The organism is Paenibacillus sp. YIM B09110 (genome assembly GCF_037167145.1).
GTDB lineage: Bacteria > Bacillota > Bacilli > Paenibacillales > Paenibacillaceae > Pristimantibacillus.
Map to the genome: position 1 here is coordinate 1 of NZ_JBANSP010000009.1, position 57,671 is coordinate 57,671.

The 57,671-nt window shown below is 48.6% G+C and carries 39 protein-coding genes and 1 pseudogene (1 of these 40 running past the window's edge); 2 read left to right on the plus strand and 38 right to left on the minus strand.

The genetic code is table 11. From position 1 onward, the window contains the following. From V8F51_RS14940 to V8F51_RS15060, 25 genes and pseudogenes are all read right to left on the minus strand, one after another. Positions 1 to 312: pseudogene (locus tag V8F51_RS14940) on the minus strand (ZIP family metal transporter); the annotation flags it as partial. 17 nt (positions 313 to 329) lie between these two features. Continuing rightward, positions 330 to 1,193 carry a multicopper oxidase domain-containing protein gene (locus V8F51_RS14945; protein ID WP_442956438.1) on the minus strand — a complete coding sequence of 288 codons (864 nt, stop codon included), beginning with the start codon at positions 1,191 to 1,193 and terminating at the stop codon, positions 330 to 332. Positions 1,194 to 1,812: 619 nt separating this feature from the next. Next, on the minus strand, positions 1,813 to 2,418 hold the full coding sequence (locus tag V8F51_RS14950) for a sugar O-acetyltransferase (RefSeq protein ID WP_337101085.1): 606 nt from the start codon (positions 2,416 to 2,418) through the stop codon (positions 1,813 to 1,815). A 397-nt stretch (positions 2,419 to 2,815) separates the two neighbouring features. Further along, positions 2,816 to 3,499, minus strand: a complete 684-nt coding sequence (locus V8F51_RS14955; protein ID WP_337101086.1) for a hypothetical protein — start codon at positions 3,497 to 3,499, stop codon at positions 2,816 to 2,818. 50 nt (positions 3,500 to 3,549) lie between these two features. Continuing rightward, positions 3,550 to 4,281: a hypothetical protein gene (locus V8F51_RS14960; RefSeq protein ID WP_337101087.1), complete on the minus strand. Its 732-nt coding sequence runs from the start codon at positions 4,279 to 4,281 to the stop codon at positions 3,550 to 3,552. Positions 4,282 to 4,531: 250 nt separating this feature from the next. Next, a complete protein-coding gene (locus tag V8F51_RS14965; protein ID WP_337101088.1) occupies positions 4,532 to 5,224 on the minus strand; it encodes a hypothetical protein in 693 nt (230 codons plus the stop codon). Further along, the gene (locus tag V8F51_RS14970) at positions 5,205 to 5,765 is read right to left on the minus strand and encodes an RNA polymerase sigma factor (protein WP_337101089.1); all 561 of its coding nucleotides are present in this window, start codon (positions 5,763 to 5,765) and stop codon (positions 5,205 to 5,207) included. Before V8F51_RS14970 ends, V8F51_RS14965 begins: the two co-directional genes overlap by 20 nt. A 105-nt stretch (positions 5,766 to 5,870) precedes the next feature. Further along, positions 5,871 to 7,910 (minus strand): Na+/H+ antiporter, encoded by a 2,040-nt coding sequence (locus V8F51_RS14975; protein ID WP_337101090.1) that lies wholly within the window; start codon positions 7,908 to 7,910, stop codon positions 5,871 to 5,873. 277 nt (positions 7,911 to 8,187) lie between these two features. After that, positions 8,188 to 14,145 (minus strand): S-layer homology domain-containing protein, encoded by a 5,958-nt coding sequence (locus tag V8F51_RS14980; protein ID WP_337101091.1) that lies wholly within the window; start codon positions 14,143 to 14,145, stop codon positions 8,188 to 8,190. Positions 14,146 to 14,417: 272 nt separating this feature from the next. Further along, positions 14,418 to 17,069, minus strand: coding sequence for a PA14 domain-containing protein (locus V8F51_RS14985; protein ID WP_337101092.1), 2,652 nt, complete (start codon positions 17,067 to 17,069; stop codon positions 14,418 to 14,420). Between the two features lie 212 nt (positions 17,070 to 17,281). Then, positions 17,282 to 18,070: a helix-turn-helix transcriptional regulator gene (locus V8F51_RS14990; protein ID WP_337101093.1), complete on the minus strand. Its 789-nt coding sequence runs from the start codon at positions 18,068 to 18,070 to the stop codon at positions 17,282 to 17,284. Positions 18,071 to 18,171: 101 nt separating this feature from the next. After that, positions 18,172 to 19,929 (minus strand): ABC transporter substrate-binding protein, encoded by a 1,758-nt coding sequence (locus V8F51_RS14995; protein WP_337101094.1) that lies wholly within the window; start codon positions 19,927 to 19,929, stop codon positions 18,172 to 18,174. A gap of 278 nt (positions 19,930 to 20,207) precedes the next feature. Further along, positions 20,208 to 20,999, minus strand: a complete 792-nt coding sequence (locus V8F51_RS15000; protein ID WP_337101095.1) for a sugar phosphate isomerase/epimerase family protein — start codon at positions 20,997 to 20,999, stop codon at positions 20,208 to 20,210. 34 nt (positions 21,000 to 21,033) lie between these two features. Continuing rightward, complete coding sequence (locus tag V8F51_RS15005; protein WP_337101096.1) at positions 21,034 to 21,918, minus strand: carbohydrate ABC transporter permease; 885 nt, start codon at positions 21,916 to 21,918, stop codon at positions 21,034 to 21,036. 15 nt (positions 21,919 to 21,933) lie between these two features. Continuing rightward, positions 21,934 to 22,833 (minus strand): ABC transporter permease, encoded by a 900-nt coding sequence (locus V8F51_RS15010; protein WP_337101097.1) that lies wholly within the window; start codon positions 22,831 to 22,833, stop codon positions 21,934 to 21,936. Positions 22,834 to 22,911: 78 nt separating this feature from the next. After that, a complete protein-coding gene (locus V8F51_RS15015) occupies positions 22,912 to 24,666 on the minus strand; it encodes an ABC transporter substrate-binding protein (protein ID WP_442956434.1) in 1,755 nt (584 codons plus the stop codon). 173 nt (positions 24,667 to 24,839) lie between these two features. Then, positions 24,840 to 26,243 carry a response regulator transcription factor gene (locus tag V8F51_RS15020; protein ID WP_337101099.1) on the minus strand — a complete coding sequence of 468 codons (1,404 nt, stop codon included), beginning with the start codon at positions 26,241 to 26,243 and terminating at the stop codon, positions 24,840 to 24,842. Next, positions 26,240 to 27,988, minus strand: a complete 1,749-nt coding sequence (locus V8F51_RS15025; protein ID WP_337101100.1) for a cache domain-containing sensor histidine kinase — start codon at positions 27,986 to 27,988, stop codon at positions 26,240 to 26,242. Before V8F51_RS15025 ends, V8F51_RS15020 begins: the two co-directional genes overlap by 4 nt. A 140-nt stretch (positions 27,989 to 28,128) precedes the next feature. Further along, on the minus strand, positions 28,129 to 29,820 hold the full coding sequence (locus V8F51_RS15030; protein ID WP_337101101.1) for an amylo-alpha-1,6-glucosidase: 1,692 nt from the start codon (positions 29,818 to 29,820) through the stop codon (positions 28,129 to 28,131). Positions 29,821 to 29,948: 128 nt separating this feature from the next. Beyond that, complete coding sequence (locus tag V8F51_RS15035; RefSeq protein ID WP_337101102.1) at positions 29,949 to 31,244, minus strand: glycosyl hydrolase family 28 protein; 1,296 nt, start codon at positions 31,242 to 31,244, stop codon at positions 29,949 to 29,951. A 25-nt stretch (positions 31,245 to 31,269) separates the two neighbouring features. After that, positions 31,270 to 32,076, minus strand: a complete 807-nt coding sequence (locus tag V8F51_RS15040; RefSeq protein WP_337101103.1) for a ChbG/HpnK family deacetylase — start codon at positions 32,074 to 32,076, stop codon at positions 31,270 to 31,272. 24 nt (positions 32,077 to 32,100) lie between these two features. After that, positions 32,101 to 33,138, minus strand: coding sequence for an SGNH/GDSL hydrolase family protein (locus tag V8F51_RS15045; RefSeq protein WP_337101104.1), 1,038 nt, complete (start codon positions 33,136 to 33,138; stop codon positions 32,101 to 32,103). A gap of 247 nt (positions 33,139 to 33,385) precedes the next feature. Next, positions 33,386 to 35,059: an apiosidase-like domain-containing protein gene (locus V8F51_RS15050; RefSeq protein ID WP_337101105.1), complete on the minus strand. Its 1,674-nt coding sequence runs from the start codon at positions 35,057 to 35,059 to the stop codon at positions 33,386 to 33,388. 121 nt (positions 35,060 to 35,180) lie between these two features. Continuing rightward, positions 35,181 to 35,981: a TIM barrel protein gene (locus V8F51_RS15055; RefSeq protein WP_337101106.1), complete on the minus strand. Its 801-nt coding sequence runs from the start codon at positions 35,979 to 35,981 to the stop codon at positions 35,181 to 35,183. 3 nt (positions 35,982 to 35,984) lie between these two features. Next, positions 35,985 to 36,824: a phytanoyl-CoA dioxygenase family protein gene (locus V8F51_RS15060; protein WP_337101107.1), complete on the minus strand. Its 840-nt coding sequence runs from the start codon at positions 36,822 to 36,824 to the stop codon at positions 35,985 to 35,987. 146 nt (positions 36,825 to 36,970) lie between these two features. On the opposite strand from V8F51_RS15060, the gene V8F51_RS15065 reads away from it, so the two are divergent. Then, the gene (locus V8F51_RS15065) at positions 36,971 to 37,873 is read left to right on the plus strand and encodes an AraC family transcriptional regulator (RefSeq protein ID WP_337101108.1); all 903 of its coding nucleotides are present in this window, start codon (positions 36,971 to 36,973) and stop codon (positions 37,871 to 37,873) included. 230 nt (positions 37,874 to 38,103) lie between these two features. Here the strand turns inward: V8F51_RS15065 and V8F51_RS15070 are convergent, their stop codons facing one another. From V8F51_RS15070 to V8F51_RS15090, 5 genes are all read right to left on the minus strand, one after another. Then, entirely contained in the window at positions 38,104 to 39,735 is a 1,632-nt protein-coding gene (locus tag V8F51_RS15070) for an ankyrin repeat domain-containing protein (RefSeq protein ID WP_337101109.1), read from the minus strand. A 48-nt stretch (positions 39,736 to 39,783) separates the two neighbouring features. After that, positions 39,784 to 40,134 carry a bleomycin resistance protein gene (locus V8F51_RS15075; protein WP_337101110.1) on the minus strand — a complete coding sequence of 117 codons (351 nt, stop codon included), beginning with the start codon at positions 40,132 to 40,134 and terminating at the stop codon, positions 39,784 to 39,786. A gap of 255 nt (positions 40,135 to 40,389) precedes the next feature. Beyond that, entirely contained in the window at positions 40,390 to 40,752 is a 363-nt protein-coding gene (locus V8F51_RS15080; RefSeq protein ID WP_337101111.1) for a cupin domain-containing protein, read from the minus strand. Between the two features lie 22 nt (positions 40,753 to 40,774). Further along, positions 40,775 to 41,539, minus strand: coding sequence for a sugar phosphate isomerase/epimerase family protein (locus V8F51_RS15085; RefSeq protein ID WP_337101112.1), 765 nt, complete (start codon positions 41,537 to 41,539; stop codon positions 40,775 to 40,777). Then, the gene (locus tag V8F51_RS15090) at positions 41,536 to 42,531 is read right to left on the minus strand and encodes a Gfo/Idh/MocA family protein (protein WP_337101113.1); all 996 of its coding nucleotides are present in this window, start codon (positions 42,529 to 42,531) and stop codon (positions 41,536 to 41,538) included. Before V8F51_RS15090 ends, V8F51_RS15085 begins: the two co-directional genes overlap by 4 nt. Positions 42,532 to 42,746: 215 nt before the next feature. On the opposite strand from V8F51_RS15090, the gene V8F51_RS15095 reads away from it, so the two are divergent. Beyond that, a complete protein-coding gene (locus V8F51_RS15095) occupies positions 42,747 to 43,361 on the plus strand; it encodes a helix-turn-helix domain-containing protein (protein WP_337101114.1) in 615 nt (204 codons plus the stop codon). 100 nt (positions 43,362 to 43,461) lie between these two features. On the opposite strand, the gene V8F51_RS15100 is transcribed toward V8F51_RS15095, so the two are convergent. From V8F51_RS15100 to V8F51_RS15135, 8 genes are all read right to left on the minus strand, one after another. After that, the gene (locus V8F51_RS15100) at positions 43,462 to 45,336 is read right to left on the minus strand and encodes a hypothetical protein (protein ID WP_337101115.1); all 1,875 of its coding nucleotides are present in this window, start codon (positions 45,334 to 45,336) and stop codon (positions 43,462 to 43,464) included. 108 nt (positions 45,337 to 45,444) lie between these two features. Next, a complete protein-coding gene (locus tag V8F51_RS15105) occupies positions 45,445 to 47,115 on the minus strand; it encodes an ABC transporter substrate-binding protein (RefSeq protein WP_337101116.1) in 1,671 nt (556 codons plus the stop codon). Between the two features lie 105 nt (positions 47,116 to 47,220). Then, positions 47,221 to 48,117, minus strand: coding sequence for a carbohydrate ABC transporter permease (locus V8F51_RS15110; protein ID WP_337101117.1), 897 nt, complete (start codon positions 48,115 to 48,117; stop codon positions 47,221 to 47,223). A 24-nt stretch (positions 48,118 to 48,141) separates the two neighbouring features. Continuing rightward, a complete protein-coding gene (locus V8F51_RS15115; protein WP_337101118.1) occupies positions 48,142 to 49,080 on the minus strand; it encodes an ABC transporter permease in 939 nt (312 codons plus the stop codon). Positions 49,081 to 49,320: 240 nt separating this feature from the next. After that, positions 49,321 to 51,612 carry a helix-turn-helix domain-containing protein gene (locus V8F51_RS15120; protein ID WP_337101119.1) on the minus strand — a complete coding sequence of 764 codons (2,292 nt, stop codon included), beginning with the start codon at positions 51,610 to 51,612 and terminating at the stop codon, positions 49,321 to 49,323. A 243-nt stretch (positions 51,613 to 51,855) separates the two neighbouring features. After that, positions 51,856 to 54,585: a family 78 glycoside hydrolase catalytic domain gene (locus tag V8F51_RS15125; protein ID WP_337101120.1), complete on the minus strand. Its 2,730-nt coding sequence runs from the start codon at positions 54,583 to 54,585 to the stop codon at positions 51,856 to 51,858. A 77-nt stretch (positions 54,586 to 54,662) separates the two neighbouring features. Then, positions 54,663 to 56,348: an ABC transporter substrate-binding protein gene (locus V8F51_RS15130; protein WP_337101121.1), complete on the minus strand. Its 1,686-nt coding sequence runs from the start codon at positions 56,346 to 56,348 to the stop codon at positions 54,663 to 54,665. A gap of 101 nt (positions 56,349 to 56,449) precedes the next feature. Further along, positions 56,450 to 57,671 carry the 3' portion of a response regulator gene (locus V8F51_RS15135; protein ID WP_337101122.1) on the minus strand. It continues 449 nt past the right edge of the window, so 1,222 of the gene's 1,671 nt are visible here — the last part of the coding sequence; the start codon falls outside the window, past its right edge; the stop codon is at positions 56,450 to 56,452.

A 57,671-nucleotide genomic window follows, 5' to 3' on the forward strand; every position in this document is an offset into this window, starting at 1 on the left:
CGTTGAACTACCGAATCGTTCCAAAGTAGAACTAGGTGTGTATGACGCATTCCAAAAGGATCCATCGACCACAACTTGGGCAATCGTAAGCTCATTGGGTCCAGAATTAAGTACGAGAACCTCGAATCCTTCATCGGTTAAGATGATTCGCTCTATATTCAGAACCTCAATAGGTGCCGCTTGCTGTTCTTTTACTCCTGTACCCCAAGTAGAAATGACTGTAATCATGCCTGCTAACAGGAGTAGCGGCAGTAGACCTAATATCCAAAGAACCGATCTATTTGTCTTCTTATTAAGTTGTCCAGTCAGCACAACATACCCCTCCATTATTATCCGACTTCAAAAAATCCCATCCATCCGAGTTCCGTGAACTCACTCTGATGTGCATGGAACATGTATTTTCCCGGAGCTGGAAATGTGATTTCAATGATGCCTCTTTCCCCTTGACATTGCATGATTGTATCCGTGAATTGCGGCCTCGCGTCTGGGTCAGCCCCAGTTGCATAATAATGAAAAAAATTCGCGTGCAAATGAAACGAGTTAATCGGGTCAAATTCCGTTAAGTTACTTAAATAGATGCGCACCAGCTCTCCTGTTTTCACTTTTATCGGTCTCGACTGGTAAGCAAATGCGTAGCCATTTACGGTATATACCTCGTTTTCCCCATCTAAATCCAGATCAAAACCATTCATCACCATACTTAACTCTTTAGCAGGTTTTCTTGGTTTCTTAGGATCAATGATAAAGTGGCCAAACAGTCCTTTATGAATATGTCTGGCCAGCGGAGGTACATGGCAGTGATAAGGTTGTAACCCGGCCGGTTTGGCTTCGAATTCATAAACGAATTCTTTTCCTGTCGGAATAGGCTCAAGTCCATCCATATTGGTTGGATGAATACCATGTACATGGATGGAATGGGGGTGCGCAGATCCGTTGCCGAACTTTATTCTCACGATATCTCCTTCCGTACAACGCAATGTTGGACCCGGAATCGTTCCGTTGAATGTCCATCCTGGAAACTTAATCCCCTTCGCTATTTCAACCTCGGCATCCCAAGCTTGGATGTCGTATTCTCTAATGGTCCTTCCTTCAGGAGTTTTACTTACAACGCCATAATCAAAAGAAGTTAACGCCTTAACTGCCGCTTCAAGTCCTGGAGTTGAGTCTATACCCGGATCGTAACCATGCGCCATCCCCTGTTTCATCTGGTCTTTGAGCGTATGATGCAATTCGTCCTTCCCCATTGCGCTAGCGGATTTCCCGAATAATGCACTTGTATTTAAAAAACTGCTCCCCAACACACCTACTAAACCAGCTGCTCCGACTTTTAAAATACTCCTCCTTGAAATTTGTCGATTCGGATCAAGCGCCATATGCAATCCACCTCCATGTTAATATCAGGAAATTATTTTGCCTTAATGCAAAATAATTAATAAAAAAATATATTTTCGCCAAAGGACAAAATGTTTACTCGAGGAAACATTTTCTTTGATTAGAATATATGATAACCTAGGCTCTTTGTAAAGAGTTATTTCATACATCCTGTCCATGCAGTATCGGGCTTTTTATATAGTGACTAGTCTTGGTCGGATTGCAAGCATAAAATGGAAAAGGAAGGTTATAGTTAAACTTATCTATATTCGTTTCGTTCCTAATATTGTTCTACGAGACAAAGTTTAATAGAACGAAACGTCAACTTCGACTGAGCCACCTGTTTGCAAAACGAAAAGCAGCATGACTTCAATGTCAGGCTGCTTTTCGTTGTTAATTCCACATGTATGTATACAATATTTTTGATTGTTTGCTTACTTACTAAAAATTAATTTTTCTGTCCTTGTAATAGTATTCCTTGTCATGATCATTAATTTCTCGCAGTACACGGCAGGGATTTCCAACAGCAACTACATTCGCAGGAATATCTTTAGTTACGATGCTCCCTGCGCCAATAACCGTATTATCACCAATAGTAACGCCTGGAACAATAATAACACCTGCACCAATCCAAACATTCCTGCCTATATGAATGGGTAGATTGAATTGTGTTACATTTTCGCGAAGATCGGGCCTAATGGGATGGCCAGCTGTCGCTACTGTTACATTGGGGCCAAACATAGTGTAATCTCCAACATAAATATGGGTGTCATCAACCATCGTCAGATTAAAGTTAGCATAAATACCACTACCGAAATGTATATGCTTGCCGCCCCAATTTGCATGGAATGGAGGCTCAATGTAGCAGTTATCACCGATTTCAGCAAACATTTCCTTTAATAGTTCTTTACGTTTTTCCCCCTCTGACGGGCGAGTTGCATTAAAATCATATAGTCTCTCAAGGCATTTGCCCTGCTCAACCATTAATTCTTCATCGGTGCAGTTATATAATTCACCAGTATGCATTTTTTCGTATATCGTCGTCATTTTAGCCCTCCTATAAATTCAAAATTCATCTTACTCGTTATACTCATCTCATTCAAGCACAATGAAGAATTTAATACTATTCCACATCCACATCATTTTAGTTTCCCAACATTTACACCTTTAATCCATAATAATTATCTTCCCTTTCCCATCCGATCATCCTTAGAACGGCTGATAATACCAAGTTGGCGGACATGGTCCGGGATTTTCGAACGATCCTATGCTGAATTTCCGGAACCCTACATGGCTCCTCTTCTCTTAAAGTCGAACTGATCCTCTATGCAAAATAAGACTACTTCCTTCTGTAGGAATGTAGTCTTGTTTGTTTCCTATATAACTTCATTGGGGGTCTAAAGGTTGGGCAAGTGTCTGCTATCTAGCACATGTGTTGAATAAGTTACAGGTTTGGGGCAATAACTTCTCCGCTAAAATGGAACTCGGTGATGACCGGATTAGTAAAATTCGTAATCGGTTCAGGCGGGGCATCAAAGCCGACGCCAAAGCCTGACGCTGATTCAGCTGCCGCAGTCAAGAAGTAGTTCGCTGTTGGCCCTGCCGCTCCCGTATCGGCGACGTTAAATGTTGATGTAAAAAAACCTTGTATCTGGGTTGTACCCGTGCCCACCAAATTAATTTCCGTTACGGTACCGCCATCTACAATTGAACCGACTAACGTACCTGTGATTGCCGCATCACGATAAATGCTAAAGCGCATCATTTGGCTTGCAACCGCTAATTGGGGAGCAGGTCCGCTTTCAAACATATAACTCCATCCGATGGTCGCATTAAGCGCGATCCGGCTGCTTCCATTAACCCCGCTCACTGTTACGAATTCACTAGACACTTGTACTTCAGGCCCAATCGTAGCAGGCGCTACCGGTAGGACGACCGACGTGATGACCGGTCCGCCTGCTACCATTGGATTTGGAAGTTCGACAAAGTCGTAAGAGGTCAGCAGCCCGCTCCCTGCCGGACCGGGAACACCTTGAGGACCTACCGGTCCAACAGGGCCAGTACGTCCTCTTGGTCCTCGGCGGACAATGACTTTGACTTTACGTGTGCAGCATTTTTTGGTTAGCACCCTTTTCTTATGGCACGGAGCACAATGCACGATTTACACCTCCGAATTGATTAGACAGCGTTAGGTCCGATAACCTTTCCGCTAAAATGAATTTCACTGACATTGATATTCATAAATTCGTTGATTGCCGTTGGACCACCGTCTTCCAGATCAAAACTAAACCCACTAGACGGACCAGCAGCTGCTGTTAGATAATAGTTTACCGTGCTGCCCGTCAACCCCGAATCTGTGCATGTGAATGAGGCTGTGAATGTCCCCGTGACGAGCGTTGTCGCATCGCCTTCATCGTTGATTTGAGTGACGCTGCCTGCATTTAAGACTTGGCATATGCGCTGTCCCGTCAATGGCGCATCGCGAAATAAACTAAACTGTATCCTTTGTGTTCCAATGGCCACTTCCGGTGCTTGGATTGTAATGAAGGAAAAACTCCATACAACGGTTGCCGTCAAAGCAATTCTGCTGTTTGGTTCTATACCACGAAGCTCCACAAATTGATTGCTAACTTGTACCTCAGGCCCTGTTGTCGCTGGCGCGATTGGCGGTGAAAGCACGACAATGGCAGGGCCACCCGCTGTCATCGGATTGGGGATTTGAACAAAATCATAGTAAGTAAGAAGTCCGGGTCCCGGAACTCCCGGTGGCCCTTGTGGTCCCATTGCTCCTGCAAATCCGCGTCTCCCTCGTGATGGGGCTACTACTTTTATTTGCAAATCGTCACGGCAAGACTTGAAATTCATAATTTGTAATCTTTCATCGCGACTAATAGTCTCGAGAACAATCACTACACCTCCCGATAAAGATGCCTTATCATATGTTATTGCAACTAAGATGTGATAGACAGATAACTAGATTTATAGACGAAGAGCCCCCAATTCCTAGTCGCGGAAGAAGCGGCTCGGTTTTTGAGGGCACATTATAATGAAACCATTACGTATTCTCGATTATCAGAACAAGCGAAGCAGATGCTACTTCGGACCAGTGACTGGAAAGCATTGACGGCATCTGCTTCTTCGAGGTAAAAGCTTTTCTCAATTAAAGCGTTGCTGACAACGCTATCTTCATCGCTTCATCTCCGGCGATTGGCCCGGTTATGCCAAAATGGACATCTTCCATCGTCCAGAACAATTCAGTCATGCTCGGCTGTTCGAATACGAATCCGTCCACTTCGCCCACTTTCGTCTTCGTAAATAGCTCGACCGGATAGGCGGATGCCATGCGGCTAGCCGAGAACGTCACCGTATGTTCGCCCGATGTATACGTAAAGATGATATCTCTAGCTGGTTGATCCGGCAATCCTACCGCTGCCATCTCCGTTAACGTATACCCGTTCGGTACAAAGGACGGCAGCAGCAGGCCTTCTCCGAAAGATGCCTTTGCTTCTTCGATCGAACCAAGCTTCGTTGTCGTTAATTGGCTCAACTCTGAACCGGCGATGCCTCCATTCGTCTGTGGAGGAGACACATTCTCCGTGTTACTATCCACAGGCGCCGGAGCGCTCGGTGTACCTAACATCGGGATGGCCACAACGATTGAGACCGCTGCTGCCAATCCCACCGCCGCTACCTTCCATGATTTCGCAAGTTTCCATTTACGCCCTGCCTTCTCAGCGGCCGCTTCTTGACGAATCTTCCGCTTCAGTTGCTCACTCATCTCCATACTCGAAAATAACATTTCATCAGACTCCTCTCTTAACTTTTGACGCAGTTCATAATCCCTTTCCGTCATGAATGTTTCCCTCCTTACCGATCTCTCGGGCGAGCATTTCTCGCGCCCGATGCAGTCTGTTGCGGACTGTTCCTTCCGGCGTGCTAATGGCTTCTGATATCTCCCGCGTGTTGAGGTCCGCATAGTAATACAAGTACAACGCTTCCTGATACGGTAACGGTAGTTGAAGCACATGCTGCAGCACTTCGCTCTTCTTCAGCCGTTCAAGCGCCTCATCTTCCACGCTGATCGTTCGGCCGAGCGTGAGCTTACCTGGCTCGGTCGGCTGCTCCGTGAACATACGAACGCTCATTTTGTCGCGGCATACGTTGACTGTGATCGTTGTCAGCCACGTCTTGACGGCGCTGTCGCCGCGGAAGGCGTTCCACTTTCGGTACGCGCGCAGGAAAACCTCCTGGCTAATATCCTCGGCAAGATGAGCATCCCCCGTATAAAAAAACGCGGTCCGTATGACAATCGTGCCGAATTGGTTCATGAGTTGCTCCAATGCTTGCGCGGGGTCTTTCGCAAAATCATCCTTATGTCGACTGCCGGTCGGCATTACGTGATCACCACCTTCACCTTATTAGACGGCCCAAGTGCGAAATCCGCTGCACATATAGTCACGGTACGTTAAAAGTTTAATTTGAATTAGTTTGAATTTGCTTTATTCCGCATGCTCATAAAGGGTTGCGCTCTCGATGTAATTAATCATTCTTCTTAAGTCTTTGACTTGCTCCTTACTGATCTCTCCGTTCTCGTACATGCGGCGAATCTCCGATCGTTCCACATCCATCACAATGATCCGCAGCTCCTCTTTCTGTGCTTCTACGGCAGCATTAAATGGTTCAGGACCTTTAAGCTTATCGATTACACGTTTATAGTCGAAAATGACGGTATTATATACGACGTCGCCAACCTCATGCTCCCTCGCTTTTTCTTCCAGTTGCGCCAAAGCTGCATATGAAGCTTTAAGAAGGATTTCTTTCCCCGCTTGACGTTGGGCTATTCGCTCCTTGCCCTTGCCGGCTTTGCGGCGTCTGGCGCTCGAACGTTTCCAGTCCCGTAATTCATTGCGTACGAGTATCCCGAATCGAGATCTATCATTTCGAGACAGAGACTCTTCGCGCAGTTCGAAGGCCTTCACGAAAAATTGGAATAACTCTTCATCCATCTCTCCTAATTCCATGGCCTCCTCCATGTATTTTTTCTCAGCTTTTAATGCCATTAATCGAACTTTTACTATTTTTTGTACAAACTCATTGTTTTCTTTCTCCTTCGAGCTCAATTCAACTTTTGTTTGTTTGAACGACTCTCTAAGCTCGTCCATCAATAGAAATGCAGCAGCTTCATTTTCTTCGTTCATTTCCGTACGAACCTTTTTCATTGCTACAAGCAGCAGCTTACTTTTAGCTATATTTATGTCCAAATGATTAGGCGACTCCCCTTCAGGCGATTCTCCCTTGCTAAGTAGAGGCAAAAACACAGTAGCCGCAATTAAAGTGAATAATATAACGCCTGCAGCCAAGAAGAGTATGAGTGAACGCTCCGGGAACGCATCGCCTCTCTCGATCAGCAACGGAATGGATAACACCCCGGCCATGGTCACAGCTCCACGAACGCCAGTCAAGGTGACCAATAGCGTCATTTTAATCGTAGGCTTAGCCATTTCTTTATCTCTTTTAAAACGATACTCATAATGGGAGAACAAGTAAGACCAGATGAATCGTATTGTCAATATCGCTATCCCGATCGCCAAGACATAACCGACTGCAAGAGTATTATGTATGTTGGGATTCTCGACTGTTGACCGTATAGACGGAGGAATGATCAAGCCGAGCAATAGGAATACCGTTCCGTTCAGGATAAAGGATAACGTGGTCCATATATTTTCCGTTAACACCTGTTCCTCCGCTTGCAAAGGCTCCGCTTTCTCTCTAAGCAATGAGTAAACAATTCCACCTACAACGACTGCAATGACCCCGGAAGCATGGAACCACTCTTCGGCAATGATGTAGATAAGGAATGGCGTCAATAATTGAAGCAGCGAATGCAGCGTAACGTCACTGATCCCTTTTTTGCGCAAGCTATACCGGATCCAAGTCATTAGCAGGCTGAGTACGAGCCCGAGGAAAGCACCCGCGATAAACATATACGTAAAGTCAAATAGGGCTTCTTTCAGTGAAAAATACCCCGTGACAACCGCGGCTACCGCATAATTAAAAGCTACAAGCCCGGAGGCATCGTTGATCAGCGATTCTCCTCTTACGAGATTCAATACGTTTTCCGGAAGATGAATACGCTTAGCGATGCCGTTAACCGCGACCGGGTCTGTCGGTGACAGAATGGCGGCTAAAGCGAAGGCCGCTGCAATCGGAATGTCAGGGATGATCCAATGTATAAAGTAGCCGCCGCCGATCGTTGTAAGCAGAACGAGAATGATCGCATTACCGAAAATCGGAGCACGCATTTTCCACAGTTCATCTCTTGGGAAGTATCTGCCGTCGTTGTACAACAGCGGAGCAACAAAAAGCAGCAAGAACCACTCGGTTTCGATCTCTAGATGGAGTTCCTTAAAAAGGAGAGCAATGCCGACCCCAATAGCAATCTGTGTTAAAGCGGTAGGTATTAAAGGCACATAGTGGCTTATAATGTTCGAAATGATTAAACATACAAGCAGCATTATGATGGTCATCAATAATTCCATTAGGAGTTCCCTCTTCCATATCCAGATAATGTCATTCTTTCGGCGATAACCCTTATTATACTGGCTTTAGACTTTGTTATACGGGTATTGTTCATTTGGCTGGCGGTGCCGAACTATTCATGTCTTCTATATTTAAACGGAATATAAACAAACAAACCTAGCAGCTTTCCTCCATGTTCTTCGCAGCAGCCCAGTTTAGTATGCACACCAGCCGTTCTTTTTCCTAAAGTAGGTAAAAAAAGAAGGCCGACCGTAAAAGGTCAACCTTCTTCATGAGTTACTTGCCGCCTATTTGAGTAATCAATAGGTTATAGAGCAGCTGCGCGGCTTGCGCTCTCGTTGCATTCGCCAACGGAGCGAAGCTGCCATTGCCTACGCCGCTAACGAGTCCGGCTTTGCCCAAAGCCGCTATCGCTTCCTCGGCAAATGCAGCGAATTGCGATTGATCGGTGAATGAAATATTCTGCGTGCGATCCGGCAGCGAAATGGCGAGCACTTCGATCGCCCGGTAGATCATTGCGGCCATCTCTTGCCTCGTTATATCCTTGCCGACACCGAAACTTCCGTCCGCATAGCCGCTTACGATTCCCAAGCTCGCAGCTGTCGCAACCGAATCGGCATACCATTTCGAATCGTCTACATCCGAGAATGGACTTGGACCTGCTGCAGCTGCAAGATCGAACGCCTGAACGAGCATCGTAATAAACTGCTCTCTCGTTACGGTATCCGACGGTGCGAAACGGTCGCCGCCCACGCCGTGCACGATGCCGCGAACGGCAAGGTATTCAACCGCTTCTCGCGCCCATACCGACTTTGTCATATCGTCGAACCATATACTTGCCTCCACCACCGCAATAAGTCCAAGTTTGTCGGTATAGAGAGTAAGGATCTCGGACACTGGATCATAGCTCGATCGTTTGATAGGCGTCCGATCACCCAAAGAGTTAATGAAATAGCCGATAATATGATCTGCATTGACTCCGCTTGGCAGCTTATACGGGATGTTAATCCGCAGCGGTTGCTGCCCTGCCAAGCTCGTAATTGGCTTCCCGCCTGCCGTTAACGAAATTCGATAGATGGAATCGCCAGCCAAGCCCGCCGTGCTTCCCGCGTTTCCTATGGCGTCTGCGCCAACATGTTCAATAATGAGCTCGATCAATTGCCCGTTCGCCTGCTCCAGCAAGCTGTCCAGCGCAATCTGTACGCTCGCAATTCCCGTTACAACCTGCATTGCGGATATTCCGCTTGCAATGGCGCTATTTAAGCTAGCCGGATTAAAGGCTATCGTCAGCGGATTATACCGGCTGCTTGTATTGATTTTCACGATAATCGTATGTTCATTTCCCTCAGATGCCTCGTTAACAACTTGCGACAGATCCGCATCGTTAAGCTGCACGCGGCCTCCGTTTCCTTGTGTCTGTACATCGGTATCGGGAACGATCAGTTCGTTGTTACGAATAATCGTACCGCCACCGCTTCCACCGTTACCCGCCTGCGGCTTTGGCTTGTCGATATTATCGCTTGCCGACAAGTACCCCCAAGTGTAAGCGGTCGGACCCATCGTCTGCTGAACCGTCCATTCCAGCATAGCCGGGTAGAGGAATATATCCAGGAACGATTCGGCTGTCGGCCAGTTGGACAATCCTTTATTACCCGACTCCGCAAAAGTATCGTAATCAAACAATTCCGGATAAGCGAAGTTCGGGCTGCCGATAGGCCAGCCGAATAAAGTATCCAGCTTGAAGGAGCCATAGACCGTAATGCCTGGCGGATTCGCTTGACCCGTCTGTCTGCTCTCCAGATGGAGCGTGTTCTCCGGATGCTCGTAGCCAAGCCCCGTCGTCATCGTCATATTGTCCTGATTCGCTCCAAGACTGAACTGCGTTGACTTCACGATCGCATCGCGATATTTGTTGTCGCCTGTAATATAGTGGGCACGGATGACCGCATCGACATGAGGCGTCGAGAACGGCGAGAGGAAGCCGAGCAACGGTACGCCTTCGTCCCACATCGATGCTCCCCATGTATTGCGATCCATGTATGCCATCGCATGTTCGGCAGATCCATATGATTTGCGCGGGTCTGCGTCGTACCCGATAATGATTTTTTTGTAATCTTTGACGAGCTGGGCGTCCGTCATCGCTTGCGGCAACGTTATATAAGCGAAGATGGCAGTCTGATAGTCATAGAGCCAAGTTGCCCGGTTAACTTTATCGAACAGCTTGCCGGCATTCTCGCTCTTGCCGCTCCTATTCATCGTCTGCTTGAATGCAGTATGATAACGCGCATCCTTGGTCAATCGGTATAGCTCGACTTCCGCAAACGCTTTCTCGCTCACAATCTTCGCCGTATTGTAGTCGTCCCACTCTGCGCTTTGGGAATCCAAGTTCCGCTCGGTATAGGCGTATGCCTGCAAAGCGCTGTTTCTATACAAAGCAGCCAGCTTATCCTTGCCTAGACCTTCAAGCAAATAGGCAGCTCTCGCCGCTGTGCCGGCATAAACATACGACGACCACACATCCGGTCCGTATACCATCAGCATGAGCGAATCTTGCCAGCTTGCTTCTCCCCACGCTGGGTGGTCGGTCGCTTCGATGCCGCCGCGAATGCCGCCCAGCCAGTCCGCATTCTCCGGCTTCCAGTCGCTCTCGTTCACTTGCAGTCTGCGGTAGAAGTCCAGATTCCATAAAGATTCCGCCAGCAAGTCGGGAATGCCGGCAATGTCGGTATCCGTCAGACCTGCATTTTGCATATCTTCTTCTGTATACTGCTTGTAGACAAGCGCGGAATCGGGCAGTTGCATATCAAGCCCGTCATAAGCTCCCGGATTCATGAGCATTAGTTCCATTTGCTGCCTTGTCGTGAACAAATGCTGAATGCGCTTATCCCAATCTCCCGCGTCATAATAGCCGCCCCAGATTGCATCGTCGCGCAGCAAATGTTCCGTACGGGTGGAAATAAGCAGATCGAAGTTGCCGTTCGCATGGCCGGATGCATTAAGTCCGTTACCGGTCTCCACCAAGCCTACCGTGGATTGGTACACTTGAACGCCTTCGTCTGGATGATACGATCTTGGGCGCTTATAGCCGTTCAGATCGATTTCGATCCCGCTCCGGTTGTAATAAAGGCCGTTAACGGATACGCGGAACGCATCCTCCCACACCGTATTCCTTATTTCGAATGGATAGCTTGTGCCAATGCCGTCGATGTGCAGCAAATACGAGCCTTCCCGCTTGAGCTTGGAGAAGTCCAGTTCATACACATTCGTTTTCGACGTATTCTCGTACGGCAAGGAATTCGGACTCATCTCCTCGACTTCGTTGAATGCGCGGATAAGCTTAATGTTCCCGGTGAACACCGATTCTTTGGTCACGGCGTCGATAACGTTAAACGTCTTCTCGTCGTAAGCATGCTCATTTCCCGAGCCAAGCCAGATCGACAGGAAACCGCGCTTCAATCCGTCGCTAGGCTTGAATCCGATGTGGCTGGCATGAATCGCTTCGCTACGATTCGATCGAGAAGAATGCGTGAACGAAATGACGTTGCCGTTGGCCTGGTTTCCGGACAAATACAAGCCGTTGCCAAGCTCGATGTCGTACGTTTGGTTTTCTGATAAATTCTCGCTAAGCTCCAAGAACACCCAATGATCGGTCGTATATCCGTTGTCCGTAACTGCCTTATTGTTTACTTTCTCCTTCCTATACACATGTGCGACTTCCACCTCTTCGCCGCCAGACGTCACGCGGAACGTATCCGGTCGATCAAGCGCGAATCGATTAACGGCTTTGCCTTCCACCCGTTCGGGAATCCACGCCTTCGGATTTACGATTCGTATGGTTCCTACATTCGTCAATACCTCATCGACGAGCCGGTTAAGCTCGAAGCTGTCCGAGCCCGCATAGACGATCTTATCTCCTGCTTGCGCGATATACCGTTTCTCCGGCTGCGAGCCAATCGTTGCATAGATCTCGTTGTTGTCGACGGCCAGCTTGCCTACGAATTGTCCGTCCGCCTTCTTGATCTCGCGATTGTCCCTTGCGATTACCTCGACGTAATCGCCGATGCCGAAGTCATAATCCTGCTGTCCCGTAATGACGACCGTTCCTTCCTGGATGTTGAGGGCTATCATATTCGTATCGACGGCGCCGATTTCCTTCAGGAGCGGGTCCGCTTGCGGAGTCAGTCTTGAATCATTTCGACCGACGATCGTAAGCGCAAGCGGATACGGAGCTTTGTTTTCCCATGTGCCGGCTTTGTCTCTCGCATACGCCCAAATGTCCACGACCCTCGTCTCTGGCAGAGCTTCGGTCTGAATGCTGAAAGCCGCCGACATATCCCACGGTCTTGTGCTTCGCGACAGCTTGACGCCTTGCTCCGTAACGGTATCCAGCGCTACAAATTCGTAATCGTCCGGATTCGCACCGGCAGGCATTACTTTGAACTTGAAGTCCAGCGGCGTTTCCGGCGCCGTGCCTCCCTTGTCCGTACCCGAGACGTCAATGGACCAGCCAACCGTGCCTCCGCCCGGTACGGCATTATCGCCTAATAAGTAAGGGACGGGGTTAAAGGTATAGAAGTAATTGATCGCATACGCCGGGTTCGCCGGCAACGGCACGTCGCCGCCGCCGTCTTCTCCGCCTGGCAGTCCTTCGGCAGGCTCGACCACAATATCGTCGAACAAGGTGGCGCCTACGGCGAAGTTAATGCGGCCGACGGCAATCGTATCGATTCGGCTGACATTGTTCAGGAACGGCAAGCCGGAGCCAAGCTCCTCGCCGTCGAGTTTCACCCCGAATGTCTTCGCCGCCATATTCGCTATAATTTCGATCTTGCGCCATTTGCCGGCCAAGTTGTCTGGATCCCATTTCAATGATACTGCCGCCCCGAAGGTAGCCTCCTCTTCATCGCCGACATTGTATTTAAAGCCGTAATGATTCGCCAGCGACAAGGCGGTTTTGTTCGCTGCACCGTCTCTTAACCGCAACGTCATGCCCCCGCTGCCGTCTCTCGCAGCCGTGTCCTCGAAATACGAGAAGCGGACATGCAAGTTATCCGTCGTTGGCTCGAAGGTACGGCTGATCGTATTCAGCACCGGCGAATAGTCGCTATGGTCTACCTTGAGCGATTGATTCGCCGCACCGTCAATCGGGCTCGATTGCACGAGACCCGTCAAATGCTGGCCTGAGACCGTCCAATCCAGAGGGATCTCTCCAGCCGCATCTTCCTCGAAATCATCCTGCAAAATAGCCCCTGCCGATTCGTTTCCTTCCTCCTCTTCTTCCTCTGATGGAGGAGTCTGCTGACCATCTCCGGGCGTATAGACAATCGCATCGAACGCAAACGGATTCGTGCTGCTCGAAGCGACGATCCGAAGCGTGTGCGTACCCGGTTCAAGCCCGTTCTTCTCGAACAGCACCGAACGGTAACGGTATGCCCAGCCTGTATCGGTGCCGGAGCTGATCGTTGTTCCCTCCGTTTCGTCGTCTACGTACACGACGGCTTCTCCCAGCCAGTTCGCTTCTACGCCCAACAGCTTCACCGACGTTCCTTCGAACGTGAACGACGCTACCGCTCCCGCATTCGTACTCTCATGGAAGCTGCCGCCTACAGCGGCAGCGGTATGTTCGCTCGCCGTAAATTTCCAGTTGTCGTCATAAACGATTCCCGCATAGGGAGAGCTGGCTGATTCGACCGCAATCTGATCGTCAACCGTGATCTCTGTCTCCGCAGAGTTGTATTGCAGCGCGTCAATATTGATATTGGCATCGCCTATAGGCTCGATCTTCAACGTATGATTGCCCGGTTCAAGGCCCATCTTGCTATACACAACCGCTTGGACTTTATCCTCGTCGCTGTGCATGCTGACTGTTTCTTGCAGCACATCGTCGATATATACTCTCGCCGAACCGTTGCCCAAGTAGCTTTGCGGGCTTGTTCTGCCTATCCAGCTGACTGAGGTTCCATTGAACGCAAACGAGGCGTTGCCGGAATCTCCCCAATGCGCCGATCCCCCGTATGCCCCGTAAGCCACCGTGCCCATGCCGATCTCGCTGCCCCATGCCGTTGCCCCGGAGGTATAAATTATCCGCTTGTCCGTATCGTCGACCTGCACGAGGACGGTATTCGGTTCAAGGGCTTGCTCTTCCTCCGCACGGACGCCGTAAGCAGGAATAAGAGCGGATATCATGGCAAATATGCCCGCATATACGCCAAATGTCTTTAATTTTGTTTTCATCGCGACCTCCATTTTCTCTGTTCGAACCTAAGTGTAATCGCTCTCAAAACGACAGCCAAACTTTTCTCTCGCCTCGCTCAACTCCTTCCCGAACTTTGGTAATAGCTTACTACGGTCGCGTTTACCGATGATATACAACACTTTTCATCTGCATAACACATTTTCAATGTATGTTAACGGCAGGCAATTTTCATCGACACTTCATTAGAGACAATAAGCAGAGACCGCCACTCCGTGATGACCGAGAGACCGCCTCTGCCCGCAGCTAGTATTTAATTCGTTTCATACAATCTGGAGGCTGGTACAATTTCCTTCGCTTGCGATGCGCTTGACCACGAAAGCTTCGCCGTTGCTCCTCCCGTTTTCTCGTAGTATTCGACCCATATGCTGTACTTCTGGCCAGCCTGCAGCGAAATCGTGCCGGACCATTCCGTCGGACCTTGATCGATCCACTTATCGACTAGCAGCACGCCGTTCACATACAGAAAGACGCCATCATCGGTATTCGTATAGAAGGTATAGGTTTCCGTATATTTGGATTCGACGTACCCTGCCCATCTGACCTGGAAGTAGTCGGCATTCATAGAAGGGGATGGAGCGCCGGTACCCCAATCGAAATCGACGTTCTCCGTCCGGTTCATGACCCATTGCTCGTAGTTCAATCCGTTCCAGTAATGGGCAAGCAGACCTGTGCCCGTACCCGAGCCTTGGCCGGGACCGCCTCCGCTGCCGCTTGGTTCGCCGTATACGAAGCTGTTGCCCTTATAACCGACGTACACTCTTCCGAAAACGTCCTTGTCTCCGTCGATGGCCGTTACCTGATCGTATAATCCCCGAGCGTAGACAGCGATTTTCTCCCAATTGGCCGCGTTGTCCGTTGACCGCCAAATGCCGTATTGGCCATTCACTTTCCCGGCTAGATAAATCGCGGGATAGCCCCCGGCTGATGCCGCTTTGCCGAATCCGATAGCGCTAGCATCCTTCACGTCCGTTACTTCCTGCCACGTAGAGCCGCCATCCGTCGATCGGTACAACGAGTAGCTCTCTCCGTCGAGCTGTCCGAACGTCAGGAACAGATGCCCCGCCTTGCCGGGAACCGCCTTCAACTGCGCGTTAAACCAGCCAACCGCCCAGCCCTTCGGCAAAGTCGTATTGACCAGCGTCCAGTTCTGCCCGCCATTGGTGCTCCGATAAAGCCCTAAGTTGTTATGGTACAAATAGAACGTATTATTGTTCACGGTGTCGGCCGCAAGCACATGCCTGTTCAAATAATAGGCGAAGTGCGAACCTCCGTTGTAATTGCCGTTCTCGTCCTGATAACCCTCTGTCCCCGGCAAAATAATAGTGTTCCAGCTCTGTCCTCTATTAGTCGTGTAATAAGGAGCTTTGTTGCTCGACGGCAAGTAAACGATATTGTTCGTGTCGTTCGCAGCGACGGCTATGTCGCCAAAACGCATATCGCTTGGAATCGACGGAAAAGCCGTCCAAGTCTGGCCGCCATCCTGCGAATAACCGCTGGCGAACGCCTGCCCGTCGCCTTCGCAGCAGAAACGGTGGTCGGAAATCGAAGCGACGACAAAGGACGGCTGCTGATAGGCGTAATCCAGATCCCAGCCCGAATTAAATCGCGCGGACGGCTCGTGTTCAGCCGGATAAGCATCGATATTGCCATGATAGAAGATCGGCCTATCCCATGTCGCCGTGACCGGCTTTCCTCCTGGCGGCGAAATTACATCGTTAGCTACCATCTCTTCGATGCCGGCGCTGAGCGACGTCCATGTTATGTCGCTGTCGTTAATGTCTGTCGTCGTCCATACGCCGATGCCTTGCGCGAACCAAAGCTTATTCGCTGCAACCGGATCAAACACCACGTTGCCTACAGACATCCAATTCTCGTCCGTCCAAGCGAGCCACGGCACATCCGATGCCGTTCTGCTCTTGGTCAGCGTTGTCCATTGCGCGCCGCCGTTCGTCGTACGATAAGGTGCTCCGCCGCCGGTGAAGGCAAGAATGAGATTGGGATTGGAAGGCGATACGGCGATATTGAATACTTCGGCCTGCGGCGATATATTCGACCACGAGCCTCCGGCGTATTTCCACACGCCGCCCGTGACGACATACAGCGCGCCGCCGCGAACCTCCATATCGACGAAGTAGCCGGAATCGCCAAGACCCGATCCCGTAACCTTGTACCAGCTCGTACCGCCATCGTCCGTACGAAAGATGCCTTTGTTATAGACGGCCGCGTACGCGTTCTTCGTCCTTGTTACGCCGTCCGTCGAGACCGTGCCGCCGCTCGGATCAAAAACGACGCTTGTGACGCCCTGCGACGATTCGCCGCTGCTCGTGACCGAGGATGCGACGGACCAATTCGAGCCTCCGTTCCTAGTCATATACAAGCCGCTGCCCATCGTGCCGTAATAAACGACATTGGCGTTGGCCGGATCGACGGCAAGCCGCTCTCCGGTCGTGCGGCCATCGCCGTTTGCGTTGCCCGATATGCCGGATACATTCGTTTTAGTCCAGCCAGCGCCTTTATTGCTGCTCTTGTAAACGCTGTCATGATAAGCCATATAGACTAGATTCTCGTTGCCGGGCGCAGAGACGATGCTGATGACGCCGGCCATCTGACCCGGTTGCTCATCCGGCATGCTGTCTGCCGTCACGACTTGCTGCCATTCCGTCTTGCCGTCGTTAAGCCGATAAGCGCCGCCGACATCGGTTCTCGCATATACGACGTTGCCATTCGGATGCACGTCAATACCCGTAACAAAGCCTCCGGCTCCCGTTTTAAGCGGCTTCCAATCGTACGTTGACGTAATATCCGTAGTTAAAGCCGACACCTGCTGCTGCGGAAATGCGAATAAAAAACTTTGAAGCACTAACAAAGCCGCTGACGCTTGCAATAAACGTTTACGAATCATCATTTTTTGCCTCCGTTTCGATTTGCTAATGGATGCCTGCACATGATGTTCGACGATATGCTTTTCTTATCGAGCTGCTCTCTCCTCTCGTTGAATTTCAATCAACCCTTTTTCTCGTCTGCCTTAACCCGGTTGCTCAGTACCTACAGTAGCACAAGCATTGTCCGCTCTATATACAACACTTTTCATTTGCATAACACATATCTGATTTGTCAGGTGCTGGCGCGCTCGCGGTATTCCTGCGGCGTCATTCCGAAATGCTTTTTGAACAATTTAATGAAGTAATGAGTGGTCAGATACCCGAGCCGGGCGGCGATTTCATAAATTTTGTCGTCGTTTTCCTTGAGCAGGCGCGATGCCAACTCCATCCGGTAGTTGACGATGTACTCGCTTATGCCGATTCCTGTCTCCAGCTTATAAATCTTTGATATATAAGCGGGATGCAAGCCGAGATGATCGGTCAGCAATTGCAGCGAAATATCTTGATCGAGGTTCGACTGAATATAACGGTGAATTTTGTCCACTAGCTTAAGGCGCGAATTTCTGGCTTCGTCCTTGCTGCTTGCTTTCAACTGTCGAACAACCTCGTAAGCCCATTTGCGCAAAGCTCCAAGCTGGAGCGCTAGCGAATCATCGGCCGTCCTTCCCGAATTTACGCCTACCAGCTCGCTGAGCTGCTCCCCATTCTTATGCGCGTAATAATAGAACGAACTGTGCAGCACGCAATACACCTCATGCCCATACTCCTGCGACCACGTCCATTTTGCCTCCAGCTCGGCGAATATATCGTCCAGCCGCTCCGATACGGCGGTCCACTGCCCCGTCTCCAACAAGTGATTGAGGAGCGGCGGCCGGTACAGCGCCTCGAGCGGTCCTCTCACATTAGTAGAAATAATCTTTTCGTTTTTCCCATCGAATCCCAATCGATGAAAATCAGCTGCAACCTGAAGCGAAAACAGCCCCGACTGGATGATTGGCACTCTTCCTCTTTCGTTATTCACTGATATTACTTCCTCCCTTGATTTAATGACTTTCTAGAAGCAGAAAGAGACGCAAACTCGTTTGCGCCTCTTTCCGATTTAACAGCAGTTCCTACATCACTTTATTTCCGTTTGTCTACTTCAGCTTGGACCTCTTGCACAATCGTGTCGCCGCCTTGTTCCTTCCATTGCTTGACGAAGTCGTCAAAGGAGTCGATCGGCTGCGCCCCCAGAATAATCTTCAGATAGGCTTGCTTCTGCAGCGTCTGCAGGTCTGTCCAAGATTTGATCATCGTTGCCGTTTGCCCGCCGTACACGTTAGGGACGACAACGCTGTTGCTCTCGTTATCCGTCACGACTCTCATCGCGACATTGTATGCAAGATAACCGATGCGATTCGAAATCGCCGCGTTCAAATCATCCTTCGAAGGGTTGTTCTTCAAAATATTTTCCAATGGATTATTCATCTCGGCTTCGATTTGCTCCAGTCCGGACACTTCGGTCGTTCCCAGAATGCTCTTGTCCGCTTTGCCGGCAAGAATGTCATTGTATTTCTTCTGCTGCTTGTAAATCAGCGCCGGATCGATCACGCCTAGGTCAACATATTGCGCATGGCTTGCGACAGATACGGTACCGGCCGTTTGATACTTCTCGTAGACCGGTGCCAACTCTTCGATTGTCTTATCGCCGAACTCCGTCGACAAGTTAATTAATTGAATAAGCAGTTCCGGATGCTCGAAGCCTTTCTTCACAACCAGGTAACCGCCGGGGCTCGGGTTGGAGCCGATATTCAGCTTGCCTTCGTCGCTAAGCAGCGGATACGCTTTCCAATCCGCGTTCGGATTGTTGTAGATCGTGTTGCCAAGCGGATAATACGGCGCATACCATGCTTCGAAAACGATGCCTGCGCGGCCGGAGCTCGCATCCTCGGTCGTTTTGCCGCCGTCCTTGAGTCCATACTCCTTGTCAAGCGAACCTTCCTTATACATATCGCGCAAAATAGCAAGCGCTTCCTTCGCTTCCGGCTGGATTCCGCCGTATTTCACCGTGCCGTCCTCATTCTGCATCCAGGTTGCCGGGAACGCATTTTGCGACCAGTAAATCGAATCGAGCGTGTGAAGGTCGAATGACGGGCTGAACATACTGTTGCTTTGCGCTACTAGACCTAGCGTATCCTTCTTCCCGTTGCCGTCCGGATCATCGTTCGTGAACGCCAGCGACATCGCGCGAATATCGTCGATCGTCTTCGGTTCCGGCAGGTTTAGCTTTTTGCGCCAATCTTCGCGAACCCATACGAGCATCGGCTGCTCCTTCTCCATGCCGTATGGAATCGCCATCATTTTACCGCCGAAGTAAACGGTATCGAACGCATAAGGATTTTCCGCATAACGGTCCTTCACTTTCTGCGAAGCGTATTTTTCGAAATAAGGCGTCAAATCCTCAATCATATCGCCCTCTACCAGCGTATTCAACATGCTGACGATGCTTTGACCCTCCAGCGAGAACAGATCGGGGATGCGGTTGCTCGCAATATCGAGCGACAGCTTCTTCGCATATTGATCGCCGTCCGACGGCGCCGTCCACGACAGCTTTCCTTTTACGTTAAGCGTCTTCTCTACATAATCTTGAAAGCTGTTTTTCTCATACGATTCACCTTCGGGAAACTTAGGGTCTTGGCTAATGCTGCGTACCGCCGTATACTCCACCGTCTCCTTATAAGCCGCCATCGGATCAAGCGCTTGCTCGGCACCTGCGGTTGCGGTTGGTTTCGAGCCATTGTTGGTGACGCTTTCATTATTGCCATTAGTAGAACATGCGGCTACCGAAAACAACAGACAACTGGCTAGAACGACTGGAATCACTTTTTTGCTGCTCTTCATCTTTCTTTTCCCCCTTGGAATCATGATCTTCTGACAATTCCATTGTATCAAGGCGCAGCGGAACCAATGTCAGACGAACGGACGCCGCTTGGTAGACAATAGGTTGAACTTGCATTTACTTTGTAAGCATTTTCATTCATTATTCGCCCTTCATTCGCTCATATTTCCATCCGCTTCGCTTCTTTTTCCCACTACTATTATCTACTAACTATAATCGTACTTTTCACAAAGGAAAAGAGAGGATGCGCGCATCCTCTCTTCATCATAACCGATTAAACTCATAGCAAGCCGCGTACAAAAGCCAAACTCTCTCGTATATCCTCCGCAGGATCATGATCGTACGGCTCATGCTCAATCGTTAGATAACCCTGATAGCCTATTTCCTCCAACTTACGCAGCACGCCTTCAATGGGAACGATGCCTTGCCCTAAAGCGCAGGAATCATGTCCTCCGACATACAGCACATCCTTCAAATGAACATGTACGATGGAATCCTTCAGCTCCTGTAAGGCCCTGATCGGATCATACCCCTGCGTAGCGAACCATCCCGTATCCAGGGTAGCGCCGATTCGGGGCCGGCAGCTGTTGAATTGGTTAATGACCTCTTGGGCATTCTTTTCCGAGTGATTCTCTATGCCGTATTGAATGTCGTATTGCCCGCATAATTCATAGATCGCCGCGGCATTCGATGGATGGAAGCTATTCGCCAGCACAGGTGCGCCTAGCGCCTTCGCCGTTTCAAATGCACGCTTCATATCTTCAATAGGCATATACGGAATATGGAACGATGCCGTATAGGACACGACTTCCATCTTGTAGCTTCTTAATAATCGGTTCGCTGCATCAAGCATCTCAGCCGTTGCCGTAAAAGGATCTAAATGTGCAACCCATAACTCTATAGCGTCAAAATCCAACTCTTTAATTCGTTCCAGCAATCGTTCGAATTCGGAAGCAAACCCGGCGTTACCGAATTTCCGGGAAGTCGCAGCTTGATAAACGCCCCATTCAAGTCCCGGCTTATAGTCTAACGCCTCCGCGACATAATTGGCGGTCATGAATGCCACTTTCATTGATCCATCTCCTTTTCAGCGATTATGACTTCGATTATTCTTTGACAGACCCCATCATAATACCATGTATGAAGTAACGTTGCAGGAACGGATAAATTGCAACGATCGGCACCAGCGAGAGGACAATCTTGGCCGCATTTAGCGTTTTGTTCGATACGAGGCTCGCCTCGATGAACTCCTGGCTCGTCATGCGCGTCGGGTCGATCTTAATGAAGATCGATTGCAAATACGTTTGCAGCGGCATCATCTCCGGATCGCGTATGAACAGAAGACCGTGCAAATACTCATTCCATGTTGCAACAATGACGAACAAGGATACCGTTGCCAGAACGGGCAGCGACAACGGCAGGAAAATGCGGAACAGCAGCTGCCACGGGTTGGCCCCATCCATATGCGCCGACTCCTCGACCTCCTTCGGAATGCTCCGGAAGAAGTTGATGACAAGAATCGTATTGAACACGTTGACGACCGACGGCAGCACAAGAGCCGACATTTTGTCGAACAACCCCATGTTGTTGACGACCATATAGAACGGTACGAGTCCGCCGCTGAACAGCATGCAGAAGATGAGCAGCCACATGAACGGGTTGCGAAGCACGAACTGCTTCGTATCGCGCGAAAGCGGGAAAGCCAGCAGCACCGTTACGAGAAAGCTTAATCCCGTCGTATACACGACGCGTTGCACGGATACCCATGCCGACTTGAAGAACTGACCGTCGTCGAATATCGTTTTGTACGACTGCAGCGTAATTTCGGAAGGAAGCAACGATACAAGTCCTGCCTCCGCCTTCGCCTGCGCGCTGAGCGAGACGGACAACGTATGCAGAAGCGGTGAAACCGACAGCACCATAATAACGATCATCATAAACCAAACCGTATAATCAAACGCCGTATTTTTCTTTCGAATTGAGGCGGTCATGAATTGTCCCTCCCTCTAGAAGATGCGATAGCCTGCGAACTTAGAAGCCAGCTTGTAGGCTGTAACGATTAACAATAAACTGATCACTGATTTGAACAAACCGACCGCCGTACCCATCTCGTAATTGACTTGCTCGAAGCCGACGCGATAGACGTACGTATCGATAATGTCGCCCGTCGGTTCTACGACCGGGTTGTATAGATTGAAGATTTGGTCGAATCCGGCGTTAAGCACGCTCTGCAAGCTCAGCGTAGCAAGCAGGATGACGGTCGTCTGTATGCCCGGCAGACTAATGTATCTGATCTTCTGCATCCGGGTTGCGCCGTCGATATCGGCAGCTTCGTAAAGCGATGGATTGATGTTTGTAAGCGCAGCTAAATAAACGATAGCCGAGAAGCCGAACTCCTTCCATACATCCGTGCCCACGACGATTGGACGGAACCAGAAGTTGCTGCCGAGAAACAGGATCGGATCCTGCACGCCAAGCTTCATCAGAAGCACGTTCACGAGTCCGTTGGAAGCCAAAATATCTTTAATGATGCCGGCTACGATAACCCAAGAGAGGAAATGCGGCAAATAGACGATCGTTTGCACAAATCGTTTGAAAAACATGTTTTTGACTTCGTTCAGGAACAAGGCGAATACGACGGGAACAATGAGTCCCGCTATAATTTTGGAAACAGAAATAATGAGCGTATTGCGGATCGCCTGCCAGCTTGCGGCATTATGGAACATGTAAGAAAAGTTCTCGAAGCCTACGTAAGGAGAATGCCACATTCCTTTCCCAGGGTTGAAGTTCTGAAACGCCATGACAACGCCGAACATCGGCACGATGCTGAACATCGCCAGCAGCGCGATTCCGGGAATCAACATGGCCAAGTAATGATAATTGCCGCTGTGGAATTTCCCTCTCATGAAGACACCTCGTTTCTTGTACATTGTTATATTTTTAGTAAAGGGCGCCAACCATGTTCGCGCCCTTCCCCGTACGTTCTATGATTTGCGTTTATCCATCTCAGCCTGGATTTCCTGCGTAACCGCGTCGCCGCCTTGCGCTTGCCATTGCTTCACGAATTCATCGAAGGAATCAAGCGGCTGTGAGCCTAAAATGATTTTCAAGTACGTTTGCTTCTGAAGCGTCTGCAGATCCGTCCACGATTTAATCATCGTTGCGGTCTGTCCGCCGAACACGTTAGGCGTAACGACGATATTGCTTTCATTCTCGGTAACGACCTTCATTGCATTATTGTAAGCGAGGTAGCCGATGCGATTGCCGATTGCCGCGTTCAAATCGTCTTGCGATGGAATTCTCTTCAGCACATTCTCCAGCGGGTTGCTAAGCTCTGCTTGTATCTGTTCCAAGCTAGCCACTTCATTAGCCAGCAATATGCTCTTATCGGCTTTGCCTGCCAATATATCGTTGTATTTCTTTTGTTGGTTATAAATAATGGCCGGATCGATAACGGCAAGGTCGACATATTGCGGATGCTGCGCGACGGAAACCGTGCCTGCGGTTTGGTATTTGTCATACGCCGGCTGCAGCTCGGCAATCGTCTTGTCGGACATTTCCGTCGAAAGGTTAATGAGCTTAATTAGCAGTTCGGGATGCTCGAAGCCTTTCTTAACGACCATATAGCCGCCCGGACTCGGATTCGATCCCACGTTCAGTTTTCCGTCGCCGCTTAGCAGCGGATAAGCTTTCCAGTCGGCGTTCGGATTGTTGTAAAGCGTGTTGCCGAGCGGATAGTAAGGCGCGTACCAAGCCTCGAATACGATGCCCGCTCGACCGGAGCTTGCGTCCTCCGTCGTTTTGCCGCCATCCTTAAGACCGTACTCCTTGTCCAGCGACCCTTCCTTATACATGTCGCGCAGGATGCCAAGCGTCGTCTTCACTTCCGGCTGGATGCCGCCGTATTTCACTTGGCCGTCTTCGCCTTGCATCCATGTCGCCGGAAACGCGTTCTGCGACCAATAGATCGAATCGAGCGTGTGCAGATCGAATGCAGGGCTGAACATGCTGTTGCTTTGGGCAACGAGACCTAACGTATCCTTCTTGCCGTTGCCGTCCGGATCGTTGTTCGTGAACGCCAGCGACATCGCGCGAATATCGTCGATCGTCTTCGGCTCAGGCAAGTTCAGTTTCTTGCGCCAGTCTTCCCGCACCCATACGAGCATCGGCTGTTCTTTCTCCATGCCGAACGGAATGGCCATCATTTTGCCGCCATAGTTCACGGTATCGAAAGCATACGGATTAGCCGCGTAACGATCCTTCACTTTCTGTGAAGCGTATTTTTCGAAGTAAGGAGTCAGATCCTCGATCATATCGCCTTCTACGAGCGTATTAAGCATACTTACAATGCTTTGTCCCTCAAGAGCGAACATATCGGCAATTCGATTGCTTGCAATATCGAGCGACAGCTTCTTCGCGTATTGATCGCCGTCCGACGGCGAAGTCCATAACAGCTTGCCTTTAACGTTAAGCGTCTGCTCTACGTAATCCTGGAAGCTGTTCTTCTCGTACGTTTCATCGGCCGGAAGCTTCGGCGTTTGGTTAATGCTGCGAACGGCTGTATATTCAACCGTCTCCTTGTAAGGCGCCATAGGATCGGCGTTCGTATCCACGACCGCGCTTCCGTTATTGTCCGACCCTCCCGACTCGTTGTTCGCTCTCGGACTGTTCGAGCAAGCCGCAAAACTGATGGCCATGCTGCAGGCTAGAACGACTGACCATAATTTTCGCTGTTTCAACATGCTTAAGCCCCTTTCTAGGTTGTGTTTGCTATCCTTCTCCTAGTATAACGATGCAAACGGATTGTCCCGTCAGAGTATCGGGCGTACCGCGGTAGACAAAAGATTGCAGTTATACGGGGCATAAAATGCTTATCGCTCAATATTCCTACTTCGTTCACTCATATTTCTATCTATGTGGGCGAATTGCGGTTCAATTCGCGATACTCCTTCGGAAGCATCTGGCGATGCTGCTTGAATACTTTGCTGAAATACTTCTCGTCCTGAAAGCCTGCCTGCTCGGCAACCGAATAAATATAGTCGTTCGTGCCGATCAATAGCTCCTCGGCTTTTCGTATGCGCACCTCGGTTAACAGCTCGTGGAAAGACATGCCGACGATCGGGCGGAAGCATTGTCCGAAGTAACTGCGGCTAAGCGCCACCCGCTGGGCGACGTTTTCTTGGTTCAAGTTCTCCGACAGTTCGTTCTCGATCAGTAAAATAGCCTTGTAAATGCCGATTGACGTTTCTTCCGGGAACTCGCGCTGCTGCAAGTAAGCTCTGAGTTCCGTAAGCGCCGACAGCAGCTCATGCCAGCAGGTTGCCTCTTCGGACCGTGCATGCGGATGAACGCGAATCCATTGAGGCGCTGCCTTCATATTCGACATGGCCTTCAGAAACTGGACGACCATTCGGCTGACCAGCGCGGAAGAAGGCCTCGATTCTTCGACAAGCTGCGTCCAAGTATGGAACAAGCCTGCATCGTAGATCCAGTGCAGCGAATGGAACATGCGGCCGATCTTGTCCATCGCAGCCTGTTCCTTTTCCTTCGACGCCTTGCTCGTTGCCGACGCGTTAACCGTATGCCATATGACAGGCGAAGGATGATCGGCACGGTAAGCATAAAATACCTGCTCCTTGATCGGCATGATCCATTCCTTAGAAGGATAACTTCCCTTCGCATCATTCGATTCGCACACGACAGGAATCCAATCCTCGTAATAACGCTCGCTCTCCCACACTTTATGAAGCTGCTGCCAAGTGGACAGCCCATGCTCCGTCAAGCGGAAGCAGCCTTGATCCATCGGAATGCATACAGGCTTTAAGGACGACGACCATCGCAACTGCTCTGGATGTTTGTTCGCCGCAGCGGGAACGAGCACCAATTCGAGTATGTGCTGCTCCTTCTCTTCTATGATCGGTTGCAGTCGTCGCTTGGAAGCTTCATTGATCCGCTTCTCAATTCGATCAAGAGCTTCCTCCATCTTGCCCTCTTCGATCTGCGTCTTCACCAAGTAATCGATCGCGCCGTATTGCATGGCCTCAATGGCGAATTGAAAGTCCTGATGGCAAGTAAGAACGACGATCCAAATGTCGGGGTACCGCTGCTGAACTTCCTTCATCAGCTCAAAGCCCGACATTTGAGGCATTGTGAGATCCGTTATTAGGACATCGATGGGTTGCGATTCCAATTGCTTCAACGCTTTGATGCCATTCTCCGCCTCGCCTACGATTTCGAAGCCATGCTCCATCCAAGGCACGGTCAATATAAGACCTTTGCGTACAAAATGCTCGTCATCTACAATTAACGTTCTCATTCGAGCGCCTCCTTGTTCATGATAGGCAGACGAATGCGCATCAATGTTCCTTTGCCTAATTGGCTAACAATTTCAATCGCATACTGCTCGCCGAAGTATTCGCGAATCGTATGATTGACGAAGTTAAGCCCGATGCCCATCCCGCTCTTTCGTTGCTCGCTGCCTGCTTGCAGCAGCGAATGGATCGTCGCCTCGTCCATCCCCTGCCCGTTATCTTCAACTTCAATGACGAAAAATCGTTCGGAGTCTTTCGTTACGCGAACCATAATCTGCCCATCGTCCTCGATAAGGCCATGATACATCGCGTTCTCCACGAGCGGCTGGATCAGGAAGCGGACGATCGTCAATTGCTCCGCGTCTTCGCTTATTTCGAAGTTCACCCTAAAGTGATGGTTATACCTGATCTTCTGCAGCGCGACATAATCCTTAAGCGCGGCGATCTCCTCCTGCACTTGGACAATCTCTCCTTCTTTGCCCAAATTGTAATGAAGGATTCGCGAGAAGATGGAGACGAGATTAACGATCTCCTCTTGCTTATGCATGCGCGCGATCCACTGAATCGTATTCAGCGTGTTATGAATGAAGTGAGGGTTGATCTGATATTTCAGCTTCTGAACCTCGAGCTTCCGCTTATTTTTCTCCTTCTCCTCGACCTCGACGATCAAGTCGCGGATTCGCGTGCGCATCAGATAGAAGCGATCGACGACCTCGTCGAACTCCTTAATGTCCATCGGAACGTAAGGCCGGTCGAAATGCAAATCCGTCGTCATCTTGATTTCCAGTTTCAACAGACTCAATTTCTGGTAGATGAATCGCCACATTCTCCACGCGAGCAGCAGGCTGACAGCCAACGATGCGATCGCGATGAACAGATACCGGGTCGACCATGAAATAATTTCGTTGTTCAAGTCGCTTTTGTCCACGACGGCGACAATCGACCATTTGCCTTCCCCCTGCTCGGCGAACAGCTTTCTTCCGTGATCGTCGATAACCTGGCTCTTCGCATCCGACAGCTTCAGACGCGAATTCAAAGGGTAAGTCTCCTCGATATCGCTATATAATATCGTATTATTTGGATCCAATATCAAATAACTGACACCGAACCCGAAGGCATCCTCCGGAAACAAATCTTCGATGACCTTGAAGTTGGTTTCGATATAGACGTAAGTCTTAGGCAAATTCTTGTTGCCCGTCATCTCCTGCACGATGGAGAACACGGTACTGTCGCTATATTGATAAATGCTTGGGTGCGGCGCTTGGTACTGCGTCAGCGGATCCGAGAATAACGCCGGGTACTGCATCGGGTCGACGTCTTTGTTGAGCAGCATCGTTTCGAATAAGGTCATATTTTGTTCCGGAATGAAATAATACATCGCTCCGAGTCCTTGATTCGCGTAGCTGATTAACGTTAGCCTAGATTGAATGTCGCTCTGTATCTCGTATTTCAGGTTGTTTGGAATTGTCGGATTCATGTACTGCTCAAGCCGCTTGCCGATATCGCCATCGAGCGTCAGCTGCCTGGAAGCATAACCGAGATTGTCGAGCGAAGACTGCATCGTATGCTCGATTTCCTTCATTCGGCTCTGAACGCCCTTCTCGATGTTGTTCTGGAGAATGGAGTAAATCGAGTAGAAGGAAATACTGCCGATTAATACGATCGGAATGAGGAGATTGGCAATCATGACGCTCACCAGTCTGTACATCAGCGTGTTTGTTTGTACGACTTTTTTTAACCAATCGAGCATGATGACTCCCCTTTGCCGCAGCTTCTGCATGATAATGCCTGGCCAGCCTCGAATGTAATAAAAAGAATGCCTCGAGCCTATATGAACCCTATATTGCTTCGGCGCACATAATCAGGAGACATCCTTTGCGCAAACGCGCATTACTTTAAATATCGGCCGCCGAGCAGCAAAAATATACTGGACGTCCACACGATTCCTAGATCTCGAAGCGGTCTTCCGGATTGCGCATGGAAGTTCTCCGCCATACCGCTGCGATCGACAAGGTCGCAGAACCTTATAGCCAATTGTTGTGCAAAGTCATGCTCGCCGAGTTCGCTCAGTGCGTGTGACAATAAGAACATCGGCGGCGCCCAGATCGGTCCGCGCCAGTAGCCGTCCTCCTCGAACAGCTTGCTGTCGAGACGCTCGCTCGCCAGTCCGTTCGGCGTCAGGAACAGCCCTTCTGTCTTAAGCTCTTTTATCATAATCGCTCTTAAGTCCGCTGGCAATTTGCTTCCTAATAATAAAGGAAGATACAGCAGCAGCGACTTGCTCTCTACAACCTCGTGGCTTCCTGATCGCACGGCATGAAGTCTTCCGTTAACCGTAAAGTGAGCCAGCATATTATCTAGAAGCTCCGCGGATCTGCGCTGCCATTCCTTGCTCTCTTCCGGCTTTCCGAGTCTGGCGGCAACGTCCGAGAGCACTTCCATTTGAATAATCAAGTAGGTCGCGAGATCCGGGCTTTCCAGCGGAATGCCGTCGTAGAACACCGTGCTGTTATCCCAGCCGCTGTCATTGCCGTTATGATATTCGGGAATGCCGTCTTCGTCGCTGTCGCGCTCGTTGAACCACCATTCCGTCCATCTGGAGAGAGGCGAATATGCCTCCGCCAGATGCTCTGCGGTCAGCCAATTCGAATGCTCCATAAGCCACTTGAGCGCAAATCCATGAATCGGAGGCTTCACGTATCCTCTGATCATATGGCTTTCGGAGAAGGAATCCGGCAACGCCCCCGTTACGTCCTGATGGTCGAACACGAGCATCCACTGGTTCCAGGCCATGACCGGATCGATATTCGCGACGGCCATCGCATGGAAGCAATGGTCCCAGCTCCAAATACCGCTCATCCCTCCCTTGGAAGAGTACATCGTCGGCCGTTTCAAATGGCCATAAGGCCGCACGAGCGACATCCAATTCAGATAAGCCGCTAGCTGTCTGGACGACGCGTAACGCTCCGGCATATCGGGAGTCAATGCAAGATAACGGTCGAACCGTTCATTGGCGGCAGCCAAGCTTTCGGCGAAGGAGCTATAGGTTCGGCGCTGCCAAGAGATGCTGTCGCGATACAGCTCTAACACGCCCTCCAGGATGTGCGATTCGTCGTCCGGATAATAATCCACGGCTACATATTCCGCATTGTCTCCGTTCCATACGGTATCCAGCACGGCCTTCCCCTGAACGGTCGTCATTCTGACATGCTCTCTCTGCGCGTCGCAATTCACATCGAATTGTTGCGAACCGTAGGCAATGACTTGGGATCCCCTAATGAATTCAATCCGCAAGCCAACCTTTTCGCCGTAAAATTGAATCGTATTTTCATCTCCGAAGCAAACGATGGCGTCCCCGAATGGGGATTGAAGCGAGACGCTAGCTGGCGCGGATATTTCCTTGAACGGCACCGGTTTTCCTTCATGGAGCAGCACGAGTCTCGCAACCCGCTGCCTATATGCATCCTTGTGCAATGTTCTTATATAAAGGCCTTCAAGCTCGTCCTGATAGGCAGACATAAGCGAAATCGTGTAATACGAACCTGGAAAACTGAAAGGTATTTTGGATAAATCCAAATGCATGGTTGTCTGTTCTCCTTTCAACTGGTCATGCCTGCGCATGCCAAACAGCCAGTCTTCTTCAAGTATAGAAAACCGGCTTTTGCATAAGGTAGTAAAATCGCTCGAATGTAGTCGATTAATGAATGATTCTACTTGTAGATGATGCCTTCCGCTTCTTTCACGAACAAATCCATCTCATTGGCGCTTTTCACTTTGCGTTCCCCAAGACGGAAGTTGTCGAAGGTTACGTTGCGCACACGATGCTCGGCGTCATAACCGCCAATAACGGAAATGGAATACCCCGGATTGTAAGGCGATACATTCACGAAGATGTCCTTGAGCGTAATATCGCAAATCTGGCCTCGTTCCGCGTCCGTGTTGTACATGGATTTCATAACTCTGAAATCGACAAGCTTGTCGTAATAATGCTCGATCCTAATGTTCTCGAACCGGATATCGCGCACCGTAGCGCGGTCTCCGACGTGGATGCTGAGCGCAGCGCCATAGCCCTGTACCGATACAATGTCGATATCATGGAATTTCACGCCGCTCACCTCGTCAATGGTCAGCTCGTGGCCGATCTCGATTGCGTTGCCTGACGGTCCGTTGACGAATACGCAGGAGCGAACTTCGATGCCGGTTACGTTTTTCGCGGCGAACAACAATTCGCTATTCTCGTTTTCTGCCCAATCGAACGCTTTTATAACGACGCAGTCATCATTGTTGCGAAGAATACAATTCTCGACCAAAACGTCTTGGCAGCCTACAATATCAATCCCGTCCGAGCTGACTACCTCGCCAATCTGCTTCAGACCGTCGATGTGCACGCTGCGGCAATTGGCAAGCATGATCATCCAGCAAGGCGGTTCAACCATAATGATATCCATAATCGTCACCTTGCTGCAGTCGTATAGCAATATGGTACGGTAGTCCCGCGTTCCGCGGAAGTAGGAGCCGTCGAGCACGCCCGTTCCGTAAATCTTAATGTTCGAAGCTCCGCTTGCGCGTATGCTGCCCTTCACGACTGCTCCATCCTCGATGTAAACCGATTCGTTGTCGCGCAGCGTAATCTCCCCAACCTCGTATACCTGACCGCCGGCAAAATAATAAGTTGCAGCCCCGTCATACTCGGCAGGCTTGTTGCCATAGAAGAACAGCGGCAGCGATACGCCGTCCATCTTCAGATGAAGCATCTGGTTCGTCGCCAGCTTAAAAGTTGCCTTGGTGCCGTCAATGGCCGCTTCTATTCCCAGCTTCATCGGGCTAATAAGGACGGACTTGATCATTTGCTTCGCTTCAATCTCCACGATAGCCTCGCCTTCGTACGAGACCGGCGCATAGTAAGCTACGGCGGTACGCAGCACGTCTACATGAACGCCGTTAACCTTTACAAGAAGCTCCTGCGATCTCGGATACGATTTCGGATAATGATAATTCGTATTCATAAATAATTCCTCTCTTTCCGGGACTTTACCCGTGAACTTGATCGTACCTAATTAATTGAACGCCAAGCTTGTTGTACGAATGTCGTAGGCGTAAATCCGTCAGAAGCTTACGCTCCGCATCCCGCTCGGAGGCAATACGTTCGCCGCTATACTGCTCATTGCCGAAACTGCGCAGCTCTTCTCCATCGGTCGCAGGATGAAGGATGACCGTGTACAAGCCTGCGGGAGCCGACTTGACTGCAGCAATATGAGCCCGCAAGAGCTCCCCATTCATTCCACCGGAACTTTCGACTCCTTGGTTGTCCGGCTCCCCTTCCGGCAACGGCTGAAAGCAGCTATGAAAGTTAACGAGCCCTTGCGCGTCGCACCACTCTGCTAGCCATTCATGAAAGCCTTCTACCCAATAGCCGAAAAACATATGCTCATCCACGTAAGCAATACGAAATCCAAGCTGTCTCAGCCTGTCGTATTGAGCGATCGTCTCGGCCTTCACCTGCTCCAAGAGAACGCCGTTCTCCTCCATTAAGGAAGGATGGGACCAGAAATAACCGCTCGCATCGACAAGAGTCGGAACTTGACCGGCGACCAGCACCGGCTTCCATTTCACGAGATCCCATTCGGCGTTCATCGTAATATGCATGCCGAAGCAAATGTCATCGCGATGAGCCAGCAGCTTCGCGGCCTCCTCGACATGAGGACCGGCAGCCATAACGCTCACATTTTGCAACAAACCGAAATCGCATGCTTCTCTAATCGCTTCGTTCGCAGCCATGCTGCCGCCGAAATCGTCTCCGCGCAGCAGCAGCCGAACACCGTCGTCATTCGTCGCCATCTTCCCGCTCCCTCCTTATGCCGCTTATGACTTTATATACCTGCTCACGATATTTGCCAGGTTGTCCGAAACGACAAGCTGCCCTTCTTCCGAAGGATGTATGAGATCCGATGTCAGCAGTGAAGTGCGGGGCAACAGCTCTCTGCCCGGTATATGGATCAGCCTAGGCAAGCGCATTTGCTCAACTTTATAAGCAACGATAGAGCGGAATTCAAATCCAAGCTCGCCATCCTTCACGTCGCCCTTATAGGAGAATAAATCCGTTACGAAAATCCATTTGTCCGGATGTGCCGCAGTCACGATAGAAATAAAGGCATCGACGCGCTCGCGGAATTCATCCGGCGAACCCGGCCGGCCGGCCTTGACGTCCCAAATCATGTTGATGCCAAGCTCCAGCACGGCGATGTCCCAGTCCGTCTGCTCCGCCATATATTCGGCCATCGCCTGATCAAGCATAGCTCCTCCCGCAAGGGCCAGGCTTCTCACTTCCATTCCAAGCTTCTCGGCAGCTCTCACGCTGTACAAGCCGCTTGGACGCACGGCCGATGCTCCGTTAGAAATGGAAGAACCGTATACAAGCATCCGGCGCTCCGGCATGCTTCCGTCTCGCGGCGGCACCGTCTCGCCTTCGATTCCAATAAAGGCGATATGCGTCTCATATGGCAGCAAGATGCGGACAAGATCCGGCGCATAGGCAAGGCCCTCTTCCGCCGCAATTTGATTCATGCGCTCCAGCTCGGATGGACGCTCTACCGTTATCTCGGTCACGCCCGCTCCCATTATACGAGGGGCTGTTTCTTGGAATGTACCATGATACACCTGCGCTACGGCAAAGCCGTCCATTAATGCTTCCGCATTAAGCACCTGCAGCTTGATCTTCACGCGGTCCGAAACAAGATGGAAGCGGAGCTCGACCGCGCCCGTCTTAAGAGCCGAGTCAAGCGCGAATTCGTGGAGCTGAAGACGCAACGTCTCGGGGATGCGGCATAGCTGCAGCGCGCCTTCGTTGCCGGAAGTCCGGAGCTCGGCTACATTATGAAAATACACATGGTTGTGAATCATATTTTGTCACCCTCTCCTCGAATGGCGATGATGTTTTTCATTTGCACTTTCAAATTATAGGGGGTTGCGTTGCTAGCCAGAGAGGGATATTAGATTGTTTTTAGTAGGACAATCGGACAATTAGAGCAAAGAATTACTTCTTTAGACGCTCGGACGTTCCGTTAGTCGAATGTGCAAAAAAAAGGCTGACCGGAATGGTCAGCCTTAACCTATTGTCCTGCGTTACTGAATCCGCTGGTAGAATCCTCTACTCGGAGTGAATACCATGCTGCAAAGCTTGAATAAGAACAGCCCAATCCTGATCATCAGTTGGACACTGTAAGGCAACATATTGATTAACCGATTCAACGCCATATTGAAGCGTATGGCGCGAGCTTCCATCGACCGGATTATAAATCATGATTTCATACTTGCCTTCAGGCAGTTTCATGTCAATTGGGCCGCCGTCACACGCGTATACGACGTATAATCTTGATGGATCTGCCAACCCGTATTGACCGGTATCGGCATTTAAGAACGTTTGATCCGGAACGAGCTTCCACCATTCGATAGCTTCAAAAAATGCAACAAGATGGGATAAAGCCTCCGGCAATCGCATGGAGTCGTCGCCCCTGCCGTTCAGCCATCCGCCGAGTCCGTTGCCGGCATACTCGCCGCTTGTCTGATACCCGCCTGCCATTGTGATCTCCCAAGCCGTACGGCGGAGTCTGTCGGCGCTTCTTGCAGGATACGACTTGCCCGCTCCCCATGCTGCCGGGTAATGATCCTCGTATCCGTATTCCTCGTTGATTTGCGGAATCATTCGGCCGGTTGCTTGCTGCTCATTCCGATTGCGCAGCATGTATTCGTATCCGCCATGCTCGTCCCAGCTTTGGTACACCGCGAAATCGGCCCAGCCGGAGCCGCGAAACTCGAAAGTGCCGTGTCCGTGACAAGTCACGAGATGCCGATACGGGTCGCATGATTTCAATAAATATCCCATTCGCTCCACCCACTCGCGAGGACGGATTAATCGGTATTCGTTGGTCAAATCCCAAGTCAAGTTGGGATAGGCAGACAATCTGGCTGCCGCGTAGCGGAAATAATGTTGTTCGTCCCGCCCCCCGAATAACCCGGATGCGAATGGATCGCAGCCTTCGCGATAAGCGTCCAAATACATAATTAGCGAGACGCTCATCTCTTTCTCAAGCGCATAAGACAGGACTCTCTCCAGCTTCCTCCAGAAAGGCAAATGAAAACGGCTTGTATCCCATCCGGGATTGTCGTAATCTTCTAGCCTGTCCGCCTCCCATGGACTAAATAAAAACTTAAATTCATCGCTTTCATATACCGGCTCGAACCATGCCATGCCGTTTCGTACACGGCTGGACTGCATGGCGATACGAATGCGATTGACTTTATGTTTATGGAGCCGGTCTAACGCTTTTTTAATTTCCTCTTCGTCGCGCAACCCCAGCAGATGGTAAGCCGTCATGCCATTGTAAAAAAAATGGTCCCCCGTGTTCTCCCAAATGAAGTGGGAAGGAAATTCGGAATCGACTCTTAGCAATCCCTTGCGGCCGATATTGTTGGCCGTAAACTTGCCTTCGCTGCTGAAACTTTGATTTCCGTGCTTGAATATGACTTTGTAGGTATAGACACCTTCGATTGTTGGCATGAATCGGATTCGGAATAAGCTGCCATCCGCCGAATCGCAAAATCCGTCGACCGGAATCAACTCATCCCGATTCGAAGCCGTGCCAAGCTGGCCGTCAGGCAAACCGTGCTGGAACGTAAACGGCTCTTTATCTTCCCCGAAAAGTCCGAAGAGCTCCGCATCCGTGTAAGGATTAACGAAGCACGGTTGTTCTACCCTAGCAATGATTTCTACAAAACGATAGGTTTCAACCTCTTCGGCACTCATTTCGAAATTTACTCTCATAGGCATTCCCCTTCTATGGCCTCACATTGTGAATTCGATGCGGATCGAATGATTAACACCTTGTCTTCTCTCAGCCGGCTAGTCGGCAGCTGCTTGAGGGCTGCGCCATGATTGAGGCTCATTAGAACCATTCGTTAAAGTTCTTCATTATATAGTCGGTTGTCCATTGATTGACTTCCCATAGATCGACGACTGGCTTGTTCGTGAAAGGTTCGGTAGGCATATAGCCTGGAGGACCGAATTCGGCCGTAAAGGTAGCGTATGATTGATTGCGGCGTTTCTGCTCAGCAAACATGTTATGCCACCATTTCGTAAAAAGCGTAAGCTCGGTCCGGTATTCCGGCGCGGCCGGATGCGGTACTTGCGGACCTTGCGGAAACCCGATTCGGCCGTGGATGTGAATCGTTCGTTCAACAGTCAAAGCAATCTCTTCCTCGTGATTTTCCAGATAGGATTCGGAAACGTTTACCCAATGGCTGAAGTCTGCCGTAATGCGCAGCTCCGGAAATTTCCTTAGCAATCTGGCCGTTGTCCACGGAGTGAACATCGCCCTGCTTCGATGCGTTTCGTGCCCGACGGGTATGCCTGCATGTTTCTCGGCGGCAAGAGCGCCTGCGAAGAATCGGTCTTGTTCGTTCTCCGTCATGCTGTCCCTTGCGCTGTGCGAAACGATCAGGATGGGCCGGAATTCCGCCGCCCGCTCCACCGACTGCTCAAAGGAAGCAAGATGATCGCCTTCCGTGAAAATTTGCGCGACATATGCAAGGCCATGACGCTGCAGCCCTTCCGCAAAGCTCTTGCTTTCAGAAGGCTGAGGCAAAGGTGCTTCGATTCCTGCATAACCAGCCGCCGCGGCTTTAGCGAACAATTCCTCGTAACCGCCTTCCATTCCCCATAACGCTTTGAATAATTTAAGTTCCATCCTTTACTCTCCTTGAACGGGATACACGATCGGATTTAAATGGCTGGCAGCAGCCTCGCCGGTAACGCACCCCGGAAGCCATGAAATCAAGTCGCTTTTCCGCGCATTGCTGTCAAGCACGGACACTTTCGTGCCGTCCGCATAATAAATAATCGTAATGACCTCGCGCATGGTATCCGTTGGATTGCCTGGCGCGGAATGCAGCGTCCAACCCGCATGGAACGTAGCGTCGCCGGCAGACATAGCGCCGTATTGCGCTTGTTCAAGTCCTTTGTTTTCAATGAACGCTTTTAGCGTTCGATGCGATTCATCGGAAATAACGGTCTTGCTTATATAACCCTGCTTGTGAGATTCGGACGCAAAGGTCATAGAGCCTACCTCTTCGGATATCGGTACGAGCGGCATCCATAGCGTAACGGTTTTGTCGCTGTCGAGCGGCCAATAGATTTGGTCTTGATGCCATGGCGTGTGACCGCCTCCCGGTTCTTTGTACAGCGCTTGATCGTGGTAGATTCGAACGCTATCCACCCCCATGAGCTCAGCGGCGATTTTCGCGAACCGCTTGGCAAGCACGAACTTCGCCGCCGCCTCGCTCTCTCTCCAAACATTAGGAATTTGGATGAATGCTTTGCCGTACGTATCCCGCTCTTCAAGCGGTTTATCGTGATAATTCAACCGCTTCACAAGATCGCCGATAATCGGCCGGTAGATGTCTACCTCCTCAGCGGATGCAACGCTTCGAAGCATGATGTGGCCTTTTTGACGGTAGTCGGCCTTTTGCTGTTCAGTCAGATCGTAACTTTGTTCCAGTATTGGCAATGTCGAGAGTTCGTTTCGGCTCATCTAACACAGTCCCTTCTCCATTAAAGTGGCGTTATTGCTGTTATTGTAGCGCTTAGAGTTGTCTGCGCGCATTGGCGGAAGCGATTGTTTTTTTGTCAAAAACGACTGCAGACTATGGTAAGATAGAAAAAAAGGAGAGGTACTCCATGCAGAGTTTAACCGAGCTGATCGAGCAGCAGCCCATACTGCCCTATATTCGGGAATGCGATTATGCTGTACGCAATCCATGGACGATGCCGGAGCGCAGACTGCTTGATTATTTACTCATCTATGTACAGGAGGGGCAATTGCGCGTTACGGAAGAAGGCAAAACCTCCGATTATGTTGCCGGTGAGTTTTGCCTTCTGCAGCCGCGAACGTTGCATGCGCTGGAAGGATTGACCCCGACCGTTACGCCGTTTGCCCATTTCGATATTTTCTATCATCCGCGCCGCAAGGAAAGCTTCCCGACCAGGGCTGGGCAGACGGACTTGACCCCCTACGACGGTCTAATTCAGCCTCGCGTCAACGATCTAGCCGGCATGCGCCTGCCAAGCCGATTCAAGCCGCATGATCCATTTCGATTCCGGGATACGATGCTGAGAATGGTAGACTGCTGGAACCGGCATGACACTTTGAATCGATTGGAGGCGCAAGGGCTAGCCACTGAATTAATCGTCATGCTGCTGCGGGACCATACTTCGCTTGGCACGCATACAGCGCCTTCGGCCTCGTCGCTGAAATGGATGACATCCTATTTGCACTTGAATTTGTCAGAATCGCTTACCGTGGAGGACATGGCTCGTCGCGCGAATCTGTCCCCTTCACGCTTCCGTACCGTATTCAAGCAGCAATTCGGGCAGCCTCCGCATCAATATTTGCTTCAGCTGCGGCTGCGGCATGCATGCGAGCTACTTGAGCAGACCGACTATCCGCTTCATACGGTAGCGGACTATTGCGGATTCGCCGACCTGCATCACTTTGCCAAGTCGTTCAAAGGCGAAATCGGACAAGCTCCCGGCGCTTACCGCAAGAGCAGAAGCAAGAACCATCTGTTTGGCGAACGCTAACGTTCGTTGCTGTCAAACTTATAGACTTTGATGCCGTTTGAATGATTCCTTTGCTCAGCGGCGCTCTCCTATAGGACGGGTTGTAGGATATTTGAGTGAGACCATATGACATGAATTTTCATACATAAAAAATAAAAAGCCTGATATCTCAAGCTTTTACTCAATAAATTATGTAGATGGATTTGTGTCTCTAGACAGCTTGCCTATCCCCATTGGATGACAAGAACTTGTTATTGTCGACGAAGGCGTTCGGCGATATCAGGATGTCCGTTCTTTTCGGCAAGAAAGATCGGTTGCGCCCATTCCGGTGCATTCGTATGAATATCTGCGCCTTTTCTAAGCAGTAATTCAACAATATCTGTAAAGCCTTCCCTAGCCGCCTTCGCCAATGGGGTAAATCCTTCATCGTCCTGGCAGTTCATGTTGGCATCGCATAGCTCGATAAGAAATTCAATCCCTTGAAGACGCTCTTCTGGAACCTTATATCGACGGCTCAGATCTCCTGCCATACTTAAGAGTGGCATATCCGGATTTGCACCATGTTGCTGAAGGAGTTTAAAAACTCTCGGATATTTTACTACCGTCCACTTCAGCTTCCACGCGGAGACGCTCTCAAACCTTGCCCCGTATCGAATTGCCAGTTGCATGATGTCGAATGCAAGATCCTCATTTCCATTGTCTTCCCAGCTATAGGGCAATACGTCGTCTGATTTGGATGGCTGCAAGCGCAGCACCTCCGCGATGACATCTATCCGATGGTGTGCTGCGTACACTTGCAGTTCCATGGAACCCCCTTTAGCGTACATCATCTGGAGGATGCGGTGATGTCCTCTGGAATATGCTGCGAACATAGCATTTCCTGCTGAGTCAACCCAATGACTTGACACCGCCCCATATTCGAGAAGCAACTGGACAATCTCGATGTCTCCCTTTTCTACTGCGATGCGCAGCGAAAGACCGCCTTGGCAAATTGCTTCTTTCGCGTTAGGATCGGCCCCTTGTTCCAGCAGCCATTGAACGATTATCGCATGCCCGCCAGCTACCGCTCCAGAGAGCGGTCGCCGGTGGCATGAATCGGCTCTATTCGCCTGAAGAGGATCCGCTTCTACGATTTCACGAACTCGCGTTTCATCCCCAATTGTCACCGCGATAAGAAGAGTGTATTCTGCTCCCTGCTTCAAGAGATAATCAAGAATCTCCCGCTTCACCTCATTGCGCCAATAGCGATGCAATCCGAAAAGCGCGACCACGCTCGGCGTACGGCCGTCGCCGTTTCGCGCATCAATAGACGCGCCGTATTCAATTAACAAAGAGGTTAACTCCAATTGATTTGAAGCCACCGCGAGATGTAGAAGCGTATTACCTACAGCGTCAACTTGCCTGACTCTCTCTGGTCTTTCTGCTAGCAGGTTCCGAACGTGATCGATATCGCCATCGATAACCGCTCGATGAATCGAGATCGGTTCCATCAAAATACCATACTGTTGCTGAATAGCAGTCTCCAATGCCTGCGCGATACGATCTTTTCCACGTTCGTGAAGCGTGATCAACCAATCCCAATAAGTACGGTGATGATACTGAGCGGCGACCTCATAAGGGACCGGGTTAGCTCCCCATTTTAGCAGAAAGTCCACCAGTTCATCATGACCGTTGGTTGCCGCTAAATATAAGGGTGACCAGAGATGGGAGCTGGGGTATTCGAATCGCTCGTCACGATCGGGACTATCGAGGACATTCGGATGCTTTTGCAGTAATTCAGCCACCTGTTGTATACGGCCATTTTTGCATGCGTTGCCAAGCTCTTCCACCTCTATGAATACTCCATGAGTTCTTTTATGATCGTCACTTGCACTTTCCTTCATGTCCATCCCCCTCTTTAATCCTCCCGATTTCCATACACATAGCCAATATCACGATTTTTGCGCTACTCTAAACATATGTCCATTAATATCTCGGAAGGTAAATTCCCTTACTCCCCACGGTTTTAATTCAATTTCATGTATGATGTCCACAGCTCTGCTACGATACAATGCATAAACTTCATCAACGTTTTGTACAAAGAAATACGAGTGAGCTCTGTATGTTGTGAACGATTGTTGTACATCGAGATGGAGCTCAACCTCACCGCAATGTATTGCCGCATATCCATTGTCACTCCAAATCCAAGCCACTTCAAACCCAAGCAAGTCCCGATAAAATGCAATTGAATCGTCCAAATTACGTACTGGTAAAATTGGAATTTGACACTGAATATACTCCATATTATTAACCCGCCTTCCACTGAATGGAACTTGTTTCAAATGCATGACAATGAAGTTATTCGATGAATCTAAACTATTTCCTCTATGCGCTTCGTTCCACTCCAGCAGGTTAGCCAGTTATTCGTGATGTGTATTTAGGTTTCGCGCAAAAACAGCCTAAGTTCGGAATTACACAAACTTAGGCACGCTATTGAAGGATTGTTTAATTATGGCTGATCATGTACCTATTGTCCGAGAATTTACATAACATCCCGCTTATTCGCCGATTGTCTGCCGATCGGCCGATGAATAAGTGATTATCATCCGGCAGGGCTCCCAGCTCGTGACTCTAGCATTGTGGGGAACGCCGCGGGGAATGCGTAACATCATGCCGGGCTCTAAGTGGTATACATCGTCACCGAGCGTATGATCACATTCGCCGGATAGGACGAAAATGATTTCCTCGCAGTTCGGATGGATGTGACGATTGTTTTCTTTTCCCGCTTCAATATATACCATCCCAAATGTCATTTCCGCATCGGGGTCGATCTCCTTGCCGCACAGCCATTGGATCTTTCCCCATCCCATGTCGGCTACTCTACCCTCTTCTGGTTTGCTTAAATTCGTAATAGTGGCCATATTTGATCCTCTTTTCTTATTTTTAGTGATTACCCAGTTGCAGGCCCTTCTTTAGAAAATCGAGACACTGCCGCATTCCATTCCGGATGTCTCCGCCGCTTTCCTCGTCTGCCGATATCCAGCCGCCGTACCCCATGCTGCCGATTGCTCGAAAAACAGGTTCGAAGTCTATCGTCCCTTCTCCCAGCACCCGCCAATTTCCGTTTGCAAAATCCTTCATATGGAAGTTGTCGATGAATGGGGAGAAGCTCGTAATGAGTTCGGCGATATCCGAAATCCCCGATTTCACAAGATGCGCCGTATCGACGGTCAAACCGACAGTCGGTTCCTTCAAGCTGCCGAAAAAGAGGTCAAAATCCTCTCGGTACATCACAGGCTGGTCGAAGTGATGGTGAAGCGACAGCGCGAGCCCATGCTGCCCAGCCGCCTTGCCGAGCTCTGACAGTACACCGGCATAGCTGCGTATATCGTCATCCGTAACATGCTTGCGGGAAACGCCGTGACAGAATATGATGCGCTCGGCACCGACGCGTTCCCCGAAAGCGAACAATGATTTCAGACTGGAGCGGCCATCGCCATCGAGACCTCCCCCCGCAATTAAGGCGGATGTTATTCCCGGCTGCGATCCCCATTCCTCTATGAAACGCTCAGGTTCCTGCAGATACGGAGCGTATTGGCCTGGCTTTAGCTGTAATCCTGCATATCCCGCGGTGGGGTATTCCTGGAACAAGAGGCTCCTCTCTTCGTCCGTTTCGGTAGGCCGTGAAAAAGCGAATTTCAGATTCATATTGAAACATCCTTATTCAGAAAAACAGTCCGCTGCTCCGCTGCGGATCGGTACGCGGCATCCAACATGGCGACTGTCTTCAAATTGTCCTGCGCGCTGTTCGGGGCTTGGACTCCGGTTTCCAGCGATTCCAGCAAATGATTCAGTCCCTCGAACGTGGCAATCTCGCGCGAGATATCATTGTCCCAAGTCTGCAGAGGGGTGTTAGACTCCTTACGGTACAACTCCACCTTGCCATATGTGCACAGCAACGTACCCGTCTCGCCGATTACAATCATTTCGGATCTCGAAAACGAGGAAGAGAAGCTCTGAACATACGTAGCGATCGCTCCGTTCTCAAAGTCGACCTGAACCGTAGCGTCGGTTTCTCCAGCGCATTCGATCGCCGAGGAGGAACGCATCAGGCTGGTTACCGAAACGGCTTCCGATCCCAGGATTTGACGGAAGCCGTCAAACCAATGAATGCCCATAACGGAAAGCGCATGCCGCTCGCACTGCAAGCGCCACCCGCTATCCTGGCGGAAGAACAGGTTATTGAAAAGAATGGAGGTAACCTTCCCAATCTTGCCCTCGCTTACGATTCCTTTTACGACATCGAATGTAAAATGTCTGCGGAAATTCTGGTTCACGGATACGGCTACTCCAAGCTTCACGGCCTTATTAGTAATCTCTATGGCATCTTCCAGCGTATCTGAGAACGGCTTCTCGACAAACAGAGGAAAACCGGCTTCCAGAAGCGGAATAACAACTTGCTTGCGGATTGAAGTAGGCGTGCACACGATGGCGACATCTACTCCGCTGCTCTTGATGAAATCATCTACATTAGTGAACCGTTGCGGGATGCCATATTGATCGGCCTTGCGAGTAAGAATTTCTTCGTTCGGGTCGCAGATGGCCGTCACTTCTACCCTGTCTTTGTGTGCGCGATAGCCATCCAAGTGAAGTTCCGTCACTCCGCCTGCACCGATCAAACCAACCTTATACCTTTTCATAAATCTTACTCCTCCTTAAATGATGAATAGGATTAGGACATACCTTTGAGTTTGAAATCAACCATATCAATAATTACTACACTCAATAAACTATTATTCAACCTTGTTGAACTAAGGACATAATACATCATGCTTTATTCTATTGCAAGCCACATCACTAAAATGGATTAATCAATCAGGGGTTGCAAGGTTGTTAGGTTGCAAATTCAACCTAGTTGAAGTATGTTAAACAAATAGACTACGATACGAAGAAAGAGGTCAACATGGATCTGGGAAAACGGATACGGCTAATACGCAGAGAACAGAAGCGTACGCAGGAAGAAATATCGGAAATATGCGGATTTACCAAAAGCATGCTTTCGAAAATCGAGAGCGGCAGCGCAATGCCAGCCGTATCGACACTTATGAAGATTGCCAACGCGCTGGGCGTCAAGGTCTCCGATCTGCTCGAAGAGCAATCGAGCAACGATACAGTGATGGTGAGCGCAAGCCAGTACAAGGATGTCAGCAAATGGCTGAATACCAACAAAGGATACTCGTTCTACCCCTTCGCCTCCAGCAGGCACAACAAGATCATGCAACCGTATATATTTATTGCGCGCAAGGGCGATATAAATAAACATACCTTCTCGCACGAAGGCGAAGAATTCATTTACGTTATTTCCGGGAAGATGAGATACAGTGTCGGAAGTTCGGAATATTTGCTCTCCGCAGGAGACAGTCTATATTTTAATTCGTTAAATGAACATACTGTCGTTCCTATTTCCGAAGAAGTGAAATACTTAGCGGTTTTCACCGAACTTCAATCAAAACCCAATGATGGAGGCTAATATTCGCTGAAACTCATGACAAAGGCGCAGCTTACGCTGCGCCTAGCTTCGTGTCTTCAATCGTGTTTTCAAAAGTGGACGGACATCGAAACCATCTCCTCTACTCGAATATAGACCAATCGTTTATTTTTCTAAGCACCTCCAGCCGGAAAGCCGATGGCCATGCCACAAGCCACTCCGAAACTTGAAATGCGTTTTTCCATCGCGTGTGATAGAAACCTTCATCTTGGCTGCCGACAGGGCGCACTTTCCCCATAATCATCAACTTTCCATCCGAAATGCCTTGAGACGCATTGGACCAGACGGCTAATGCACGCTCGCGCCATATTAATTTTCCAGTCATATCCGATAAACGAATCCAATCCTCTACAAACGCCAAAGCGTAAGGATCGAGATGGTGGTGCTGCGTCGATACTGCCGTACCTCCAAACGTATCATAGCCAATCTTAAATAATTCGCTATCTTCCGGGTATTGGACCGTATGGTGCCACTGCCAAGATGCCAAGTACCATGCGGCAAGTTCCGACCACTCCAGATACTGGGTGTTCTCCGTCAATTCGTATAAGGACAGACCTGCCTTAAGCAAAGGGATAGCAGATTCCTTATCAATACAGTAGGTGTCTAGAGCCCCTCCCGTTGTGTAGCCTTTCTCCATTAATTCGGAGACGTAATAGCGGTATCCTTTCTCTGCTGCTTCCAGATACTCGCGTTTCTTCGTTAATCGAAATGCCATCACTAGAGGAGGAATCAAAAAACAGCCAACGGTTCCGTTTGGATCAACGATATCGCCATCATTCGTCCACGACTTTCCGATCCTTCCATCTATCCCTTGCTTCCTTACGGCAAAATCACATATTCCTAATGCCGTTTCCAAATATTCGGGTCTTTCTACCCCGCATTTCCTTGCTAAACTTTGTGCCTCCATAAAATTCATAGCGGCAGTACCAAGATTGCAAGCATCCTGCACTTCGTTTTCGCTTGATTTAAATAAAATATAATCGTAATGGCAATGAATTAAACCGTTCTTCATTCTCGCATGCCCTGTCCAACAATCTAGCACGGCTAGACCTTTGCGGAGCGATTCTTCATTACCGGATTTTAAATAGTCAGATAAAAAAGAGTTGGCGTACGAAGCGTTCTGGCCGCACCAACCGATTTCATAGTGCCGGATCTGCGCCCAATCCTCACCATTATGCATAAGCCCGATGCATAAGCCTTCGAATGATTCATCCTTGGCCCATAATGACTGCTGAGCGAATGTCAGGCTCAATTCCCATATACGTTCAGGTGAATAGTTAGGACGCGTAAGCTTACGGTTCAACGTCCATGCCTCTTCAAGCATTTTATGCCAAGCTATCTTTGGCTGCACTACAGGAGCTACGACCAAATACGCGGTCATCGTGATCTGTTCCCCAGGATTTAGAAACCGTTCAGTCGATAGGGCTTCTCCATAAGAATCCCTATCCTTATACACGAGGGGAGTCTCCTCTTCAGGCCATATCAAACGATGAATGACTCGTTCCTCTTCCCTCTCTAACGAACAGGAAAATCGCTGCTGAGAATAATCCGTGCTCCCAAATAAAGCCACTGACCAATAAGCGCCTTCTGAATAGGTGGCTCCCGCTACTGCCGTTCGGTGCCATGCATACGTCCATGGCTTCCCATTCAAACTTAAACCTCTAGGCTCATTCCCCTTCCCCCAAGCATTCCCGTTGTAGGATACGGACGGAATCATATAATAGTGCATTTCATAGTGAGCCGCAAAGTCCATCGTCAGCCGATAGCTTGCCTTATCATTTTTGGCGGCCGTGAAGGTCCTTTTCCATAAAAACAATCCTTCTCTGATCGTTTCGATCTGGTCTTCATAGATGACATCATCCGAATGAGACGATATCATTTCACCGATAAGTTGTTGTCCACACCATAGTTGCGTGCCATTCTCATTGCGCCAACTTAAGATATCAGAATACACCATACTTATAAACTCCTTTTCTTTGCTAGGAGCAAGTCAGCGAATAGGTACAAGCGTCTCCAACTCATAGAGACGCTTGCACTGAGACTATTCTCTTGAACTTATGCTCATTTATTTGGAGATCGCGGAAGAATCGTAAGCCTTTTGCATCGTCTCCAGGTACCCCTTTAAGTTTAGTGCATCAAGACCTTTCACATAAGCATCCCAATCCTTATCAAGACTTTTCGCCCCAGTTATGAATTGAAGAGCGTTTTGGTCTATAAAATCCTTGATATTCGTTTGCATCATGCTTGCCTCATCCGCTTGGGCAGGGTCGGTCCAAAGAGCCCAATGCGGGAATATTTCCTTCGGCTGGCTTCCTTCATAAAGGTAAGTGGCTTCTTGTAGGCGTCGTTCATATCCGTTACTGGCATATATATCTGTTTCTTGAACTGCAGCATCCCGAAAAGCTTTGTGTTGATTATACTGGGCCATTGGACCCCAGACATTTCGCGGCTCTTCGCCTGTCTTAACCGGAATCTCGGCGTAAAGCGGCGTTACTTGGTCATTAAGGGCAATATCGCCTTCTTTCGGCTTCGTCCAACCCACATTCTCTTCACCGAATATACCTTGCATCGTTCCTTCTTCCGTATAGATCCAGTCCAACATTTTGATAGCGGCAATTTGAACTTCTTTACTTGCTTTGTTCGTCAACACGAAAGAGGCGCCTGGATCAACCGGATAATTAAACGTTGCATAGTTAGCATACGGGCCTTGAAGCGGTGCGATTGGATTGTAGTCCTTGCCATATGGACCATCCGCAGCGGTGTTAACGAAAATGGCAGGATGCATACCAGCTCCGGCACCCAGCAGCTCTGCGTCAGCATTATCGCCGATTTTTTTGTATGCTTCGGCGTTTTGGGTGAATGCGCCCGGATCAATTAGTTCCTCGTCATACAACGACTTAATATAAGCCAGCCCTTCTTTCCATTCTGGCTTGTTGGCTGCGATATCGACCTTGCCGTCAATAATATTCAAATAGGTTCTGTCGTCGTCATAGATGAATCCGTTCATTAAGTAAGGAATAATGTGCACGCCGTATATTTCGGTGGAACCGCTTAGCGGTACTTCATCCGCTTTGCCATTGCCATTCGGGTCTTTTGTTTTGAAAGATTTCAGTACGTTCTTGAACTCTTGGGTCGTTTTAGGCTCTTCTAGGTTCAATTTCTCCAGCCATTTCGTATTTATCCACATTTTGTTCGGATAGGAACAGTGGAAGCATTCGTTTAACCCGGTCAGACCGTAGATATTACCGTCAGGCGCCGTGTTCATTGCCTTATAATATTCATTATTATCCAGTGTCGCCTTAATGTTCGGCGCATACTGATCAATTAATTCGTTAAGCGGTACGATTACTCCTTGTTGGCCGAACTTTAGCAGATCAGTCTGCGAGAATCTGTCCACCCATGGAATAAGCATGTATAGATCAGGATAATCTCCGCTTGCAAGGGAAATCTGTCTTTTCTCGGCAGCGCCATCGAAAGGTACTGTTGTCCATTTAAATGTAATATTGAATTTTTCCTCAAGAAGTTTTGTGAATTTACTTGTAGCCAAATCGGTGTCAGTGCCCTGCTGCGCAAAGATATTGATCGTTACTGGTGCGCCGCCGCTCTCGCTGTTCGAATTTGTGGTATTCGTGCCTGTATTGTCCGAGTCTGTATTATTTCCGCCTGTTGAACATCCTGCCAAGATAAGACTGAGAATCAGAACATATGCCGTTATCGTTGTCCATGTTCTTTTCAAAGTGCAACATCTCCCTTTATTCAAATTTGTTCAACCCCCATAAATACGGCTTATTGTACAAACCCTATTTTCCTACATAAAAATTCCCCCTTCCAAAATCCTCAATTACCCTTTTACAGAACCGATAAGCATGCCCTGGACGAAGAAGCGCTGTACGAACGGGTAGATAACGAGGACTGGAAGACTGGCTACGACAATCAGCGAGTACTTCATTAACTCAACCATTTGCTGCCTTTTCACCATTTCGCCGGCATCAATGTTGCCTGCGCCGTTATTGAGAACCAGAATGCTTCGCAAAATTAACTGCAGAGGATATATCGACTGTGTTTTTAAGTAGATCAGAGCATCGAAATATGCGTTCCACTGCCCGACTGCATACATGAGCGACAAAACCGAAATGATCGGCTTGGCAAGGGGGATAATCACACTAAAGATGAACCGCCAGTCGCTGCATCCGTCGATTTCGGCTGCTTCTCCCAGCTCGTCTGGTATAGACGATTGGAAAAATGTCCGCGCGATGATGACTTGCCATACCCAAATCGCATTGGGGATCAGCAGCGCCCAACGCGTATCGATCATTCCAAGCGACTTCACAACCAAATAGGTCGGTATCAACCCTCCCGAAAACAGCATGGTAAAGGTAATGAACATCATAACCGGACTGCGGCCGTAAAAGGTCTTCTTCGACAGTGGGTAGGCAATCATAATCGTAAGAGCTACGCTGATAAGTGTACCCAAAACCGTGTAAAACAAAGAGTTCGCATAACCTTGCAATACCTGTTCATTTTTAAATACGGTCTTATATCCGTCCAGCGTGATGTCCATCGGCCATAACCATACACGGCCAGCCGATACGGCCTCGGGACTGCTTAAGGAGGAACTCACTATATAAACGAGCGGATAGAGAACCAGCAATAAAATAATCGTTAAAAAGATATAGATCATTCCAAGGAAAATGCGGTCTCCCATCGATTCCCTAATCGTTGATTTCTTGACGAGCATGCTCTTCCCTCCTCTCCATTAGCTTCACCATAGGCTTGTTCTAAAAGCTCGTTTCGAGACTGTATTGACCACCAATAGCAGAACAAGATTCACTACGGAGTTGAAAAGTCCAACCGCGGTTGCGAAGCTGTAATTGGCGTTCAACAAGCCGATCTTATACACATAAGTAGAAATAATCTCTGAAGTGGACAGATTTAGCGGATTTTGCAACAGATACATCTTTTCGAATCCAATCGCCATCATATTTCCTACGCTAAGGATCAGAATGATGACGGCGGCGGGCATCAGACCCGGAAGATCAACGTTTCTGATTTTCTGGAAACGAGAGGCTCCGTCTACCTTAGCTGCTTCGTACAGAGAAGGATCAACACCTGCGAGAGCTGCTAAATAGATTACGGCTGAATAACCCGCCGTTTGCCATACATCCGAAAATACATAAATGGAACGAAACCAGCTTGTATCGCCCAAGAAGTTGACCGATTCGAATCCAACTGCATTCATAATGGTATTGATAATACCTAGCCGCGGCGCGAGAAACAGCATGATGATTGAAACCATTACAACAGTGGAGATGAAATAAGGCGCATAAGTTACCATCTGCACCGTCCGTTTGAAACGCGCGCTTTTGATTTCGTTAAGCCCCAAAGCAAGTAAGATCGGAATCGGAAACCCGATTGCGAGCTGATACAAAGAAATGCTCAATGTGTTTTTAATTAGGGTAACGAATGACGGGTTGTGGAAAAACATCACGAAATATTTCGTGCCTACCCATGGACTTCCCCAAATTCCTTTGATGACGTTGTAATTTTTAAATGCCAGCACCGCATTAGCAAGCGGAACATATTTGAAGACGAGAAAATAAATCAACACCGGAATGACCAATACGTATAATTGCCAATGTCTCTTTAAACTCTTCTTCGCGAGCTGCCAGTGATACGATGTTATTCCTTTGGTCTTCGACACTCGTTTCTTTATTACTACAGTCTCCAGAAAAACCACCCCCAAAATGATGTTCTTGGTGTTGTGCCAACCGGTTTTGATAACGCTTTCTTAAGCCATATATTAGGGTACTTGTTTTCTTTCCGTAAAGGTACAATGAAATTTCCACCGTACAATGAGCATAAATCGCCCATAAACCTTGATTTAACAGCATTTTCACGCACCTATGAAAAAATAAAGACCCGTCCGAAGACAGGTCTATTGTTATACTGATTTGCGGAAGGTGCTTGGCGAGACGCCTTTCACCCGTTTGAAAGCTCGCCGGAACGAGTGCGAACTGTTGTATCCTGCTTTGACGGTAATTTGATCGATTGACAGAACGTCTTCGATTAATAACACGGTTGCGTGTTCGATCCGAATCCGTTCAATATAGTCAAACAGATTCTCTCCCGTCTGTTCCTTGAACAACTGCGAAATATCTTTCTCCGGTCGGCCTACATTTTCCGCAATGGAGTGAAGAGTCAGGTTAGGATCTCCAAATTGTTGCTGGATGAATTGGATGACCTCGCGAACGGTATCATGGTGCTGCTCGAGCTTCTTCTTCAAGATCATATCGCATATCGCTTCCATTATTTTTTCGAATTTCCCTCTGAGCAAAGCTGCGTCGTCTGTCGGACGAGCCTGTACTAATTGATCTTTGACTTTCTCGGCAAAACTTTCGTCATGGTATGCCTTTTGGTCGATCAATTTGAGCAGCGTGCCTTTCAATTCAATAACTAATCTCTCTTTCATATCGTACAAGAGCTCCCGCTCAACAAAGTTGCGCGTAAACAACTGCATAAGAATCCGTTTACTTTCCTCGACTTCGCCAGCTTTTAACGTATTGAACAAACGCTGTTCCAAATCAATGGGATAATCATACATTGTCGTATCCCTGATTGTATCCTGGTACCAGGCAATTCCCATATCTCCCACATACACGGCATACTCAAGCGCCTGCTTCGCTTCGTCAAATGATTGGCTAATGTCACGAAGATGCTGAAAAGGCACGCTTAATCCGATATTGATCGAAAGATGGAATTGGCCGAAAACAAGATGTACAAGTTGTGTCATTATAGCGTCTATATCGCTTCCCTGTCCGGATTTAGGCTCGCTGTCCTGGAAATGAATGATCGCGATTTTGTCCGTACCCCAGTCCGTAATGAGAAACTCGGAGTCAAATCCATGAAGTGCTTGTCTCATTATAATTCGCGCAACGCTTAGTTCTTGAATAATTTCCTCATTGTTGATATCGCTGTATCCGTTAATCTTCATAATGCCCACATAGCCATACTCGCCTTTTAGTTCGATACCTGTTTGGGAAAAAGCCGCCTCGATTTCTTGGATCGAATGTATTTCGCCGACAAGCAGTCTTTTAATGAAAGCATCGCGCAGCAGCGGAAGCTGTTCGTTCAATTCCGTCTTCAGAAGCTTATTGCTTACGATTAAATGAGAAATATTGCCCGTAATGAGCTCGTATTCGTTCTTCGTTCTCCCTCTTTCCAATCCGACGTGCTCGCTGAACATGGTAAGCAATCGATTGATAGGCGCACTATTACGATAGGCGAGTACAAGTCCGATGAATAGACCGAGCAGTAAAGCGGCAGCGGTAAAAACGCCCGTCAAATCTTTAATCTTGTCCGCTTTCTCCATTAAAGATTTTTGAGGAATCCCCGCGGTATATACCCACCCGTTCAGATCGGAGCGGATCGAGATCAGCAGCATCCCGTTTTGCATACGAATCTTGTCGTCTAATTCCCCAGAAGGTATGTTGGTTAATTTATGAATGGCCTGTTCACTGATACCATTAGATATAAGGGTATTGCTCTGATTGTCGGTTATAAACGACCAACCGCCGTATTTTTTATAAATACTGTCTAGAAGATGTCCTATCTTTACCGTATCGATGAGTACCACTATGTTAGCCATCGGTTTATTAAAGCTATTCAAGGGAAGCGATTGAGCGAACGTAATAACGTTAGACTTTTGCCTGTTTCGAATGAATGGCTGTTGGGACATGATCTCGTTCAGATGATTTTTGTTCAGAAGCGTCTCTTCCCACTGACTAAAGGTCATGCCTTTATAATAATTGAGCTCAAAAAAGTGCTCCGGTCGATAATAGATCGATTTAGGCGTGATGATTACATTGTAATTACTTAAGTAGATATAGAAGTTGGAAAGGAAATCATTTGTTTGGCTATAGCTAGTGACGTCGCGAGCGGTTTTCCATAAGCCGTAAACGTTATATCGATTGCCTATTTTCTTCTCGCTGATCAACAGTCGCAAGTCCTCGTTAATAGCCAACTGCTTCGTAAAACCTTCTACCTCGGCAAATCTCTGCTCCAGTATTTCTTTGCTCTGATTTAGTGTCATTAAGCTGTTCTCGATAAAAATGGATTCCGCGAAATTAATTGACGTCCTATACGACGCATAACCTGCAATGAGCGGTATGAGCAGCACGATTATGTAGGATATCAAAAAATTTCTGAATATTGGTGAGATGCTGGGCCATTTCATAAAAACCCTCCCTACGAGAAAGCGTATACAAAACAGAGAAAGTGAAGCATCTCTATGAGTTAAAATTATAACCCATTCATGTCATTTTTTTAAGCTTAGAAACAGAAAAGCTGATACTACGATGAATAAGCTTTCGTCACTATATTCTGACGAAAGCTTGTTCATCGCTATTTAAAGGTTGGCGAACCCATAAGTTTGCTCTCCCTCATGGATCTCCTGCTCATTGTGACTCGAAAGCAAGGTTCATCGTCTGATGGGAGAATGAAATGTATACGTGCCCGATCCTACACGTATGAATAAATGGCCGTCTTTCTCCTCAATAATCTCAATATCCCGCACGGAATCGATATATCTATCGTTTTCTTTGATGGCACTAGCATCTATTGTCGGGAGAGCAACAACAACGGACGACGAGACAGGAACCGTCACATGCAAAGCCAGCTTTCCGTCGGTTTCTATTTTCCATAGAACATTCAGGTTTCCTTGAGGCAGCAGTTGCGAGCCTCTAGCCCAGTCTACTCCTTCCGCTAAATAAGGCTTGATAAGCAGTGCATATTCCCTTGTTCCATCATAATCAATGGATATTCCGACAAGAGAGGAATAAAACCATTCTTCGATATGACCCATCATAAAATGATTCTGCGAATGTCCGTCCGTTGGTCCATCCCAGTATTCCGTTAAACTGGAAGCCCCGTGTGCTACTTGATAGGCGTAATATGGCTTCTTAGTTTGTTCAAGCATCTTTTGTATGATGTCTGAACGCCCCTTGCGGGATAAAGCCAATAGCGTAAATCGATGCCCGATTTCACCGCTCGTAATCGCATAATCCCCTTGCTCCAGATCTCCGATAAGCGTATCAAGCGCTGCTTCGTCCGTCTCAGGAGTTGTGAGTCCAACTGCAAGTGGTGCAGAATTGGACGTCTGAGAGCCCGTAGCAAAAAACTTCTGCTCCTCATTGAACCATTCTCGCTCGAATGCCCCTTTTACTTCAATAGCGATAAGTTCATATTTGTGCGCATCCTGATCTTTGCCGAGTAAATGAGCAATTTTGGACAAAATGATGCAATCATAATAAAAAATGGCCGTTGCCGTGATCCCGATTGGGGTCTGATCTGAGGCACCCTCAATATTTTGCCATACATTCCCCCAGTCTCCTAGCCCATGACGCAAGATATGATCGGATGATTTGGAATACAAATATTGTATATATCGTTTCATTGAATCATAGTGCTCTGCCAGTACGCGAAGATCGCCTTTATACCATCTATAGTAATACCAAGGAGCAATCACATAGGCGCTTCCCCATTCTGGGGAATCTCGGAAACCATTTTCAAAGACAACATACTCAGGCGCAATGTCCGGCACAAGACCTTCTACCGTCTGCGCGTCTCTCATATCGTTGAATAGCTTTACATATAAAGCAGAGAGATCGTAATTGTACATCATGGACGGCCCCATCAGATGGTATTCCTCCAACCAGCCAAGCTTCTCCCGGTGGGGGCAATCGGTTAGCACGCTCTTCATATTGCTAAGAACCGCTTGCATAATGAGCTTATGAATGCCGTTCCAATCATCTCTTGAGCACTCAAAGTGCCCGGTTGATATTAGATCTGGATAAATCATCTCGCCAAGCATCTCCAGCACGATCGGTTTCAAGTTTTGGCCGTCACTTATACTCGACGGTAAGCTCGAAACATCGGTCTCGATCTGAACATATCGAAAGCCGTCATAACTAAACCTCGGATACCAAACCTCTTCGCCTTCCCCCTTTAATGTGTAGGAAAAGGAACGTGGAGCTCCCGTATAGGTCTGGCTGACTTTACCTTGCTCATCCAGTAATTCACCAGGGACCAACCTGATCTTCGTTCCTCGTTGTCCTTGTATTCGAAGACGAGGTCTTCCCGAGAAATTGACACCAAAGTCATACACAAACACATCGGATGCTGGCTCAGAAATATGGTTCGCTTCATAGGTCTTCATGACTTTGTTAGGAAGGATCGGGTAGGATCGGAGGTTACCTTTAGGCGGTGAGACTAAAGCTGTTCTGTTCCAATCGCCTGCTGGTGTGAAATGCGGCTTATCCCAGCCTTGCTCTTCGAGCCTGGCGTCGTAATCTTCCCCTCCGTATACGCAGGAGAAATAAATGGGACCCGGTGCCATCTCCCAATCGGAGCCGCTTGTAATCTGTAAACTCTCTCCATTGTCCAGTTCAATCTCTAGCTGCATAATCGCTTTCGGCAACCCATAGCTGCCTTTAAATTTCGTATAACGATTACCGCTTACATTATAGAATCCATTGCCGAGCATGATGCCAATTGCATTGCTGCCGCTGCGGATATGCTCAGTGACGTCGTATGTACAGTAAAGACAAGTATGATCATAGTCGGTCCAACCTGGCTCCAGCACATTGTCCGTTACCGAATCGCCGTTAATACGCAGCTCGAATTGGCCCAGACCGCATATGTAAGCAGTAGCCCGAACGACGGTATGGCCAACTTCAAATTCATGTCGAAGCAATGGCATAGGCATTACATCTGATGAACTTCCTTCTAGAGTCCATTCTGTGGCGATCGTCTCTGTTAGTCCGATCCACTTCGCCTTCCAATCACTAGGATGAATCAATCCCATACTCCATGAAGCAGCCTTGCTCCAATCGCTATATCGCCCGTTCCCGTCGCGAATTCGTACTTTCCAATAATAACGGCCTCCGCTCTGAAGCTCATGGCCGTGATAGATGATGGATGTATGATCGCTTGAGATTACCAGCCCGCTGTCCCACATATCTGCTTTGTCCGGCTCCAGATAGTAGGGCCTGCTTGCGACTAAAACTTGGTAACCCGCCTGGAACAATCCCCGTTCAATCGAACCGTTATGGAATTTCCAACTCAATGCTGGATGGCTTGCTTCCACACCGAGCGGATTAGAAGCATGCTCCGTTTGTAAAGAAATAACTTCTATTGGACTTAATGACATCATTATTCCTCCCATTATCAATAAACATAGCCACTGGTACTGACACCAGTGGCAGGACATTTTTTAATCAAATACGATTATGGCTTTAACACTTCATTGACTTCTTCTGTAATTTGATCTCCGCCAAGCTTCTTCCAATTTTCAACGAATTTATCAAACGCATCAATAGATTCAGCGCCATAAATGATTTTTGTGAACGTTTCAAGCTCAAGCTTATCTAAGGTAGCTTTTTTACTATCCATCGTTTTGGTATTCGCAAAAATATAATCGTTAGCAATCGTCAGATTATTCTCCATGTAAAACTTGAGCACGCCTTGAGAGCTGTCTGGACCGAATATCCTCTCGTTCCACCATTGCGTCATATCACCGGCACGATACTTAACAATGCCATCGTAATAGCCTTTCTCTTCCGTATTCAGCTTGGATGGATCATTAGCCTTAAGCGCTTCGGAAATATTGATTTGCGCCTTCACGTTTTTATTCGGAGGAAGCACGGAAACGACTGCGGCATGCCACGCTTGATCGCTTTCACCCGTATATTTTTTACGCTCCGTTACAGAGCTCTCTCCGTACATTTTCTCGACCTGGAAATTTAACAGCTTTATTAACGCCTCTGGGTTCGCATAACCTTTACGAACGACGTAGGCATTCGAATTCGGTGCAGGCGTCTGAGCGTAAGCCTTTTCACCGTCGATTGAAACGACTGGATAAGCCAGCCAATCAGCTTCTTTATTCGTCTTAATGATTTCGCCAATATTGAATGGCGCGTACATCGGTCCGAAAATCATTCCAGCCTTGCCCGAGTTGACTGTTTCTAGCGCTTTATCAATGTCCTTTGTACCAAATTCCGGATCAATGACACCTTCTTTATAAAATTGCTGCAGCTGAGCCAAAGCTTCTTTCACTTCAGGCTGAATGCTGCTATACACATAGCTGCTGCCGGAAGAATCCTTCACCCAACTTCCTAATTGGGCATGATAGCCGTTGAAGAAAGCGGTCGGTTGAAGCATCCAATCTTGATGTAGACCTTTGGAAATAACAAATCCGTACGTATTGTTCTTTTTGTCGCCATCGGGATCGTTATTTGTGAATGCTTTCGCAATAGCATTGACATCTTGCATCGTCTTCGGCGCTTCCAGATTCAGCTTCTTCAACCAGTCTTGGCGAATCCAGATCATTGGAGCAGAATCCAGCACGCCAGTATAATTAGCAATTGCATATAATTTGTTATCAAACGTTACGGCATTCATGCCCAATTTGTCGTCTGCTTCAACCATGCTCTTTAAGAGCGGGGATGCATAGGTCTCATAAACGCTTGTAAGATCTTCCACTTTATCTGCTTCGATTAACTGTTTTAATTGCGTGCCATTGACACTCATTAAATCAGGCAAATCTCCGCCAGCCAATGTGACATTCATTTTATCGCCGAAATTAGCGGTTGGCACAACCCAATTATAAGTCACTTTAATGCCAAGCTCTTCTTCATACCCTTTTGTCCAAACATTATTTTCTACCGTGTCGCTTTCTGGCAGGAAGCTCTTGGATGAATCGTCTTTGACGGCCGTAATGGTAATCGGCGGATCATATTTCGACAGAGGACCCGTGTCCGCGGGGGTATTCGTCGGAGTATCGTCTGGACTTTCGGTAGCATTGACTTCCTTGTTGGAATTGCTTGAATTGCTGCTGCATGCGGATACCATTAGCATTGAAGCCACGGCTAGCAGGGCAATCCATTTTACTCGCTTATTTTTTTTTGTTTGCACGTTCGTAACCCTCCCAATAGATAAATGACTTTCTGCTTTTATTGTAGGGTTTGAGCATTTGATCCTGATAGTGGGCTGTGTTGACATCTGGTATCTTCCTTTTACTTTTTCTCGGACATAAGATCTCGATATTCACTTGGCGTGCATTTCATTGCTTTTTTGAAAAATCTAAAAAAATAATGGGGGTCTGCGAAGCCCAGCTTTGTAGAGATATCATGAATCTTTAGCGAACTGGAGCTGAGCAGTTCCTTTGCTTTCTCTATCTTCAACCTTATAATGTAGTCGGATATGGATTCACCGGTATGTTTCTTGTACCATCTGGATAAGTAAGAGGGATTAAGCGCAACTTTCTCGGCAATTCGGGTCAATGACAGATCGTCCTCCAAATGGGTATGAATATAGTGATGGATAACTTCAAGCATGGGCAAGTCTTCCTCAACCAGCTTGCCCTCCCAATGCCCCCGTTGAAGAATGAGATTCAGCCATCTCAAAAATAGGTTTAATGCCTTCATCCAAGAAATTTGGGCATCAAATCGTAGAAATAAAAACCAATCTTCCCGACTCTCAGCATGTTCTTTAAGGTTTAAGGCATCAATCGCCATTAAAAGATGATTGGATACACCATGCAAAATTTGCATTTTGTCGAACGGATCTTCAGGCCCTTCCTCTTTATAAATACTGCAAAAATCTTTGAAGTGCCTTTCTACTTCCAGACGGTCTCCTTTCATTAAGGCTTGAAATATCAATTGAATGCAATGCGTAGCAGCTTTTTTTTGATCCCGCTCTTTATCCACGCTATTGGTAGAATCCTGATTGCTCAGAGGAACTAACATCCACTTTTCCATTCCCGCGCTTGGTCCTTGCAATAGAGCTAATTGAAGCCTACTTACGGCTTTGGAGGCATGTCCCCAATCTACAAAACGGTCGATCAGCGCGACTGATACCGATATTTTCAAATATTCCCGGCATGCTTCCTGAAACGTTTCGAGCGTTCCATGAATAAATCGAAGCAAGTGATATTCGTTCTCCTTCATGCTGAGGAACCAGTCCGCCGATTGAATGAAGCATACCAAAGATGTTTGGTCGATATCCGTGCATTTAATATGAGCCTTCTCCCCGAGCAGCTCTTCTGCAATGTTGCCGATACCGTATATCATTAACCTTCGGTCCTCATCTCCCTCGTATTTCTCCCAATTCTCGACTGTAATGGCAGCTAGAAGGATAGGTTTCTCCATACGAAACGGCAGTTGCAGCGTATCAAAGGCAGCTTGCTCCAAACGGGCTGAACCGTGCGCGGAATGAAGGATTTCCTTCAGTAATTGA

What these genes read in the sequence shown, in the direction of transcription:
- V8F51_RS14945 (WP_442956438.1), bottom strand. Translation starts at nt 1,193, where the DNA reads ATGGCGCATGGTTACGATCCGGGTATAGACTCAACTCCAGGACTTGAA.
- V8F51_RS14950 (WP_337101085.1), bottom strand. Translation starts at nt 2,418, where the DNA reads ATGACGACGATATACGAAAAAATGCATACTGGTGAATTATATAACTGC.
- V8F51_RS14965 (WP_337101088.1), bottom strand. Translation starts at nt 5,224, where the DNA reads ATGACGGAAAGGGATTATGAACTGCGTCAAAAGTTAAGAGAGGAGTCT.
- V8F51_RS14970 (WP_337101089.1), bottom strand. Translation starts at nt 5,765, where the DNA reads ATGCCGACCGGCAGTCGACATAAGGATGATTTTGCGAAAGACCCCGCG.
- V8F51_RS14975 (WP_337101090.1), bottom strand. Translation starts at nt 7,910, where the DNA reads ATGGAATTATTGATGACCATCATAATGCTGCTTGTATGTTTAATCATT.
- V8F51_RS14980 (WP_337101091.1), bottom strand. Translation starts at nt 14,145, where the DNA reads ATGAAAACAAAATTAAAGACATTTGGCGTATATGCGGGCATATTTGCC.
- V8F51_RS14985 (WP_337101092.1), bottom strand. Translation starts at nt 17,069, where the DNA reads ATGATTCGTAAACGTTTATTGCAAGCGTCAGCGGCTTTGTTAGTGCTT.
- V8F51_RS14995 (WP_337101094.1), bottom strand. Translation starts at nt 19,929, where the DNA reads ATGAAGAGCAGCAAAAAAGTGATTCCAGTCGTTCTAGCCAGTTGTCTG.
- V8F51_RS15000 (WP_337101095.1), bottom strand. Translation starts at nt 20,999, where the DNA reads ATGAAAGTGGCATTCATGACCGCCAATTATGTCGCGGAGGCGTTAGAC.
- V8F51_RS15005 (WP_337101096.1), bottom strand. Translation starts at nt 21,918, where the DNA reads ATGACCGCCTCAATTCGAAAGAAAAATACGGCGTTTGATTATACGGTT.
- V8F51_RS15010 (WP_337101097.1), bottom strand. Translation starts at nt 22,833, where the DNA reads ATGAGAGGGAAATTCCACAGCGGCAATTATCATTACTTGGCCATGTTG.
- V8F51_RS15020 (WP_337101099.1), bottom strand. Translation starts at nt 26,243, where the DNA reads ATGAGAACGTTAATTGTAGATGACGAGCATTTTGTACGCAAAGGTCTT.
- V8F51_RS15025 (WP_337101100.1), bottom strand. Translation starts at nt 27,988, where the DNA reads ATGCTCGATTGGTTAAAAAAAGTCGTACAAACAAACACGCTGATGTAC.
- V8F51_RS15030 (WP_337101101.1), bottom strand. Translation starts at nt 29,820, where the DNA reads ATGCATTTGGATTTATCCAAAATACCTTTCAGTTTTCCAGGTTCGTAT.
- V8F51_RS15035 (WP_337101102.1), bottom strand. Translation starts at nt 31,244, where the DNA reads ATGAATACGAATTATCATTATCCGAAATCGTATCCGAGATCGCAGGAG.
- V8F51_RS15040 (WP_337101103.1), bottom strand. Translation starts at nt 32,076, where the DNA reads ATGGCGACGAATGACGACGGTGTTCGGCTGCTGCTGCGCGGAGACGAT.
- V8F51_RS15045 (WP_337101104.1), bottom strand. Translation starts at nt 33,138, where the DNA reads ATGATTCACAACCATGTGTATTTTCATAATGTAGCCGAGCTCCGGACT.
- V8F51_RS15050 (WP_337101105.1), bottom strand. Translation starts at nt 35,059, where the DNA reads ATGAGAGTAAATTTCGAAATGAGTGCCGAAGAGGTTGAAACCTATCGT.
- V8F51_RS15055 (WP_337101106.1), bottom strand. Translation starts at nt 35,981, where the DNA reads ATGGAACTTAAATTATTCAAAGCGTTATGGGGAATGGAAGGCGGTTAC.
- V8F51_RS15060 (WP_337101107.1), bottom strand. Translation starts at nt 36,824, where the DNA reads ATGAGCCGAAACGAACTCTCGACATTGCCAATACTGGAACAAAGTTAC.
- V8F51_RS15065 (WP_337101108.1), top strand. Translation starts at nt 36,971, where the DNA reads ATGCAGAGTTTAACCGAGCTGATCGAGCAGCAGCCCATACTGCCCTAT.
- V8F51_RS15070 (WP_337101109.1), bottom strand. Translation starts at nt 39,735, where the DNA reads ATGAAGGAAAGTGCAAGTGACGATCATAAAAGAACTCATGGAGTATTC.
- V8F51_RS15075 (WP_337101110.1), bottom strand. Translation starts at nt 40,134, where the DNA reads ATGGAGTATATTCAGTGTCAAATTCCAATTTTACCAGTACGTAATTTG.
- V8F51_RS15080 (WP_337101111.1), bottom strand. Translation starts at nt 40,752, where the DNA reads ATGGCCACTATTACGAATTTAAGCAAACCAGAAGAGGGTAGAGTAGCC.
- V8F51_RS15085 (WP_337101112.1), bottom strand. Translation starts at nt 41,539, where the DNA reads ATGAATCTGAAATTCGCTTTTTCACGGCCTACCGAAACGGACGAAGAG.
- V8F51_RS15090 (WP_337101113.1), bottom strand. Translation starts at nt 42,531, where the DNA reads ATGAAAAGGTATAAGGTTGGTTTGATCGGTGCAGGCGGAGTGACGGAA.
- V8F51_RS15100 (WP_337101115.1), bottom strand. Translation starts at nt 45,336, where the DNA reads ATGGTGTATTCTGATATCTTAAGTTGGCGCAATGAGAATGGCACGCAA.
- V8F51_RS15110 (WP_337101117.1), bottom strand. Translation starts at nt 48,117, where the DNA reads ATGCTCGTCAAGAAATCAACGATTAGGGAATCGATGGGAGACCGCATT.
- V8F51_RS15120 (WP_337101119.1), bottom strand. Translation starts at nt 51,612, where the DNA reads ATGAAATGGCCCAGCATCTCACCAATATTCAGAAATTTTTTGATATCC.
- V8F51_RS15125 (WP_337101120.1), bottom strand. Translation starts at nt 54,585, where the DNA reads ATGTCATTAAGTCCAATAGAAGTTATTTCTTTACAAACGGAGCATGCT.